The organism is Cytobacillus gottheilii, from assembly GCF_001636345.1.
Lineage (GTDB): Bacteria > Bacillota > Bacilli > Bacillales > Cytobacillaceae > Cytobacillus > Cytobacillus gottheilii.
In genome coordinates this window covers 2854039-2911709 of record NZ_KV440945.1, presented here as the reverse complement: position 1 = coordinate 2911709, position 57671 = coordinate 2854039, and the positions used below count along the sequence as shown (strand labels likewise).

Genomic DNA, 57671 nt, shown 5'->3' with positions numbered 1-57671 from the left:
TTAAACCCTTTATTGCTTCATTAAAGCCATTTTCCAATATTCGTGTTGCTGGTCTTATGACAATGGCACCGTTCACGGAAGATGAAGACCTGCTGCGCAGCTGCTTTAGAAAATTGAAAGAGCTTCAGCAGGATATTCAGGCACTTGAAGAGAGTTATGCGCCTTGCACAGAACTATCAATGGGAATGTCTAATGATTATCACATTGCTATTGAAGAAGGCGCAACAATGATCAGAATAGGAACCGCTTTAGTGGGTCAATAAGGTAAGGAGGTATATGAAGAGATGAGCATTAAATCTAAATTTAAGACATTTTTCTTTTTAGATGATGAATATGATGATAGAGAAGAGGATATGCTCGAAGAGGAAGCAGCCCCTGCTAAACAGCCTTCTCAGCAAAAGCAGCAGTCTGTTCAAAAGCAAAACGTAGTCAGTCTGCAAAGTGTGCAAAAATCATCAAAAGTTGTCCTCGTTGAACCGCGTGTTTATGCGGAAGCACAGGATATAGCAGATCAGCTGAAAAATAGAAGAGCCGTTGTTGTTAATCTGCAGCGAATTGAGAGAGATCAAGCCAAACGAATTATTGATTTCCTGAGTGGAACCGTTTATGCAATTGGCGGAGATATTCAAAAAGTAGGAAATGATATTTTCCTATGTACTCCTGATAATGTAGAGGTTTCAGGCACGATTTCTCAATTAATGCAAGAGCAAGAATTCGATAATACGAGGTGGTAATGGGAATGGGCTTTCTGTTTGAAATATTAGCAAATTTAATTGGTATTTATTCATGGGCATTAATTATTTATATTTTAATGTCATGGTTTCCAAATGCAAGAGAATCATCGATTGGACAGTTTTTAGCGAGAATATGTGAACCGTATTTAGAGCCGTTCAGAAGGTTTATTCCTCCGATTGGCATGCTTGATATTTCACCTCTTGTTGCCATTTTTGTTCTTCGATTCGCTGTAACAGGCATTGATCAATTATATAGATGGATTGTATTGTAAAATGGGGCTATTATAGTCCTTTTTTACTTTGTAAGTCCTTATTTATTTTTTCTTAACATAGTAAGGAGTTTTAAAATGAGCATTTATCAACACTTCAGGCCAGAGGAAAAAGAATTTATTGATCAGGTGCTGAATTGGAGAAATCAAGTTGAAAGTACATATGCAGGAAAGCTGACCGATTTTCTGGATCCCCGCGAACAGCAAATCGTTAAATCGCTTATTGGAGAGAACGCTGAAATCAAATATGCATTCTTTGGCGGATACAGCGGTGCTGAAAGAAAGCGCGCATTTTTATATCCTGATTATCATCAAATTGAAGAAGAGGATTTTCAAATCAGCTTATTTGAGGTAGAATATGCAAAGAAGTTTGTTACAATTGAGCATCCGCAAGTTCTTGGCAGTCTCATGTCACTTGGACTAAAGAGAGCCAAATTTGGCGATATTCTTATTCAGAATGATGTGGTCCAGCTGATTGTGTCGAAAGAAATTGAGTCATATATCAGCCTTCAGCTCGAATCAATCGGACGAGCGAGCATAAACTTAAAGCAAATCCCTTTATCAGATGCTAAAACACCTGAAGAACAGTGGCAAGAATCTGCTCTGACATGCAGTTCATTAAGACTGGATGCAGTGCTTGCCGCCATTTTTAATATATCACGGCAAAAAGCACAAACCTTTATAAGTTCAAAACTGGTAAAAGTGAACTGGACCGTGATTGAAAATCCTTCTTTTGAGTGCAGAGAAGGGGATATGATTTCAGCCAGGGGTTTTGGGCGCGCTAAAATGATGGGCATCGAAGGAAAAACAAAAAAGGATAAATGGCGAATTGTAGCAGGCAAGCAAAAATAATTCAGCATCTTGCAGGAATTTGCGAAAGTGTGTCGAATATTTGCTTATCAAGTACATAAAAAGAACAATTGATTTGGGAGGTGGCAACAGTGCCATTAACACCGTTAGATATTCATAATAAAGAGTTCAGTAAAGGATTCCGCGGATATGATGAAGATGAAGTAAATGAATTTCTTGATAACGTTATTAAAGATTATGAATTAATTATTCGTGAGAAAAAAGAACTCGAAGAAAAGCTAAATGATTTAAATGAGCGAATTGGCCATTTCAACACCATTGAGACGACATTAAACAAATCAATCGTTGTTGCACAGGAAGCTGCAGAGGAAGTAAAGCGTAATGCGCAGAAGGAAGCGAAGCTGATTATTAAAGAAGCCGAGAAAAACGCTGATCGCATCGTGAATGAGTCTCTCTCTAAAGCAAGAAAAATTGCCATTGACATAGAGGAATTAAAAAAACAGTCGAAGGTATTCCGCACTCGTTTTAAAATGTTAATCGAAGCACAGCTTGATATGCTTAATAATGATGATTGGGATCATCTCTTAGAATATAAGCTTGATGCAACTGAATTAAAAAGTTCTGAAGAAGAAGATTCATACGCTTGACGAAATAAGAGGATATCGCATATAATTTTATCACAAAATCATCTATATTAAATCGTTGAGAGGGACAGTACAAATCTCATTTGTTTATATAAGCGGTTATTATGGACGCTTGCAGAGAGCCGGGGAGAGGTGGAAGCCGGCATAAGCTGAGATTAAGAAAATCACCCTTGAGTTCCTTGCTGAACGCTTTTAAGCTGGTAGGCGGGACGGTTCATTCACGTTATGAATGCTAATTGAGCGGATAGAGACTGTTTTCTCTGTCTACAAGGGTGGTACCGCGGGAATTAAAACCTTCTCGTCCCTTTATGGGATGAAAAGGTTTTTTTTGCGTTTCAGCGGATTTTTACCCCGAAAAAAGGTAATGATGGTCGATAGAGATGACAGGAGGAAACAGAGATGGAATTCAAAGATACATTATTAATGCCACAAACAGAATTTCCGATGCGCGGCAACTTGCCAAAGCGCGAACCGGAAGTGCAGGATAAATGGTCAGAAATGAACATTTATGAGAAGGTGCAGGAGCGCACAAAGGATCGTCCAATGTTTGTTCTTCACGATGGACCTCCATATGCAAACGGAGATATTCACATTGGTCATGCTTTAAATAAAATTTTAAAAGACTTTATTGTCCGTTTTAAATCAATGAACGGGTTTCATGCCCCATATGTGCCAGGCTGGGATACTCATGGTCTTCCAATTGAACAGGCGCTTACAAATAAAGGTGTAAAACGCAAGGAAATGACGGTTGCTGAATTCCGTAAGCTTTGTGAAGAATATGCATACGAACAAATTGACAGCCAGCGTGAGCAATTCAAGCGATTAGGTGTCAGAGGGGATTGGGAAAATCCTTATATCACACTAAAACCAGCATATGAAGCACAGCAAATTAAAGTATTTGGAGACATGGCCAAAAAAGGTTATATCTATAAAGGCAAAAAGCCAGTTTATTGGTCTCCTTCTTCAGAATCTGCACTTGCTGAAGCAGAAATTGAATATCAAGATAAGCGTTCTCCATCCATTTATGTGGCTTTCCCTGTAAAAGATGGTAAAGACGTTCTAGATGCTGACACGAAAATCATCATCTGGACAACGACTCCATGGACGATTCCTGCAAACTTGGGAATCTCTGTTCACCCAACATTAAATTATGTTGTTGTGGAAGCCAATGGAGATAAGTTTGTTATTGCAGAAGACTTATTATCATCTGTTGCAAGTGAGCTTGAATGGGAGCAGCATAATGTTGTTAAAACATTTAAAGGCGCCGAAATGGAAAACGTATTAGCGAAGCATCCTTTATATGGCCGTGATTCGCTCGTCATGCTTGGTGAACACGTTACGACTGATGCCGGAACAGGCTGTGTTCATACAGCTCCAGGACATGGGGAAGATGACTTTTATGTCGGCAGCAAATACGGCTTAGAAGTATTATGTCCTGTCGATGATAAAGGGAATATGACAGATGAAGCACCTGGTTTTGAAGGATTATTTTATGATCAGGCAAATAAACCAATTACTGAGAAACTGCAGGAAGCTGGCGCATTACTGAAGATCTCATTTATCACACACTCCTATCCGCATGATTGGAGAACAAAAAAGCCAGTTATTTTCCGTGCAACAGCCCAATGGTTTGCTTCAATTAAAGACTTTAGAAGTGAACTGCTTCAAGCGATTAATGATACTCAGTTTGTTCCAGCGTGGGGAGAAACTCGTTTATATAACATGGTCCGTGATCGCGGCGATTGGTGTATCTCCCGTCAGCGTGCATGGGGTGTGCCAATTCCAGTTTTTTATGCGGAAAATGGCGAAGAGATCATTACTGATGAAACAATCGACCATGTATCTGCATTATTTAGAGAGCATGGCTCAAATATCTGGTTTGAGAAAGAAGCAAAAGAATTGCTTCCTGAAGGATTTACTCATCCAGGAAGTCCGAATGGCCAATTTACAAAAGAAACAGATATTATGGATGTTTGGTTTGACTCAGGATCATCCCATCAGGCGGTTCTGCTTGAAAGAGAAGACCTGCAAAGACCAGCAGACCTTTATTTAGAAGGATCTGACCAATATCGCGGCTGGTTTAACTCTTCATTATCAACAGCTGTTGCTGTAACAGGCAAAGCACCATACAAAGGTGTATTGAGCCATGGATTTGTTCTGGATGGAGAAGGCAGAAAGATGAGTAAGTCTGTAGGAAATGTCGTTGTGCCAGCTAAAGTAATGAATCAGTTAGGTGCTGACATCCTCCGTTTATGGGTAGCATCTGTTGACTATCAGGCAGATGTCCGTGTTTCTGATCCTATTCTTAAGCAAGTCGCAGAAGTATATCGTAAAATCCGTAATACGTTCCGTTTCTTACTTGGAAATCTTGCTGATTTTGATCCGGCAAAAGATAAAGTAGCATATGAAAATCTTCGTGAAGTAGATCAATTTATGCTCGTGAAGCTGAACAAGCTAATTAAAAATTCAGTAACAGCTTATGACCGCTATGAATTTGCTTCCATCTACCATAGCATCAATAATTTCTGTACGTTAGATCTAAGTGCATTCTATCTTGATTTTGCTAAAGATGTTTTATATATCGAAGCAAAAGATCATGAAGATCGCCGTGCGATTCAAACTGTATTATATGAGAGCTTAATTGCGTTGACGAAGCTTACTGCGCCAATTCTTTCTCATACAGCAGATGAAGTGTGGAGCTTTATTCCAAATGTTCAGGAAGAAAGTGTTCAGTTAACTGATATGCCGGAATATGTTGATCTGCCAAATGCAGAATTGCTGGAGAAAAAATGGACGTCATTTATGAAACTGCGCGACGACGTATTAAAAGCGCTAGAAGAAGCTCGTAATGCGAAAGTAATCGGAAAATCATTAACAGCTAAAATTGCGTTATATGTGAACGATGAAGTAAAAGGATTGCTTGATTCCATCAGCGAAAACCTGCAGCAGCTCTTTATTGTTTCAGGCTTTGAAATTGCCGGCACATATGAAGAAGCGCCAGAAAATGCAGTTAAATTTGAGAACACAGCTATTGTTGTCTCAAAAGCAGAAGGCGAAACATGTGAACGCTGCTGGACGGTCACTCCAGAAGTGGGCCAAAACGAAGAATACCCTACACTTTGCACACGCTGTGCAGATGTTGTAAAAAACAACTATAGCCATTTGGCATAAATTAAACTAAACAGAGGCTGGTGCTCAGCCTTGAATTGGATCCGGATGATTAGGAAAACACCTTCTAATCATTCGGATTTTTTTATGTTTAAAATATTGGATGCAAACTTTGTTGTTATAACTGCTGAGTAAGAGCGCGCATCTCAGCTTCTTTTGTGCTGTAAATCAACAGACATAGTGCCTTCCAAGCAACGTGTGAAATACTTAACCTGTGAAATAAGCGGAAATCTTCCACTTAAATCACAAAATCATGGAAAAGGTGCAGAAATAGACGGAGAAATTCCGACTAACTACCTGAAAAACATGCAAATGGACGATTTTTTTCAAGATAGTCGGAAACCCGCCCCTTATTTTGAGCGAAAATAGCCCAATTCTCGAAATAAGGGTAAAATCTCCGCTTATTTCACAGGTTCCTCCCATTCAGGGCAGAAAGGAACATCAAAATAAGCGGAAAAATTCCGCTTAAATCGCAAAATCACGGAAAATGTGCAGAAATAGACGGAGAAATTCCGACTAACTACCTGAAAAACATGCAAATGGACGATTTTTTTCAAGATAGTCGGAAACCCTCCCCTTATTTTGCCCGAAAATAGCTCAATTCAGGAAATAAGGTTAAAATCTCCGCTTATTTCACAGGTTCCTCCCGCGAAAAGCATAGGTCTGCAGCAGCGTAAAGAAACGGACTACTTCTAAAACCCGCCTCTACAATAATGGTTTTTCAAATCGCAACTTTCTTAATTTAGTCAATATACATGTATCTTCTCTGTTGATTATTACCACCTCCGTCAAATGTTGTTCCTTATGTTAAATGTTTTCCCGTGTCATGCTCGAGCATGCGGAAAATAATATAAGAAACAAAATGAACGGAGGAAAAGATATGGATGCAAACATTAACGATCTTTATTCAGAACTCCGTAACACGAGACAAGAACTTTTAGAAAGGCTAATGAATGGTACCAGTAATCCGCTAATTAAACCTATCCTTCTTGAAGAATTGCACGATGTTGAAAGAACAATTGCAAAACTTGAACAAGGCAATTATGGCATGTGCGAGCTTTCGGGAGAACTTCTGCCAACAGAACTGCTAAAAGAAATTCCAACCCTCAAGTCAAAAGACGATTACACAAGCCTGGGGAAATTTTATCGAAAAGCACTCTTTTAAAGAATGCTTACTGTTGCTTTCAGGCTGTTTATGCTAAAATGCTAAGGTAACGATATGAATTGTGGAGGTTGCCTTTGTGTTTTATTACATAATTACAGTATTTGTCATTGCGCTTGATCAGCTGACAAAATGGCTGATTGTCAAAAATTTTGAGCTTGGTGAAAGTGTTGAAATTATTGAAGATTTTCTGTATATAACATCCCATCGCAATCCTGGTGCTGCTTGGGGCATACTGGAAGGGCAAATGTGGTTTTTCTATATCATAACCGTTATTGTCATCATAGGAATCGTTTATTACATGCAAAAAGCGGCAAAAGGAAACCATCTGTTAGGTGTTTCCTTAGCATTAATGCTTGGCGGAGCAATAGGAAATTTTATTGATCGGGTTTTACATCAGGAAGTTGTAGACTTTGTTAATACGTATATCTTTTCTTATGATTTCCCTATTTTTAATGTAGCTGATGCCGCATTATGTATTGGTGTTGGAATGTTAATGCTGCAAATGATCTTAGAGGAAATAGCAGCTAAGAAGGAGAAAAAAGATGGAAAAAGTGGAACACATCGTTCTTGAAGAACAAGTAGGAGAAAGAATTGATAAAGTTCTTTCAAATGTAAATGAAGAATGGTCCAGAACACAAGTACAGCAGTGGATTAAAGATAATTTGGTGCTTGTTAACGGGAAAACCATTAAAACAAATTATAAATGCAGCCTGAATGATCAGATTGAAATTTCATTGCCTGATCCTGAAGAGCTTGATATTGTAGCAGAGCAAATGGATCTGGAAATTTATTTTGAAGATTCGGATGTTCTTGTCGTTAATAAACCAAAAGGGATGGTTGTACATCCTGCGGCTGGCCATCAAACGGGAACACTTGTGAATGGATTAATGGCGCACTGTACAGATCTTTCTGGCATTAATGGCGTAATGCGTCCTGGAATTGTTCACAGAATTGATAAAGATACTTCTGGCCTTTTGATGGTTGCTAAAAATGATATGGCTCATGAAAGTCTTGTCAATCAGCTTGTTGAAAAAACGGTTACCCGTAAATACAAAGCGGTTGTGCATGGTTTAATTCCCCATGACCATGGAACGATTGATGCCCCAATTGCACGTGACCCTAAAGATCGTCAAAACATGGCGGTGGTCGATGAAGGCAAGCATGCTGTCACTCATTTCAGGGTACTCGAACGTTTTGAGAACTTCACTCTCGTTGAATGTCAGCTGGAAACAGGGAGAACACATCAAATTCGTGTTCACATGAAATATATTGGCTACCCGCTTGCAGGCGATCCGAAATATGGTCCAAGGAAAACGATTGATTTTAATGGACAAGTCCTGCATGCAGGTGTATTAGGGTTTGATCACCCCCGCACGGGTGAGTATATCGAGTTTGAAGCACCGCTTCCTGCAGATTATACTGAACTGCTTGATTCATTAAGAAATAACCGTTGACAAAATTCGATAGCTGCTATATGATAAACACAGTTGAATAGTCCTTTAAGACAGTCCCGTGAGGCTGAGAAGGAGTCGGATTAGGAAAATTGCACCCTAAATACGTGTGCAAGGATTCTGCAAATCTACCCTCTCGCCGTACAGTGAGAGGGTTTTTGTTTGGACAAAGATAAGACAAGATGGGGTGAATATAATGCCGCAAAAGGCAATTGTCTTAGATGAACAAGCGATCCGCAGAGCATTAACCAGAATTGCTCATGAAATAATTGAAAAAAATAAAGGGATCGAAGGCTGCATATTAATCGGGATCAAAACTCGAGGAATATACTTAGCTAACCGGCTTGCTAAAAGAATCGAAGAGATTGAAGGAGCACAAATTTCAGTTGGTGAATTGGATATCACATTATATCGTGATGATTTAACGAAGAAGACTGATAATGAAGAGCCGCTTATTAAAGGATCTTCTATTCCAATCGATATAAAAGATCAAAAGGTTATTCTTATAGACGATGTTTTATACACAGGCAGAACAGTGAGAGCTGCATTAGATGCACTTATTGACCTAGGCAGACCATCTTCCATTCAGCTGGCAGTGCTTGTTGACCGCGGTCATCGCGAGCTGCCGATCAGAGCTGACTTTGTCGGCAAGAATATCCCGACATCGAGCTTGGAGAAAATTGTCGTGGAACTAAAAGAAGTCGATGAAAGCGATCAAGTCAGCATATACGAAAACAACAATTAAAAATTTCATACCCTTTTTAAAAGCAGTCCCGTGAGGCTGACAAAGGGGAACCGGCAAGAGAATTGTCTTTCTTTTGCTGTGCTCTTATACCCTCTTTGCAGCCTAACGCAAAGAGGGTTTTTTACTTAAATGAATGTAAAGGGAGAGAGCCTTATGAGAAATCCAGTTCTAGATATTAAAGATAAACCATCACCATTTCAATGGCTTACACTTAGCTTACAGCACTTATTCGCTATGTTTGGTGCAACCGTACTTGTACCCATTTTAGTTGACTTAAGCCCAGCGATGGCCCTTATTTCAAGCGGTATAGGGACGCTGGCTTTCCTCTTAATCACTAAGTTTCAAGTACCAGCATATCTTGGCTCGTCTTTCGCCTTCATCATTCCTTTAACCACGGCTCATGAGATTGGCGGACCTGGCGCAGCGATGATCGGATCCTTCATAGCTGGTCTCGTATACGGCATAGTGGCTTTAATCATTAAAAAAGCAGGCTTCCGCTGGATTATGAATATTTTACCGCCAGTTGTTGTTGGTCCGGTGATTATCGTAATTGGTTTGGCTCTAGCAGGTACAGCAGTTGGCATGGCCATGAATAACCCTGCATCAGGAGAATACAGTCTGCTTCACTTCTCAGCAGCCATTGTAACTCTTGCAGCAACAATTTTGTTTTCAATCTTCGGCAAAGGCATGTTTGGAATGGTATCCATCCTTTTAGGAATCATCGTCGGATATCTATACTCAGTGATAATCGGCATTGTTGACTTCACAGGAGTAAGAGAAGCAGCTTGGATCGAGATGCCAGATTTTATTTTCCCGATCGTGCATTATGATATCAGCATTACTTCAACATTAATATTCCTGATGGCACCAGTAGCAATTGTGACAATTTCAGAGCATATCGGACATCAGCTTGTCCTTGGTAAGGTTGTAGGCAAGAACTATATAAAAGATCCAGGCTTACACCGCTCCATTTTAGGAGACGGAACAGCTACAATGATTTCCGCTTTAATTGGCGGACCGCCGAAAACGACGTATGGAGAAAACATTGGTGTGCTGGCGATTACAAAGGTTTACAGCGTATATGTTTTGGCTGGAGCAGCGGTATTCGCAATCCTATTCGGCTTCATCGGAAAAATAACTGCATTAATTTCATCCATTCCTTCTCCAGTAATGGGAGGCGTATCGATCCTGCTGTTCGGAATTATCGCTTCATCTGGTTTAAGACTGCTAGTTGACAGCAAAGTTGACTTTGGCAATAACCGCAACCTTGTCATCTCATCTGTCATCTTAGTTATAGGAATTGGCGGAGCACATATCGCCATTGGAAACTTTGAACTTGAAGGAATGGCACTTGCAGCAATCAGCGGTGTGTTATTAAACCTGATCCTTCCAGGCAGAGAGAAAATGGCGGATTTAGATGAAAACGAATCTCACAATGATGATGTGGCATAACGCCTTTTAAGAAGAGTCCAGAGAGGCTTACAAGGGTGTTGAAGCACATTAGGTATATCAGGGGAAGTATACCCGTATGCCTAAAACCTTCAACTCTTCAGCACCCTGACCAAAAATGTCAGGGTGCTTATTTTTATATCAAGAGGAACAGGAAGGGGTTATACCCATGGAAAATCATTTGCTGACCATGACGGAACTTTCAAATCATGAGATCGAAATCATTTTAGCTGACGCCCAGCACTTTATTGAGGGGGGAACATGGACACCTGCCAATAAAACCTTTGTGGCAAATTTGTTTTTTGAAAATAGCACAAGAACAAAATGCAGTTTTGAAGTAGCAGAACGCAGGCTAGGCCTTGATATCATACCCTTTGAAGTAAGCACTTCGAGTGTGTCAAAAGGTGAGTCACTATATGATACCGTGAAAACCTTAGAAGCGATCGGCGTCAATGCCGTCGTCATCCGCCATCAAGAAGATCGCTATTTTGATCAATTAACAGGTAAAACGGATGTAGCGATTTTAAATGGCGGCGACGGCTGCGGGCATCACCCTACACAATCATTGCTGGATCTCTTGACTATTAAGCAAGAATTCGGTGGATTTGCTGGTCTAAAGGTAGCAATTATCGGTGACATCCGTCATAGCCGAGTGGCAAGATCAAATGCAGAAAGCTTAACCAGATTAGGAGCAGAAGTGGTTTTTTCCGGACCGGAGTTTTGGTTTGATGAAGAGATGATGAAAGAGTGCAGCTACGAAAATATTGATGAGGCAATCGCAACGGCAGATGTAGTCATGCTGCTGAGAATTCAGCACGAAAGACATGCTGATCAAACAGGTATGACAGCAGAAGACTATCATTATGCATATGGATTAACGGTCGAGCGCGAGAAGCGCATGAAAAAAGGAAGCATCATTATGCATCCAGCACCCGTCAATCGCGACGTTGAGATTGCAGATTCTTTAGTAGAATGTGAACGCTCAAGAATCTTTAAGCAAATGAAAAACGGTGTATACATCCGAATGGCTGTTTTAAAAAGATCAATTGAAAATGGGAAAGGAAGTGCAAACTATGTCAATTCTAATCAAACATGCACAGTTGCTAACTAAAGAAGGAGAGCGCGAGCAGTCAGATGTGCTGATCAGAGATGGAAAGATTGCCGAAATCGCAAAAGAGATCAAGAGCGAAGCCGAGCAAACGATTGAAGCAAGCGGCCTAGTCCTATCCCCAGGTTTTATTGATTTGCATATCCACTTGCGCGAGCCTGGCGGTGAGCATAAAGAAACGATTGAAACAGGAACGAACGCTGCTGCTAGAGGCGGTTTTACAACTGTAGCAGCTATGCCAAATACGCGTCCGGTGCCAGACAGCAAGGAACAAATGGAATGGATGCAAAAAAGAATTGCTGAAAGTGCTGCCGTGAAGGTGCTGCCGTATGCATCGATAACAATAAGAGAAGCCGGAAAGGAATTAACCGATTTCCAAGCACTGAAGGAAGCTGGAGCATTTGCTTTTACAGATGATGGTGTTGGTGTTCAAACTGCCGGAATGATGTTAGAAGCAATGAAAAAGGCAGCTGCAGTCAACATGGCGATTGTGGCTCATTGCGAAGAAAATACCTTAATTAATAAAGGATCTGTCCACGAAGGGATTTTTTCTGAAAAAAATGGATTAAATGGCATTCCTTCTGTGTGTGAATCCGTACATATTGCAAGAGACGTTCTGCTCGCTGAAGCAGCGGATTGTCATTATCATGTTTGTCATATCAGTACAAAAGAGTCTGTCCGAGTAGTCAGAGATGCAAAGCGGGCAGGCATTAAAGTAACAGCGGAGGTAACTCCTCATCATCTTCTTCTGTGTGATGAAGATATTCCATCACTGGATACAAATTATAAAATGAATCCGCCGCTAAGGGGAGCAGAAGACCGTCAGGCACTTATTGAAGGGCTTTTGGACGGCACGATTGATTTTATCGCAACAGACCATGCCCCGCATACAAGCGAGGAAAAAGCTGAAAGCATGCAATTAGCACCATTTGGTATCGTAGGCTTGGAAACAGCGTTCCCGCTTCTATATACACACTTAGTTCAAAAAGGAATTCTATCCTTACAGCAGCTGATTGATTTTCTAACGAAAAAACCAGCTGAAACCTTTGGGTTAGCATCTGGCACGCTAGAAGCTGGAGCAGCAGCAGATCTTGTATTGCTGGATTTAGAACAAACTGAAGAGATCAATCCTGAAACCTTTTTATCAAAAGGAAGAAACACACCATTTTCTGGCTGGGAATGCACGGGCTATCCAGCGATGACGATTTCAGAAGGAAAAATTGTATGGGAAAGAGAGCGTGTGACATCATGAAAAGACAACTAATCTTAGAGGATGGAACGATTTTTATCGGAGAAGGCTTTGGCGGAGAACGAATGCTTAGCGGAGAGGTCGTTTTTAATACTGGAATGACAGGCTATCAGGAAATACTCTCGGACCCATCTTACTGTGGCCAGATTGTAACCTTAACATATCCTTTAATCGGAAACTATGGCATTAACCGCGATGATTTTGAAAGCATTAACCCTGCAATCAACGGGTTAATCGTCAAGGAAGCAGCTGACTTCCCATCCAACTGGCGGAATGAACGCTCACTGGACGATTTTCTAAAGCTGCGCAATATTCCTGGCATTTCAGGAATTGATACGAGAAAACTGACAAGAATCATCCGCAAATACGGCACATTAAAAGGAATTATCTGCAGAATAGAAGAAAATCCAGAAGATGTGATCGAAAAGCTCCGCTCCACTTCACTAAGAACAGACCAAGTGAAGCAGGTTTCTACCAAAACAGCTTATCCAAGTCCTGGCCGCGGCAGAAGAGTTGTGCTGGTGGATTACGGAATGAAGCACGGCATTTTGCGTGAATTGAACAACAGAGGCTGTGATGTGATTGTTGTTCCGTACCATACTACAGCTGAGGAAATCTTAAATCTTAGCCCTGATGGTGTCATGCTTTCTAACGGACCTGGAGATCCAAAGGATGTTCCGGAAGCAATCAGTATGATCCAAGGTTTGCTTGGCAAGGTTCCATTGTTTGGCATCTGTCTTGGACATCAATTATTTGCCCTTTCCTGTGGAGCGAATACAGAGAAAATGAAGTTCGGACACCGCGGCTCCAATCATCCGGTAAAAGATTTAGCGACAGGCAAGGTGGCACTGACTTCTCAAAACCACGGTTATACAGTGAACGAGACCTCTTTAGAGAATACAAGATTAGAAGTGACACATATTGCCTTAAATGATCGTACGATCGAAGGGTTAAAACATAAAGATTATCCGGCATTTACGGTCCAGTACCATCCAGAAGCTTCACCAGGACCAGAAGATGCAAATGGACTTTTTGAACAATTTCTAGCAATGATTGAATCTGACAAATTGGAAGGTGTAAACAAATGACAAAGCGTACAGATATAAAAAGCATTCTCGTCATCGGATCAGGCCCGATCGTAATCGGCCAGGCTGCAGAATTTGATTATGCAGGAACACAAGCATGTATTGCCTTAAAAGAAGAAGGCTACAAAGTTATTCTAGTAAACTCCAATCCTGCTACAATCATGACAGACACAGAAATAGCAGATGCCGTTTATATCGAACCGCTTACGCTTGAATTTGTAAGCCGAATTATCCGCAAAGAAAGACCAGATGCACTTGTGCCGACTTTAGGCGGACAGACAGGACTCAATTTAGCAGTCGAATTATCAAAATCCGGCGTGCTGGAAGAGTGTGGCGTTGAAATTCTCGGTACAAAGCTTACAGCAATTGAAAAAGCAGAGGACCGTGACCTTTTCAGAAACTTAATGCATGAACTGGGAGAGCCTGTCCCAGAGAGCGATATTATTCACAATCTCGAAGAAGCTTATACATTTGTCGAGCGTGTCGGATACCCTGTTATTGTCCGCCCAGCCTATACATTAGGCGGCACTGGCGGCGGAATTTGTCAGGATGAAGAAGAACTGATTGAAATTGTTACAAGCGGTTTAAAAAATAGTCCTGTAACACAGTGTTTGCTTGAAAAAAGTATTGCTGGCTACAAGGAAATTGAATATGAAGTAATGCGCGACTCAAATGATAATGCAATTGTCGTATGTAATATGGAAAACATTGATCCAGTCGGTGTTCATACAGGCGACTCAATCGTTGTTGCACCAAGCCAAACTTTAAGTGATAGAGAATATCAGCTCCTGCGCAATACGTCTTTAAAAATCATTCGTGCGCTTGAGATTGAAGGTGGCTGTAATGTGCAGCTTGCCCTAGATCCTTACAGCTTCAATTATTACATCATTGAAGTAAATCCAAGGGTAAGCCGTTCATCTGCACTTGCTTCAAAAGCTACAGGCTATCCAATTGCAAAGCTTGCTGCAAAAATTGCTGTTGGACTGACACTGGATGAAATGATGAATCCTGTTACAGGAAAAACATATGCAAGCTTTGAGCCAGCATTAGATTATGTGGTTTCAAAGATTCCACGCTGGCCATTTGATAAATTTGAATCGGCCAACCGCACACTGGGAACGCAAATGAAAGCAACAGGAGAGGTTATGGCAATCGGCCGCACGTTTGAGGAATCCCTGCTAAAAGCGATTCGCTCACTAGAGGCCAATGTATTTCATCTCGCTCTAAATGATGCAGACAGCATTGATGATGCCCTTTTAGAAAAACGGATTAGAAAAGCTGGTGACGAGCGCTTATTTTATATCGGTGAAGCATTAAAACGCGGAATCACAATTGAAACCATTCATGAGTGGTGTGAAATTGATCTGTTCTTCCTGCATAAATTTTCAAAAATCATTGCTTTTGAACAACAAGTAAAGGATCATCCATTCCAGTATGATACTGCGAAAAAAGCGAAGGAAATGGGCTTTGCCGATTCAGTGATCGCGAAGCTGTGGAATAGCACGGAACTTGATGTTTACGAGTGGAGAAAAGAACAGGATTTAATGCCGGTATACAAAATGGTTGATACATGTGCTGCTGAATTCGAATCAGAAACACCATATTACTACGGCACATATGAAGAAGAGAACGAATCGATTGTAACAGAGAAAAAGAGTGTCATTGTCTTAGGATCTGGTCCAATCCGCATCGGGCAGGGAATCGAGTTTGATTATTCAACCGTTCATGCTGTATGGGCGATTAAACAAGCAGGTTATGAAGCGATTATCATCAACAACAACCCAGAAACGGTTTCAACTGATTTCAGTATTTCAGATAAGCTATATTTTGAGCCGTTGACGATTGAAGATGTCATGCACATTATTGATCTTGAACAGCCAGAAGGTGTAGTCGTTCAATTCGGCGGTCAGACAGCCATTAACCTTGCCGATCAATTAGTGGCAAGAGGCGTGAAAATCTTAGGTACAACTCTTGAAAATATGGATCGTGCAGAGAACCGCGACAAGTTCGAACAAGCCTTAACAGAGCTGCAAATTCCGCAGCCAAAAGGAAAAACAGCAAAGTCGGTTGAGCAAGCGGTTCTGATCGCTTCTGAAATTGGCTATCCAGTGCTTGTAAGACCATCGTACGTTCTCGGCGGAAGAGCAATGGAGATCGTTTATAAAGAAGAAGAATTATTGCACTACATGAAAAACGCGGTAAAAGTAAATCCCGAGCATCCTGTGTTAATCGACCGCTACTTAACAGGCAAAGAAATCGAAGTGGATGCGATTTGTGATGGTGAAACAGTAGTAATCCCTGGAATTATGGAGCATATCGAAAGAGCCGGTGTGCACTCAGGCGACTCCATTGCTGTGTACCCGCCGCAAAATATCTCTGCAGCTGTGAAAGAAAAACTAATCACTTATACAGAAAAGCTTGCAAAGGGATTAGGCATTGTTGGACTGTTAAACATTCAATATGTTGTCGCAAAAGAAGAGGTCTATGTGCTTGAAGTCAATCCGCGTTCAAGCCGGACGGTTCCATTCTTAAGCAAAATAACAAATGTGCCAATGGCCAATCTAGCAACAAAAGTCATTCTGGGAGAATCATTAAAAGAACTAGGCTATTCAACTGGACTTGTACCAGAACGTTCAGGCGTATATGTAAAGGTTCCGGTCTTCTCTTTTGCAAAATTAAGACGTGTAGACATTACACTCGGACCTGAAATGAAATCAACCGGAGAGGTAATGGGTAAAGATACAACACTTGAAAAAGCATTGTATAAAGGCCTTGTTGCTTCCGGTATGAACATTCATAAGTTTGGTACAGTGTTAATGACAGTTGCAGACAAAGATAAGGAAGAGGCACTTCAGCTTGCGAAAAGATTTGTTTCAATCGGCTATAGAATCATGGCGACAAGCGGAACAGCTGAAGTGTTAGAAGCAAACGGCATCCCAGTTGATGTAACAGACAAAATTGGTTCTGAAGGTCCGAACCTGCTCGATGCCATCCGGAATGGCGGAGCGCAAATTGTCATTAACACGCTGACAAAAGGAAAGCAGCCGCAGCGTGATGGCTTCCGAATCCGCCGCGAGTCAGTTGAAAATGGGGTACCATGCTTAACTTCACTTGATACAGCTTCAGCGATTTTACAAGTAATTGAATCAATGAACTTTTCTGCAGAAGCAATGAGTCATCCAGAGGCAGGACAGGAGGCAGTGCTCGTATGATCAAACAGGAGCTATGCACGGTTGTCAGCCAATCTCAAATAGCAAAAGATATTTATGAGCTCACCCTTAGTGGTGAGCTTGTCCGCGAAATGAACGAACCAGGTCAATTTGTTCATTTGAAAACAGGCGGAGAATTCGGCCCACTGTTAAGAAGACCGATCAGTATTTCAAGCATCAGCAAGGACACTAGTGAATTTACAATGATTTACCGTGCAGAAGGCAAAGGAACGAAGCTTTTATCTGAAAGTAGTTCAGGAGATTTTGTAGATGTACTGGGCCCACTAGGGAACGGTTTTCCAGTCGAGGCGAGTGAGCAAGGAGATACTGTTCTGCTGGTTGGCGGCGGTATTGGTGTTCCTCCGCTTTATGAACTTTCAAAGCGTCTTACAGCTGCCGGCTTCACTGTCACACATATTTTAGGCTTTCAAAATAAAGAAGCAGTTTTCTATGAAGAGTATTTTAATAGTTTGGGTGAAACCTATATTGCAACGGCTGATGGAAGCTATGGAACAGCCGGATTTGTTACAGATGTTATAGCAAACGAGGGTGTAAAATTTGATATCCTATACGCTTGCGGACCAACTCCGATGCTAAGAGCTCTGGAAACTTCTTATGGAAAAAATAAAAAGGTTTACTTATCACTTGAGGAGCGGATGGGCTGCGGCATTGGCGCTTGCTTTGCTTGCGTTTGCCATACAGCAGATGATCCAACTGGCTACACATATAAAAAAGTCTGCAGTGACGGTCCCGTCTTTAAAGCAGGGGAGGTTGTTCTATGAAGTCATTAGAAATCAGCTTGCCAGGTCTTTTCTTGAAAAATCCGATCATGCCTGCATCCGGCTGCTTTGGTTTTGGCAGAGAATACAGCGGGTTATATGATTTAAATCAGCTTGGTGCGATCATGATCAAAGCAACAACCCTTGAACCGCGTTTTGGCAATCCAACTCCTCGTGTAGCAGAAACAACAGCAGGCATGCTCAACGCGATCGGACTGCAAAATCCGGGATTGGATAGAGTGCTGAATGAAGAACTGACTTGGCTTGAACAGTTTGATGTTCCGATTATTGCTAATGTTGCTGGTTCGCTGGAGGAGGATTATGTAGAAGTTGCAAAAGAAATATCGAAGGCGAAAAATGTGCATGCCCTCGAATTAAATATATCTTGTCCAAATGTGAAAACAGGCGGCATTGCCTTTGGTACGATCCCAGAGGTGGCGAAAAACTTAACAAAAAAGGTGAAGGAAGTTTCGGAAGTCCCTGTTTACGTCAAACTTTCCCCTAATGTGACGAACATTGTGGAGATGGCGAAAGCAGTTGAAGACGGCGGTGCTGACGGATTAACGATGATCAACACTTTATTGGGCATGCGTCTTGATCTGAAAACAGCTCAGCCGATTCTTGCCAATAAATCAGGAGGATTATCAGGTCCAGCTATTAAACCAGTTGCGATTCGAATGATTCATGATGTGAGCCAGCATGTATCACTGCCAATCATCGGCATGGGCGGAGTACAGAGTGCTGAAGATGTGATGGAATACTTTTATGCAGGTGCAAGTGCAGTAGCCGTTGGAACAGCCAACTTTGTCGATCCATTTGTATGTCCAAAGATCATTGAAGAACTTCCAGTATTGTTGCAGGAATTAGGATTTGATCATATTTCAGAATGTACAGGAAGGAGCTGGGGCAAACATGAAAAACTCGCTTATCATCGCGCTTGATTTTACAGGAAAAGAAGAAGTGAATAGTTTTCTTTCAAAGTTCAACGATGAACAGCTGTTTTTAAAAGTAGGGATGGAGCTTTTTTATCAGGAAGGGCCGAGGATTGTTCAGGAATTAAAAGAAAAAGGTCACCAGATTTTCCTGGATTTAAAGCTTCATGATATTCCGAACACAGTAGGAAAAGCGATGGAACGCCTTGCTCGTCTGCAGATCGATCTAGTGAATGTTCATGCTGCCGGCGGGAAGGAAATGATGGAGAGAGCACTTGCTGGTTTAGAGGCAGGTACGTTATCTGGCCAAAAACGTCCACACTTAATTGGAGTTACCCAGCTGACAAGTACATCTGAAGAACAAATGCAAAAAGAGCAGCTTATTTCAGCCACCTTGAAAGAATCTGTCTTACAATATGCAAGCCTTACGAAAGAAGCAGGCTTAGATGGAGTCGTATGCTCGGCATTTGAATCAGAGGAAATTAAAAAGCTGCTCGGAAGTGAATTCTTAACCGTAACTCCTGGTATCCGCACCGCAGCTGATGAACAGGGTGATCAAAAAAGAATCGCTACCCCTGCATTTGCAAAAGAAGCTGGTGCTTCAGCGATCGTTGTTGGCAGATCGATCACGAACGATCCTAATCCGCTTGAAAAATATAAACAAATGAAATCACAATGGGAGGGCGTACTACAATGAAAAAAGAAATTGCGCAAAGCTTACTGGATATTGGGGCCGTTGCTCTAAGTCCAAACGACCCATTTACTTGGTCTTCTGGACTGCGCTCGCCGATTTACTGTGATAACCGTTTAACATTATCTTATCCAGCAGTGCGCAAACAAATTGCAGCCGGCTTGAAACAAATCATTGAAGAACAATTCCCAGAAGCGGAATTAATCGCAGGCACAGCAACAGCAGGCATCCCGCACGCTGCCTGGGTAAGTGACCTGATGGATTTGCCAATGTGTTATGTGCGCTCAAAGGCAAAAGGACATGGTAAAGGCAAACAAATTGAAGGCAAAGCGACAGCCGGCCAAAAGGTCGTTGTGGTTGAAGACTTAATTTCAACTGGAGGCAGTGCAATTACGGCTGTCGAAGCATTGCGCGAAGAAGGACTTGAAGTGCTTGGTGTTGCTGCAATCTTTACATATGGACTGACAGCTGGCACAGAAAAGCTGGGTGCTGCTGGCGTAACTGCCCATGCATTAAGTGATTTTGAAACACTAGCAGAATTGGCCGAGGCAAAAGGTCATATTGAAGAAAAAGATGTGAACAGCCTGGCACAATGGAGAAAAGACCCGGAAGCTTGGGGGAAGGCTGTTCAGTCATAAGAAAGTTAATGCTTGTTAAGCAGTTCTGATAACGTGGGAATCTAAAAAGGCACCATAAATAACTTGCGATTTTGAAGGGCACATAACAAGGTAAATAACAATACAATTGTATACTAAAAGCTTGAGGGAACTTAGAAGCCTCAAGCTTTTCTTCTTCTTTGAGATAAGGGGGTTGTTTAACTGTAGCAAGTGTTAGTTTTAATAAGCGATCTTTATTTAATTTACATTTCCTTTATAGCTTTTTCGATAATAGTTTTAATAAACGGTTCTTTTTTCTTTGTATATGTTGGTCTATCGAACTTATATTTAGAAGCAAGTTCTTTTTTTAATGAAGCATATTCTTTAGCTGCATGGGGGTGTAACCTAAGATAATCTCGAAACAATATTTTTTCAATCCACTCACTACTGTTAATTTCACATATATGCAAATGACAAGTGCCTTGTCCCCATACTTCCTTCCTAAAAAACCTTCTTTCTTTAAACTCAGGTTTATCAACATATTCATATTCAATTTTACTTAGAGGAATAACAAAGTTGGATACTTCATCTAAATAATGTACTCCTACAATAATATCAATTATTGCTTTCGCTTCTAATCCCTTTATAGAAGTGCTTCCTATATGTTCAATCCCAACAACATTATCTCCTAAAACATCAACAATTCTTTTCTTCTCATATTCAAATTGTGTTTCCCAATTAAGATTATAATAACTAAGATTAACAATTGGTTTCGTCATATTGTTCCCACCTATAAAAAATACTTTTTTATCTCATTCTATAAAGCTTGCCCGTTTGTTACATAAGAAAAGCTGCATTATATGACAACCCTAAGTACATTTCTTCAAAATTCTCATTTGGATGTAATCCTTAAAAAATACCCATCCGGATCGGCAATTTTAAACCCTCTCATTTCCCAAGGATATTTTTCTATCTCAACTTCAATTGGGTAATTGTAATCCATACACCGTTGATAAACTGATTCTAATTCTTCAACAACAATAATGAATTCAAACCCTTTTCCTCTCATATCTCCCTTTACACCTTTATTAAAATAATGATCATCAGCTAAAATGGTTTCAGAGGTAAGTAATAATGAAAAACAATCATAATTGAAGCGGGCAGAACGTTCGCTTCTTCCATAGAGTTCTAATCCAATGATATTTTGATAAAAGCTTATAGATTTTTCAATATCCCTTATATACAATTCAACTCTAAAGAGCACACTCATATTACCGTTCCTCTCTTAAGTAAAGTCGCCTGGATTGGTAGGCGTTCTTAACCTTAAGCACCTGTTTGGTTAAGTGCAATACTTCATAACCTTTATTTTCACATATAATAAAAACTATTTTATCAGAAGAATTACTTTTCCCAATCCTCTAAAAGTCCCCAAGTAATAGTAGGATTTCCTTTTAGTGACCTCATTGAACCTACATACACATTTTCAGTAGATTTGCCTATTTCCTTGTAGTGTTTAACTATTTCAATAGTAGTGGCTGAGACATTTTTCCTTAAAATATCGTTATAGCCTACCCATGCTAATGAACCTTCATCACTCTCAATTAAGGTATTAATTTTTGATACATTTCCAAAGAAAATATATTGTAATCGAATTTCTTGATCTTCCTTTATTCTATGTACGATATATCTAAGTTTTAGATTTTCTATTAATTCCCTTTTCAATCCAGTTTCTTCCTCAATCTCTCGTAAACAAGCCTCTTGAGGTTCATTTATTTCATGACCTTCAATATGTCCGCCTATTGGGACTAAGAAACCTGCAAAGAAAGAGTCTTTTGACTTTTTTTGAAGAAACAAAACATCTTGATCTTCACTTAAAAGAAAAACGACAGCCATTTGTCTAAGTCTCAAATATGCAACCTCCTTTACTTTTTTAATACATATTCATATTCTATTTTTAAACTTCACATATCCTTCTTCATGTAACCTTTCCCCCTGTAGTTGAAGAAGATTGAGATCTCTATTGATACTAATTTAAGGTGTTTACTGAAATAAACCAAATATCCAAACTATCAAATACATTAGAACAGCAACAATTATCATCCCTGTAAGAAAATAGCTAATCGAACCTATAAAAAATTTAAAAATATCATATATAGCACCAGCTAAATCATCAACAAATTTCAATTATAAAGCCCCTCCCTAAGAGGATTTTTGTTAATTCAACAATAACATAATTTTCCTTTTTAGAAATATATTTTATACAGCCTATTTAATGGTCCTCGTCTTCAATTATCCTGTTACTTCACTTAAAGAACTGAATCATCTATATATAACTAGAAAATTATAACTTTACAATAAATGGATATGTTGCTATTATATCTAAAACTAAGAGAAGTGTGGTACATCAGTTGTTTTTGTTTTGTGAGAATATCTAGATTTAATACTTCGATTTTCAAACGGAAGTTAACGAAACTAAGGAGTGAAAAAATTAATTTAGAAAATAGCGGGAGGATCATATGTTCATTGCCTATTGGAAAAATTTCTTGTATACCCTTGATCACCAATTAAATGTGCTAGTGGAGTGCTGGAAGGAAGGTTTATACATTCAAGGCATAACTCATGATTTATCTAAATTTTCACCTAAAGAATTTTTTCCTTATGCTAAAAAATTCGGAAGATGAAATGAAGTGGAAATACGCTTGGCTGCACCATCAGCATAAAAATAAGCATCATGCTGAATATTGGGTTGTAGACCCGCAAAATAAAACAGCCTTGCCAATGCCTAAGAAATATCTCATTGAAATGGTCTGTGACTGGCGTTCGTTTTCCAGGAGATGGGGAAGAAAAGTGAAACCATCAACTGTAGATCCAAGCACCAGGCTCGTGCTGCATCCTGAATCCAGAAAAGAGTTAGAGATAATCTTGGAGAGAAAGAGAAAAGAAGATGCAGAATATCATGTTAGGAAGTGAAAATACAGTGAAAAATAAAAGGTTTCCTTTTAGATTAATAGAACAAAAAGGACAAACAACTAATTTGGTCATTGTTTTGCCTGGAGCAGGCTACACAACGCAAGCCCCGTTATTGCATTTTACTACTGGAATATTTTATTCAAAAGGGTTTGACGTACTGCATATAAACTATGGATTTAGCAGAGAAGAAATGGCCGAGCTAAACGCTGAAGATTTTACAAGAAATGTGTACCATTCAATTGAAGATGCCATTAAAGATAAAAATTATAGTCATTTTTATATAGTGGCGAAATCGATCGGAACTATTGCACTAAGCGGTCTGCTTCATAACCCGGTATTTCATCATGCAAAAGCAGTCTGGCTGACTCCGTTGCTGCAAAGAGATGATGTCTTTAATAGCATGGTAAATAGTGAACAAGAAGGACTTTGTATTATTGGGGATCGCGATCCTTGTTTTATAGAAGAACGATTTGAACTATTGAGGAAGAATAATAATCTAACATTAAGTTTGATTGGTGATGGGAATCACGCTTTAGAGATAGAAGGTCAACCCTTGAAATCTATTGATATATTAAAAAACGTGATGGCTGAGATTGATAGGTTTAGTGAGTTGTGATTAAGCAAACTGGTATGTAACGTTCTCTTCAAACACAGTTGCTTTGGTTGGATATTATTTATCTCATAAATAAGCGGAAGAATTCCGCTTAAATCGTAAAATCACTCAAATTTGGCTAAAATAGACGGAGGAATTCCGACTAACTAACATAAAAACGTGAAAATAGGCGATTTTATTCTAAATAACCGGAATATCTCCGCTTATTTTGTACGAAAATAGCTCGATTTTTTGGAAATAACGGTAAAATCTCCGCTTATTTTTCACTGGTTTCATCATCTAGAGGGCAAGAAGAGAAAAATTAATGAATCTACATATAGACAAAACCAATAGCCAAAAAAAAGAGCGTCTCTGCTTATAATCAGAGACGCTCTTACTTGTTTAATACGGTTCATTGCGTAAAATATCTTCAATTACCTCAGCAAGGATATCAACCGTCCTATATTCCTCTTCTAATGTGTTTCCAACTCCGCCAATTTCAATCAATACGGATTGTTCAATGAGGTCTTGGTTATACGTATTCTGTTTGCTTGTATCGGCTTTTATAAGAACTCCTCTTGACAAAGTGGGATATTTTTCTTCTATTTTACTGTGAAGGAGTTCTGCAAATTCTAAATTCTCTTCAAAAAAGTCACTTGATTGAGAAACAACAAAGGCAGTCCGAGGATAGTCTTTACCGTTTAATGTGACGGTGGTATCAATTCTTTTTGCTGAATCTCTGTGTATGTCAAATACCATCTTAATGCTCTGGTTTTTTTCAAGAGCAGCATTTAAAGGATCTCTTGAAATGGTATAACTTTGGCTAAACGGCAAGCCTTTTTCTTCTAAAATCCCCATTATATCCGTTTTATCAAGGATTGAGTTAACTCCCTTGTTTAACAATGATTGGCGAAGTCTCTCTCCAACTAATGAAATATTTCTATCTTCATGGAATGCCTGATTGGAGTCATCCGTTTTTGCTTCTGAAAAAAATGACTCTGTATTGTGTGAGTGATAAATAAATACTAGCGGGTCTTGATGGTTAACGATTGACTGAGGTTTTTCTTCTCTTCCTAAAGAGGTAAGGTAACTGGTAAATAGATTTGTTTCTCCATAAAAGAAAAACCACGATAAAGCAAGTGTACAAATAGCAATGCTGGCTGAGACTATAGGAAATCGTTTGATTTTTTTCTTTCTGTTTAATTTTCGTGCCCGTTGTTTTAATTTATTTGAAGTGGACTCAACAAATTCTTCCCTAGGTTCTTGTGGGTAGGTTTCTTTTATTAGATTAAAAATATCCTTATCCGTTTGCATTTTCGATCACCTCCACAGATTTCATGTCTAACTTCTTTCTTAGTTCTTTTATGGCTCTATGATAGTCTACCTTCACCTTTGACTCACTGCATTGAAGGATGAAAGAGGTTTCCTTAATTGAAAATTCATTGATTCCTCTTAAAATGACTACCGCTCTATAATGGGGCTTTAACCTTGAAATGGCAGTGTGTACCAGTTTTTTTAATTCGTTTTGTTCAACTATTTCATTTGGTTCTTTTTCAAGAGATCTAAATTGTTTGAAAAACCCATCAGTGAAAAGGGATGAAAATCTTTTTTTTCGATAGTGGTCAACAGCAACGTGTTTGGCAATTGAGAAGATCCATGTTTTCACGTTAATTAAGCTTGGTATAGTAGAAGAATTGTTTAAGACACGCATAAATACTTCTTGAGTTAAGTCCTCTGCATCATTTTGATTGCCAGAAAAACAGATTAGGAATCGATATACTTCCAGATAATGACGATTATAAAGTTGATGAATCATCTGTTCTAAATTTTCCTGATCAGGCAAATGATTTTCCCCCTTTCTTTTTTTCTCTACACTAATAACTCGTTTGAGCCTATCGAAAAGTTACAAGAATTTTTACTAAGCTTATAGTGAATGAATTATATATATTTTCTTGGCAATTTATCATTTTCCTTTAAAAGGGAAGGGATAGGTAAAATAAATGGTCATCACAACTCGTAAAAAACAGAAAAACCGTCATGTTAATCCACATGACGGTTTGTTTATCGTTTCATTAACTTTTATAAATATGCTTGGATGAAACACTAAGGGGAGGGTTTCGAGAAAGAGTCTTGTATTTTAATTCCCGAACTTCCATGGTAGAGGCCGTTTCAGGAATGACTCTTGGATTCTAATTCCCGAACTTCCATGGTAGAGGCCGTTTCAGGAATGACTCTTAGATTCTAATTCCTGAATTTCCATGGTTGAGGCCGTTTCAAGAATGACTCTTGGATTCTAATTCCCGAACTTCCATTGTTGAGGCCGTTTCAGGAATGAGTCTTGGATTCTAATTCCCGAACTTCCATGGTTGAGACCGTTTTAGGAATGACTCTTGGATTCTAATTCCCGAACTTCTATGGTTGAGACCATATCAGGAATGACTCTTAGATTCTAATTCCTGAATTTCCATGGTTGTGTCCGTTTTAGGAATGAGTCTTGGATTCTAATTCCCGAACTTCTATGGTAGAAACCGTTTCAGGAATGACTCTTGGATTCTAATTCCTGAATTTTCATGGTTGAGACCATATCAGGAATGACTCTTGGATTCTAATTCTCGAACCAAATTAATAAACGTTTTTCAAGAATTGCCTACCCAAACTCTATTTCACACGACACCCCTAATCATTTTTTCAACCGCAAAACCTCATCCTCACTAGGTGTCACATAAACAGTCTGCTGCTGTTCATAGATCACGTAACCTGGTTTAGCTCCATTTGGTTTTTTTACATGGCGAACCCGTGTGTAATCAACTGGAACAGAGCTGGAGCTGCGGGCTTTGCTGAAGTATGCAGCAAGGACAGCCGCTTCAAGGATCGTTTCGTCACTAGGCTCTTTGGTGCGGATGACGACGTGTGAACCAGGGATATCCTTTGTATGAAGCCAGATTTCATCGCGGCCAGCAAGTTTGTTCGTTAAGTAGTCATTTTGTTTGTTGTTTTTGCCAACCAGTATTTCTGTTCCATCCCCAGCTGTGTATGTATCTAGGGTTGGTTTGACATTTTGCTGTTTCTTGCCGTTTCGTTTTTGTTTTTGCTTGATATAGCCTTCTTCCATCAGCTCTTCCCGTATTTCTTCGATATCCCTTGGGGAGGCTGTTTGGATTTGCTGCAGCAGGCTATCAAAATATGCTGTTTCTTCCTTTGCTTTGTCAATCTGTTCATGCACGATAGCAATGGAGTTTTTCGCTTTCGTGTACCTCTTAAAATAGCTTTGCGCATTTTCAGAAGGCGTTTTTTTAGGATCGAGCGGAATCTCAGCGGTTGCGCCGTTTTCGTCATAATAATTGATCACTTCAACGCTTTTCATGCCTTTTGCGATACTGTACATGTTTGCGGTTATGAGCTCTCCAAAAAGCTGATGCTGATCTGCGTTTGCAGCTTCTGTTAATGTGCGTTCTAACTTCTTAATTTTCTTCTCGTTTTTCTCTTTTTCCGTCTGCATAAAACGTTCCAGATCGCTTGATTGCTGTTTTACCCGGTCGCGCTCCGCTTTGCCGAAATAAAAACGGTCAAGCATTGCACTTAAAGATGGGTATGAATAAGATTTGCCGTTGGCATGTTCGAGCGGAAACAAATAGAAGCTTTCTTTGTTTTCATTTACGGTAATAGCAGGTGAATAGGCGTGTTCTTCCACCTTTTTCATAAGTGTTATGAAAGCTTTTGGTATGGTCGTCCGGTTTGCAAGTCCTGCATGAAATAATGCTTCTTTAGCAAGCAAAGGTGACAGGCCGCTGAAGGCTGAAACAAGCTGTTTATCGATTTTTCCGCTGTTAAAATCAATTTTTCTTAAAATATCATCTTCATCTGCAGCAAAGGGATTTGCTTTATGCTGTGCAGGCGGAAGTTTGTATTCCTGTCCAGGCAAAAGGGCACGGTGGCTATTGATGGCAAAGGATACATGCTTGATGCTGTCTAAGATCATGTTCCGTTCCTTATCAACAAGCGTAATATTGCTGTGGCGTCCCATAATTTCTACAATCAGCTGTTTGCTTGAGACATCGCCGATTTCGTTTCTTCCTTTAACCTCAAAAATAATAATCCGGTCCAGTTCAACTTGGTGAATATTTTCTAAAATGTATCCTTCCAGATGCTTGCGCAGCAGCATGCAAAACATTGGGGGAGTGGAAGGGTTATCGTATGCTTCATTCGTGAGCTGAACGCGTGCATAGCTTGGGTGTGCTGAAAGCAGGAGTTTATGATTTTTTCCGCCCGCTCTGATCAATAATATAATTTCATTTTTATATGGCTGATGAACCTTGTTGATTCTTCCGCCTGTTAATGACTCTGACAATTCCTTTGTCATCGCCCTTGTAAATAAACCATCAAAAGACATGCAAAACATCCTCTACAGTAATTTTCTATTCATATGTATAAATTATTAGTTATTCCTAGAAAAGCGCCTTCCGCTTTTCTACATGTCCAGCTCCAGCGGTTAGCCCTTCTTGGGTCTAAGTCAATCTGTCCAGAAGGTTAAAGAACAACCTTCTAGCCATCTTGCCTTATGCTTGTCGGGGCTGGGCAACCCGCTTCCGCTTTTCTAATAATCATAGCATTTTTTTGGACAAGAATGAATATGCTTTGATGAGAGCTTTGGTTTGTACAATTTATGCTGGTGATTAGATAAGGGGGAAGTGTGATGTCCGGATGAAGTTCCATGAAATGAATGAGCGCGAGGTTGAGCAGGCTTTAAACAGCAGTATGAAGGAAGGCTTAACTGAAGATGATGCAAGGAAACGACTCAAACAATACGGATATAATGAATTAGCAGAAGGAGAAAAGCAGTCCGCTTTGCTCTTATTTTTTAGTCAGTTTAAAGATTTTATGGTTATTGTCTTGCTGGCAGCAACCCTTATTTCCGGATTGCTCGGTGAATATATTGATGCGATTGCCATCATTGCCATAGTCATCGTGAATGGGTTTTTAGGATTTTACCAGGAGCGCAGAGCAGAAAAATCGCTGGATGCATTGAAAGAGTTATCAGCACCGCAGGTCATGGCATTAAGAGACGGTGAATGGATTAAGATTCCTTCAAAAGAAGTAGTGCCAGGTGATTTACTGAAGTTTACCTCAGGTGACCGTGTTGGTGCTGACGTGAGAATCATTGAATCTAACAGCTTGGAAATTGAAGAATCTGCGTTAACTGGAGAGTCACTTCCTGTTTCTAAATCAGTTGGCAGTATAAAAGCAGCCAACATTGGCATCGGTGATATGGAAAATATGGCCTTCATGGGCACGATGATCACCCGAGGCAGCGGATTAGGACTAGTTGTCGGGACAGGAATGAAAACGGCTATGGGGCAAATTGCAGACCTTCTGCAGAGTGCTGAAACCATGATTACTCCATTGCAGAGAAAACTCGAGCAGCTTGGAAAAATTCTGATTGTGGCAGCTCTTCTGTTAACCGTTTTAGTGGTGGCAGTAGGGGTGATTCAGGGTCAGGAATTATATACGATGTTCTTAGCGGGAGTCAGCTTGGCGGTAGCAGCCATTCCTGAAGGGCTTCCAGCCATAGTAACGGTCGCTCTGTCCTTAGGCGTGCAGCGGATGATAAAGAAAAAGGCGATTGTGCGAAAGCTTCCTGCGGTCGAGACACTCGGCTGTGCTTCTGTCATTTGTTCTGATAAAACAGGAACGATGACGCAGAACAAAATGACCGTAACAGATATCTGGTCCGGCGGTAAGCAGTGGAAAGTAGACGGAGTTGGCTATGAGCCGCAAGGCCAGTTTTACCGCAATGAATCAAGGATAGATCCAAAGGATGATAAAACTCTGCAGCAAATGCTGATGTTTGGCATGCTGTGCAATCATGCAGAAGTAAAGCAGAAGGAAAAGGAATATATTGTTGATGGTGATCCAACTGAAGGTGCATTATTAGTTGCTGCCATGAAAGCAGGATATAACCGCGGCAGTCTTTTAAACCAATTCAGTATTATTAACGAATTTCCATTTGATTCAACAAGAAAGATGATGAGTATTGTTGTGAAAGATCAAAATGGCCGCCAATTTATCGTAACAAAAGGGGCGCCGGATGTATTAGCAGGTGTCAGTGATTCGATTTTATGGAATGGCAGACGTCAGCTGTTGTCTAAGGAAATGGCAGGAAACATTCATCATGCCATTGAACAGCTCGCTTCGAATGCACTAAGAACGATTGCGATTGCATTTAAAGAGGTACCTGCAAACACAGTTATTTTAGAAGAAAGTGAAGCAGAGAAGAATTTAACCTTTATCGGGTTGCAGGGGATGATTGATCCGCCGCGTCCTGAAGTGAAACAAGCTGTTAAGGAATGTAAGGAAGCAGGCATTAAGACCGTGATGATCACTGGAGATCATGTAATTACGGCGACTGCAATCGCGAAGCAGCTTGGTATTTTAACAGGATCTTCGAAAGTTATGGAAGGAAAATCACTGGCAGATATGTCAGTAGAAGAGCTTGAAGATGTGGTTGAAGATGTCACAGTGTTTGCACGTGTTTCGCCTGAACACAAATTAAAAATTGTTAAAGCGCTGCAAAACCGCGGACATATTGTTGCGATGACAGGGGATGGCATCAATGATGCACCAGCGATTAAGGCTGCAGATATTGGTATTGCGATGGGGATTACAGGTACAGATGTAGCAAAAGAAGCATCCTCACTTGTGCTGCTTGACGATAACTTTGCAACAATTAAGTCAGCAATCAAGGAAGGAAGGAATATTTACGAAAACATCCGCAAGTTTATTCGCTATTTGCTGGCATCAAATGTTGGAGAAATCTTAGTAATGCTTTTTGCGATGCTGCTTGCCCTCCCGCTGCCGCTCGTTCCAATTCAGATACTATGGGTTAACCTTGTCACAGATGGATTGCCGGCAATGGCTCTGGGACTTGATAAGCCTGAGGATGATGTAATGAAGCGGAAACCGCGGAATCCAAAAGAAGGTGTCTTTTCAAGAGGTCTTGGCTGGAAGGTTGTCTCAAGAGGATTTCTAATAGGGATTGTGACGCTGCTTGCCTTTATGTTTGCTTATGAAGCACATCCTGACCATCTTGCCTATGCACAAACTGTTGCATTTGCAACATTGGTTATGGCACAGCTGATCCATGTGTTTGATTGCCGCAGTGAAAAGTCCGTGCTGTCGCGTAATCCGTTTGGCAATAAATACTTAGTCTGGGCCGTTATTTCTTCAGTTCTGCTCATGCTTGCTGTTATTTATTATCCGCCGCTGCAGCCAATTTTCCATACCGTTTCAATTGAGGCGAAGGATTGGCTGATGATCTTAGGTTTATCAGCGGTTCCAACATTTTTACTTGCCTTTTCATTTTTGCTAAGTAAAAAGAAATAAAGTATGATATAATCCTTAAGGTAGTAGAGATGCGCTCTATTACCTTCTTTTTTATTTTAACAAGATTACCGCCAGCAATTTGGCAGATATACATACATATTTAGAATGTTGTTTTATAAAGGAAGTGTATATAAATGGTCAGAAGTATGACTGGTTTCGGACGCAGTAAAAAGGAACATGACCTTTTTACGATTACGATCGAGATCAAAACGGTCAATCATCGATTTGCAGAATATATGATGCGTTTGCCAAAGCAATATGTACACTTTGAGGAAAAAGTTAAAAAACGGCTTTCAAAATCGATTAAACGTGGTAGAATAGAAATATTTTCAGCAGTGACAAAAGAAGGCGATTCCGCTAAGGAAATGGTGATTGATTGGCCGCTGCTGCATCAGTACTATGAAAACATGAAGAAAATCAGTGAAAAATACGATCTTCCAGGCCTTGCAGTACAAGATTTAATGCGAGAAGAGTTTTTGTACATAGAAGAAAGTGAAGTATCCACAGATGAATTCGAGCCCCTGTTTATTGAAGCTGTTGAGGAAGCATGCCAGCAGCTTGTTGCTATGAGGATGGCAGAAGGCGAAGAATTGAAAAAGGATTTTCTTAACTTGCTTTCACATCTGCAAAGTTGTATATCGCAATTAAAAGAATATGCACCTTCTGTTGTATTAAAGTATGAGGAACGCTTAAAAAAGAAAATGCAAGAATACTTGTCAGGCGAATTGGATGAGTCGAGAATTGCAGCTGAGGCCGCTATATTTGCAGATAAATCCGATATCAATGAGGAATTAACAAGATTGCAAAGTCATATTCATCAATTCAGACAAACCTTGGAAACAGAAGGTTCTATAGGCAGAAAGCTGGATTTCCTGCTTCAGGAAATGAATCGTGAAGCCAATACGATCGGCGCTAAAGCAAATGATGCCCACATCGCTTCCGAAGTGGTAGAAATGAAGAGTCTGCTGGAAAAAATGAAGGAACAAGTTCAAAATATTGAATAGAAGTTGTTTATGAACGGCCGTAAACGGCAAAAATAAATAACTGATGATTGGAGGACACTATGTCAATCAAATTAATTAACATTGGATTTGGAAACATTGTTTCTGCCAATAGGATTATATCCATCGTCAGCCCTGAATCGGCCCCTATTAAAAGAATCATTCAAGATGCTCGTGATCGGGGATCTTTAATAGATGCGACATACGGGAGAAGAACAAGAGCTGTCATTGTGATGGACAGTGACCATGTTATTCTATCGGCCGTACAGCCAGAAACGGTTGCGGCTAGATTATATGATCGCGATGAAATTGTAGAGGAAGGATAGAACAGGATGAAAAATGAAAAAGGATTGCTAATTGTCCTATCCGGTCCATCAGGTGTCGGCAAAGGAACAGTCAGGAAAGAAATTTTTTCCCAGCCTGACACAGCTTTTGAATACTCCATTTCCATGACAACCAGAAACCCGCGCGAAGGCGAAGTGGATGGCGTGGATTACTTTTTTAAATCAAAAGAAGATTTTGAACAGCTGATTAAAGATGACAAGCTTCTGGAATATGCTGAGTTTGTCGGCAATTATTATGGGACCCCTGTAGATTATGTGAGAGAAACGATCAATCAGGGCAAGGATGTTTTCCTTGAAATTGAAGTACAAGGTGCACGCCAAGTGCGTGAAAAATTCCCAGACGGATTATTCATCTTTCTCGTTCCTCCAAGCCTGTCAGAATTAAAAAATAGAATTGTGACAAGAGGAACAGAAACCATTGATGTGATCAACAATCGCATGAATGCGGCAAAAGAAGAAATCGAAATGATGAATTTGTACGATTATGTGGTTGAAAATGATCAAATTGACCTCGCTTGTGAAAGAATTAAAGCAATTGTTGTGGCAGAACATTGCCGCAGAGAACGAGTAGAGCCAAGATATATTAAAATGCTGGAGGTAGAATAAACATGCTTGATCCATCTATTGATTCTTTAATGACTAAAATTGATTCTAAATATTCCTTAGTATCTGTAGCAGCGAAACGCGCTCGCCAGCTTCAGATAAATCCAGAGTACCAGCTCAGCAACTACATTTCTCATAAGAATGTAGGAAAAGCGCTGGAAGAAATTAATGCAGACGAACTGCTTTACCGCCTTAAAGAAGACAGTACGGATTGATTGTAAAACCTGTCTTGCTGTTATAAAATAATGTTGAACATGCAGGCTGCCTCTCGTAGCAGTCTAACCGTACAGCAAAGAAAACCGCGAAATAACAACCTCTAAACAAGGTTGTTATTTTTATTGGCTTTTTTGAAAAATGCAGATAGAAGCGAGCTGGTGAGAGTGTGAAGAAATATTCACGCTCGAAATCAAATGACTCAGCAGCATATTTCTTCTCTTTTTCTGCGAAAGGCATGAAATTGATGAAATAAATCCACTGTTCGATGATAATAGAAGAAAGAATGGCGAACTGTTTAAATGGGGGGAACGAATATGCTTAATGGAAAAAAGATTCTGCTCTGTGTGACTGGCGGGATTGCTGTTTATAAAGCTGCAGCACTCACTAGCAAGCTTACACAAGCGGGAGCAGACGTAAAAGTGATCATAAGCGACTCAGCCCAAAAATTTGTTGCACCGCTCACGTTCCAAGCATTGTCGCGAAATGACGTCTATTACGATACATTTGATGAAAAAGATTCAAAAGTGATTGCACATATTGATCTTGCGGATTGGGCTGACCTTATTTTAATCGCCCCTGCTACAGCCAACATAATTGGAAAACTGGCAAACGGCATTGCTGATAATATGATTTCGACTACATTGCTGGCAGCAACAGCACCGATCTGGATAGCACCAGCCATGAATGTTCATATGTACGCTCACCCGGCAGTGCAAAAAAACATCCAAACATTAGCTGACTTTGGCTATTCCTTTATTGAACCAAGTGAAGGCTATCTTGCTTGCGGATATATTGGGAAAGGCAGACTGGAAGAGCCGGAGAAAATTGTAGAACATATGAATTCATATTTTTCTAGTCAAAAAAAACCCTTGTCCGGTAAAAATATTGTTGTGACGGCAGGGCCAACCCGTGAGAAAATTGATCCGGTCCGCTATCTGACCAATCATTCATCAGGGAAAATGGGCTATGCTATTGCAGAAGCTGCTAAAAAGCTTGGCGGGAATGTGACTCTTATTTCAGGACCCGTTTCCATTCAGCCTCCAGCTGGTGTTAAGGTTGTTAAAGTAGAGAGTGCTGAAGAAATGTATCAAGCAGTACTAAAGGAATATGATCATGCGCAAATCGTCGTCAAAACCGCTGCAGTGGCTGATTACAGACCTAAATATGCTGCTGATCAAAAGATTAAAAAACAGCCCGGAGAAGAAGTGCTGCAGCTTGAACGAACTAAAGATATTTTGTATGAACTTGGACAAAAAAAGCAAAGTCAGCTCTTAATAGGATTTGCTGCCGAAACAGATCACCTTGAGGAATATGCCTCCAAAAAACTGAAAAAGAAAAATGCTGATATGATCGTTGCCAATAATGTGAAAACAGAAGGTGCAGGATTTGGAACAGATACGAATATTGTCACTCTCTATAAAAAGGACGGAAGTGTAATTGAACTGCCGCTCCTCGATAAAAAGACGGTCGCAATGAAAATTCTAGAGGAAGCTTGCCTTCTGCTGGGAGCAAATGGAGAATGAATGTTGCAAGTGTCATTGTAGATGTTCCAGCCAAACAAACGGACAAGCCTTTTGATTATCTGATTCCAGAACACCTTATAGAAATCATTAAGCCTGGAATGCGGGTGATCGTCCCATTCGGGCCAAGAAAAATACAAGGCTTCGTTGTAGGTATTAAGGCAGAATCAGACTTTAAGTCATTAAAAGAGCTGATCGAGCCGATGGATCTTAATCCAATCTTAAATAAGGAATTGCTTTCCCTCGGAGATTGGCTATCAAATCACACTCTCAGCTATAAGATTTCAGCATATCAAGCGATGCTTCCAGCTGCTTTAAAAGCAAAATATGAAAAAAAGCTGAAGCGGATCGATGTAATTGAAAATCTTGATCCTTCTATAAAGCCGCTTTTTTCAGATCGTGATAGTATCACTTGGGAAGAAGCAACGAGCCATGCATCTATGCGCACGCTGCAAAAAGCGGTAGCAGAGGGCAGCATTGAACTTATATATGAAGTAAAAGAACGTGTGAAAAAGAAGAAATTAAAGGCCATCTATTGTCCAGATCGTGCCCAGTTGGAAAATTGGATAAAATCGCTGCCAGCAAATGCAGCAAAACAAAAAGAAGTACTATCCTATTTTCAGGTACAGGAAGGACCTATATTCCAAAAAGAAATTGAAGACGTATTAGAAGTGTCGTCGGCTGTCATCAAAGGTCTTGTGAAAAAAGGAATGCTGTCTGAAACATATTTAGAAGTGTACAGGGATCCTTTTGCCGAGCGCCAGTTTTCCAGTACGGTTCCACTTTCTTTAACAGAGGAGCAGCATAATGCAATTATTCCAATCTGGCGTTCTGTTGAACAGCATGAACATGAAGTGTTTCTTCTATATGGTGTGACAGGAAGCGGGAAAACGGAAGTTTATCTGCAATCGATTCAGCGAGTGCTCGAACAGGGCAGAGAAGCGATCGTACTCGTTCCTGAAATCTCATTAACACCGCAAATGGTTACTAGATTTAAAGGCAGATTCGGCGATCAGGTAGCTGTTTTACACAGCGGCCTTTCTGCTGGAGAAAAATATGATGAATGGCGGAAGATTCAGCGCAAAGAAGTCAGTGTTGCGGTTGGAGCACGTTCAGCTATTTTTGCACCTTTTGAAAATCTAGGCATAATCATTATTGATGAAGAACATGAAACTAGCTATAAGCAGGAGGAAAACCCGAGGTACCATGCACGGGATGTGGCGATTGAAAGGGCGAAAACATACCGCTGTCCAGTCGTGCTTGGCAGCGCAACACCTGCTCTTGAAACATTTGCACGAGCGCAAAAAGATGTCTATAAGCTGCTCAAGCTTCCAAAAAGGATGAACAACCAAGCCCTGCCAGCTGTTACGATTATTGATATGAGAGAGGAGCTGCGTGAAGGGAACCGTTCGATGTTTTCCAGGGTGCTGCTTGATAAATTAAAAGAACGGATTGAAAAGAAAGAACAGACTGTTCTATTTTTAAACAAAAGAGGTCATTCTTCCTTTGTTATGTGCAGAGACTGCGGTTATGTCATCAATTGCCCAAATTGTGATATCTCATTAACATATCATCAATATAGCAGGCAAATGAAATGTCATTATTGCGGACATGAGGACCATGTTCCATCTGTTTGTCCGGAATGTCAAAGTGAACATATCCGCTATTTTGGCACAGGTACCCAAAAGGTGGAAGAAGAGCTAGTGAAGGTTCTGCCTGAAGCAAAAGTCATCCGAATGGATGTGGATACAACAAGCAGAAAAGGAGCACATGAAAAACTGCTGAACCAATTTCAAGAGGGACAAGCAGATATTTTACTTGGCACACAAATGATTGCCAAAGGGCTTGATTTTCCTAATATCACGCTTGTAGGCGTTCTTTCAGCGGATACGATGCTCCATTTGCCTGATTTCCGCTCCTCCGAAAAAACCTTTCAGCTCTTAACGCAAGTAAGCGGGCGAGCAGGCAGGCATCAATTGGAAGGGGAGGTTATCATCCAAACGTACACACCTGAGCATTACAGTGTAGTACTTGCTGGTACACAGGATTATGACCGTTTTTATGATAAGGAAATGATGATCCGCAAAATTCATAAATATCCGCCTTTCTATTATATATCCTTAATAACTGTAAGCCATGAACAGCTGATGAAAGCAGTGGCAGTGACAGAAAAAATTACAGGATGGGTGAGAGCAAAGCTATCAGATGAAGCAGTTGTCCTTGGACCGGTAGCATCGCCTATCCCCCGCATCAACAATAGATATCGATATCAATGTCTGGTAAAATACAAACGGGAACCACAGCTTAATGGCGCGCTGAAAACGGTCCTTGACCAATACCAGCAAGAAATAGCCACCGGCGGCCTGCAAATATCCATTGACGTAAACCCGTATATTTTAATGTAGTGATTATAAAACGATTACTGTTTCTAAAGAGAAAGACGATCAGCAGACTACTCTTTGATTGGAACGGAATGGTGCGAGACTCCTGCGGGACGAGTGGGGAGCTGAGACCCCGCAGGAGCGTAGCGACGAGGAGGCTCAGCACCCGCCCCGCCGGAAAGCGAGTACCATGGAGTGGAAATCCCTGCTATTTCATTATGTTATATCCTTGATTTCAAAGAAACACTTATGAACTTATAGAAATTTGTGAAAACTAGAGAAAAACAGTATGTAATGCACGTTAATTGAACAAAACGCTGTAAGAAACGCGTTACGATAGAGTTGGAGGAAATACATTTTGGCAATTAGAAAAATCGTTATGCACCCTGATCCGATTTTAGAGGAACAGTGTGAACCTGTTAAAGTATTTGATAAAAAATTAACTAAACTTCTAAACGATATGTATGATACAATGATTGAATTTGATGGAGTAGGACTCGCTGCCCCGCAAATTGGACTGAATATCCAAGTGGCCGTTGTTGATATTGATGATGAAACAGGTACCATTGAAATGATCAATCCTGTTGTCGTGGAAACAGCAGGCGAAATGACAGATGTGGAAGGCTGTTTAAGTTTTCCTGGGTTATATGGAGAAGTGACAAGACCGGAAACGGTAAAGATTAAAGCGCAGGATCGAACAGGTAAATTTTATAAGCTTGAAGCAGAAGGATTTTTAGCAAGAGCGATCCTGCATGAAATTGATCATTTGAATGGCATTCTGTTTACATCCAAGGTTTCAAGATATATAGAAGAACACGAACTTGAAGGGATGGAAGAGGAATGACAAAAATTATTTTCATGGGAACTCCAGACTTTTCAGTCCCTATTCTGCAGCAGCTTTTAAGTGATGGCTATGATGTGATTGCAGTGGTGACACAGCCGGACCGTCCTGTGGGCAGGAAAAAAGTGCTGACTCCTCCACCTGTTAAAGCAGAAGCTGTAAAAAGAGGGATCCCGGTATATCAGCCTGAAAAAATCCGCAATCCTGAAGAATTGCAGCCTATTTTGGATTTACAGCCTGATTTAGTCGTAACGGCTGCATTTGGCCAAATCTTACCTAAAGCATTGCTGGAAGCCCCTAAATTTGGCTGTATTAATGTTCATGCATCACTTCTGCCGGAACTTCGCGGCGGGGCGCCGATTCATTATGCAATCATGCAGGGGAAAGAAAAAACAGGCATTACCATCATGTATATGGCTGAAAAATTAGATGCGGGCGATATATTAACACAAGCAGAAGTCGTTATAACAGAAGACGATAATGTTGGAACTCTTCACGATAAATTAAGTGAGACTGGCTGCAAACTTCTTTCCGAAACATTGCCAAAGCTCATAAACGGTGAATTAGAACCGATCGTACAAGACGATGCTTTGGCAACTTTTGCTTCCAATATTAAGCGTGAGCAAGAAAAGATTGATTGGACGAAAAATGGTGAAGAAATCTACAATCATATTCGCGGTCTAAATCCATGGCCAGTTGCTTACACAACCGTAGAAGGAGCAGTTTTAAAAGTTTGGAAAGCTGAGAAAGTGGAAATCGCTGAAACTTTTGCTCCAGGCACCATTTTAGCAACAGATGATCAGGGATTAACGATTGCTTCCGGTAATCAAACTGCGATTAAAATAGTTGAACTGCAGCCTTCTGGCAAGAAAAAAATGGATGCAGGAGAATATTTAAGAGGTGCCGGCACGAAGCTGACAAAAGGGTTTGTATTAGGGGATCATTCATGAAAAAGACGTCAAAGAAAAATGTGCGTGAAACAGCACTTGAGCTATTAACAGCAATTGAGAAAAACCAGTCCTACAGCAATCTTCTGCTTAATAATGCGATTAACAAAAATGAATTAAATGCAAAGGATGCAGCGTTGCTGACGGAAATCACCTATGGAACATTACAGCGCCAGATGACGCTAGACTTTCTTTTACAGCCTTTTATTAAAAACAGTAAAAAGCTTGAAAGCTGGGTGATTCAGCTTCTTCGTTTAACGGTCTACCAGCTTGTTTATTTAGACAAAATTCCGGATCATGCTGCTTTAAATGAAGCTGTTGAATTGGCCAAAAAGCGTGGCCATAAGGGAATTGCCGGTCTTGTTAATGGAGTACTAAGGAATTTTCAGCGCAGCGGTGTTCCTTCACTTGATTCTATTACAGATCCAATTGAACGAATCTCCATTGAAACAAGCCATCCAGTTTGGCTGGTGAAACGCTGGGCTGAACAGCTGGGCATCGAAAAAACAAGAGAAATGTGTTTGCTGAATCTTACCGCACCGCTGCAAACAGCCAGAGTGAATACAGTTAAAGCAACACGGGAAGAAGTGCTTCACATGCTGCTTGAGGAAGGGTTTGAAGTAGAAGAAAGTCCGTTTCTGCCCGTTGCCATTAAGTGCAAACGCGGGAATTTAGCCCGTTCAAATGCATTTAAAGAAGGCTATCTGACCATTCAGGATGAGAGTTCGATGCTTGCAGCCTACGCACTTGGCGCCAGTCAGGATGAGGAGATTCTTGATGCATGTGCAGCTCCAGGAGGGAAATCCACTCATATTGCTGAAAGGATGCAAAATAGCGGAACACTCGTTTCGTTAGACCTTCATGAGCATAAAGTAAAACTTATAAAAGATAATGCAAGCAGGCTTGGACTTGAGAACATTACGGCTAAAGCAATGGATAGCAGAACAGTCCAAGAGCATTTTGAAGCAGAAAGCTTTGATCGGATTCTCCTCGATGCACCTTGCTCAGGGCTTGGTGTCATGAGAAGAAAGCCTGATATGAAGTACACAAAAAAAGAAGAAGATCTTTCTAATCTTCATAACATCCAAATGAATTTATTAACCGCTGCTGCCCCTTTATTAAAAAAAGGTGGTATCCTAGTTTATAGTACTTGTACAATTGACAAGGAAGAAAATATAAAGACAGTTGAAGCATTTTTACAAAAACATAAAGATTTTGAAGCGGATGCAGCCTTAAAATCAAGAATGCCAGAGGCAATCAAGCCTTTAGTAACTGATTTTGAGCTGCAAATACTGCCGCAGGATATAGGATCAGACGGCTTTTATATAGCAAGTCTAAGAAAGAAGGTGCAATAAATGGTACAAGCAACAAAAGACAAAACAGCAACAGAACAAAAACCTTCCATTTATTCTTTACAGCTGCACGAGCTGAGAGATTGGTTAAAGGATCATAACGAAAAAGCATTCAGAGCTGAACAAATTTTTGATTGGCTTTATACAAAAAGAGTAACAACGTTCGAGGATATGACGAATTTATCAAAGTCACTCCGCGAAAATCTGGCTGAACAGTTTACCATTACAACATTAAATACGCTAATTCAGCAGCAATCATCTGACGGAACAATTAAGTTTCTATTTGAACTTCACGATGGCTATTCCATTGAAACCGTTCTGATGAGACATGAGTACGGAAACTCTATCTGTGTAACGACTCAAGTTGGCTGCAGAATCGGCTGTACATTCTGTGCTTCAACCCTTGGCGGTTTAAAACGTAATTTAGAAGCAGGAGAAATCGTTGCTCAGGTCGTAAAAGTACAACAGGCATTAGATGAGACGGATGAGAGAGTAAGTTCTGTTGTTATTATGGGAATTGGTGAACCATTTGATAATTATGATTCCATGATGTCTTTCTTAAAGATCATCAATCATGATCAGGGCTTAAACATCGGTGCTCGTCATATTACCGTTTCAACAAGCGGAATCATACCAAAAATCTATAAATTTGCTGATGAAAACATGCAAATCAACTTTGCTATTTCTCTTCATGCTCCGAATACTGAAATTAGAAGCCGTTTAATGCCGATTAATAGAGCCTACAAACTGCCTGATCTTATGGAAGCAATTCGCTATTATATCCAAAAGACTGGTCGCCGTGTCAGCTTTGAGTATGGATTATTTGGCGGTGTGAATGATGGCGTGGAACATGCCGAAGAACTGGCTCAGTTAATTAAAGGCGTAAAGTGTCATGTGAATTTAATTCCGGTTAACTATGTGCCTGAAAGAGACTATGTAAGAACACCTAGAGAGAAAATCTTTGAATTTGAAAAGACGTTAAAGCAACATGGAGTGAATGTGACCATTCGCCGTGAGCAAGGACATGATATTGATGCAGCATGTGGACAACTTCGTGCGAAGGAGAGAACTGAAGAGACGAGGTGATATCGTATGAAGGCTGTATTTAAGACAGATCGAGGTAAGGTAAGGCAGCATAACGAAGATAATGGAGGCATTTATGAAAATGCCAGCGGACAGCGCCTGGCCATCGTAGCAGATGGCATGGGCGGTCACCGCGCAGGCGATGTCGCAAGCCTTATGGCCACTGAGAATATTGGTGACCGTTTTAAGGAATCTCCTGCTATCCAGACCGCTGATCAAGCAGAACAGTGGCTGAAATCAACCATTGAAGAAGTAAATACCATCTTGTTTGAACATGCACAGGCAGAAGCAGAGTGTGAAGGCATGGGCACAACCGTTGTAGCTGCCATTTGTACAGACCGTTTTGCAACCGTTCTAAATGTTGGCGACAGCCGGGGATATATTTTAAATGAAACCGGATTTCAGCAGCTGACTGATGATCATTCGCTGGTCAATGAACTCGTTCGTCAGGGTGAGATTTCGAAAGAAGATGCCGAGCATCATCCAATGAAAAATGTGGTTCTAAGAGCACTTGGAACAGAACCAAGCATTAAAATAGATCTTATGACGATTATGTTTGAAGAGGGAGATAAGCTCTTCCTTTGTTCGGATGGTTTATCAAATAAAGTATCTGAAGCAGAAATGAAAGAAATACTACTGCAGGATGTCTCATTTGAGGAACAGGCAGAAAAGCTAATTGATCTTGCAAATCAATATGGCGGCGAAGATAATATCACTCTTGTCATCATTGAATTTGATGATGTATCTGGAAGAGGGTGATGAATTGTGATGATTGGAAAAAGAATCAGCGGCCGCTATAAAGTCTTGGATATGATTGGCGGAGGCGGCATGGCAAATGTTTATCTTGCTCATGACATGATCCTTGACCGTGATGTAGCCGTGAAAATGCTTCGTCTTGATTTTGTTGATGACGAAGAGTTTATCAGGCGCTTTCATCGTGAGGCGCAGTCTGCTACAAGCCTGGCACATCCTAATATTGTAAGCATTTATGATGTTGGGGAAGAAGATAATATCTATTATATTGTGATGGAGTATGTAAAAGGACAAACATTAAAGCAATACATACAAAAAGCAAGTCCTGTTCGCATTGATGATGCCTTAGAAATTATGAAACAGCTGACAAGTGCCATTTCACATGCACATCAAAACCATATTATCCACCGTGATATTAAGCCGCACAATATTCTCATAGACAACAATGGCAATATAAAAATCACTGATTTTGGAATTGCCATGGCGTTAAGCGCTACTAGCATTACTCAAACCAATTCAGTTCTTGGCTCTGTTCATTATCTATCTCCAGAACAAGCCCGCGGCGGGATGGCGAATCATAAATCAGATATTTACTCGCTCGGAATAGTGATGTTTGAATTGCTTACTGGCAGGCTTCCTTTTTCTGGTGAATCTGCTGTTTCCATCGCTTTAAAGCATTTGCAATCAGAAACACCATCTTTGCGCAGATGGAATCCTGATATTCCGCAAAGTGTGGAAAATATTGTCTTAAAGGCAACAGCAAAAGATCCTTTTCATCGTTATCATTCTGTTGAAGCAATGGAAGAGGATCTTGCTACAGCGCTGAATCCGGAACGTGCAAATGAGCCTAAGTTTCTTATTGCTCAAGATGATGATGCAACAAAAGCGATACCTGTTATCTCATCTGATAAAATGTATCCGCCGACAGAGGAAACGCTTGTCCATGGGAGGGAAACAGCTGTAAAGCAAACGCATGCTGATACAGCAGGAAGCCTGCCCAAAAAAGAAAAAAAGAAAAAGAAGAGCAAGTGGCCAATCATTTTAATATCGATATTCTTTAGTTTAATTGTTCTTGGTCTGTTAGCCGTATTTGTCTTGCCGGATCTGCTTTCTCCTAAAGATATTGAAGTGCCTGACGTAACGGAGGAAAGTATTGATGATGCAATTGATCAGCTCGTTGCTGCAGGTTTTACCATTGGTGAAACAATTACAGTAAACGATGAAGAAGTTGAAGCAGGACTAGTCATTAAAACGGATCCAAAAGCAGGCAGCATGGCAAAAGAAGGAAAAGAGATTGATATTTATGAAAGTATTGGAAAAGAACAATATGAATTAGAAGATTATATCGGCCAGCCATACTCAGAGGTTGAGCGGAGGCTGAGGAATGAAGAATTCCAGGATATTAAAAAAAATGAAGTGAACAGCGATGAAGAAGCTGGCACCATTATAGACCAAAATTTCTCAGAAGGTGACCTCGTTGTTCCGGGAGATACTGAACTGGAGTTTACCGTCAGTATTGGTCCAAAGCCGTTACAATTAAAAGATTTAAGCGGTTATAATAACAAAGGTCTTGATGAATATGCTGAATCGACAGGCTTAAAGGTTAGTGTAGCAAGAGAAGAGTACCATGAAAGTGTTCCGGCAGGGCTTGTGATCTCACAAGAGCCAGCAGCTGGTACTGCATTGGCTAAAGGAAGTACTGTGAATGTGGTCTTATCTAAAGGTGTCGAAGAACTTCCGCTTCAAGAGGTGATTGAGGAAGTGGATATTCCGTATGAGCCATTAGAAGAAGGAGCTGAGCAGGAAATCCAGCTTTACATTGAGGATGCGGATCGAAACATGACAGAAGCAGCCGATGTGTTTACCATCACTGAGAATAAAAGAATAAGTATACAGCTCAATATTGCCCATGGAACAAATGCAGGTTATAAAATCATCCGTGACAATAGTGTATTGCTGGAAAAAACGGTGCCATATCCTGAATAATGAGAGTAAGGAGTGCTGCTATGCCTGAAGGAAAAATTATTAAGGCGCTAAGCGGATTTTATTATGTACTGAACGAGGGAAATGTTATTCAATGCAGAGGCAGAGGTGTTTTTCGGAAAAATAAAATTACACCTCTTGTTGGCGATGAAGTTGTCTATCAGGCAGAAAATGATCAAGAAGGTTACATTTTAGAAGTGAAAGAGCGGAAAAATGAATTAGTGAGACCTCCGATAGCTAATGTTGACCAAGCTATTCTTGTGTTTTCAGCGGTTGAGCCCGATTTCAGCACAGCCCTGCTTGATCGCTTCCTTGTTCTAGTTGAATACAATCGTATTAGACCCGTTATATGCATTACGAAAATGGACTTAACATCAGGTGAACAAAAAGAATTAATCCATTCCTATGCAGACGATTACCGTAAAGCAGGCTACGAAGTGATGCTGACATCATCTGAAACAGAAGAAGGCATAAAGGAACTGCTTCCTTTGCTGGAAGGTGAGATCTCCGTATTTGCGGGGCAATCAGGTGTAGGAAAATCATCATTGCTTAATGCATTAAGACCAGATCTTGAGCTGAAAACGGATGATATTTCAACCCATCTCGGACGCGGAAAGCATACAACCAGACATGTTGAGCTTATTTCTGTTGGAGCGGGCCATGTGGCAGACACTCCTGGTTTTAGTTCCCTGGAATTTATGGAGATTGAAGCAGAAGATTTAAACTACTGTTTTCCTGATATTGAAGTTCTAAGTGAAGAATGTAAGTTTCGCGGCTGTCTTCATATTAAGGAGCCGAAATGTGCTGTTAAAGCAGCAGCAGAATCGGGCAAATTGCCTCAATACCGATATGAGCATTATACAAGTTTTTTAGAAGAAATAAAGGATAGAAAGCCGAGGTATTAGTTATGGTGAAAATAGCGCCATCCATTTTATCTGCAGATTTTGCGCGACTGGGTGAAGAGATCAAGGATGTTGAAGCAGGAGGAGCCGACTATATACATGTAGATGTAATGGATGGGCACTATGTTCCGAATATTACAATCGGCCCGCTTGTAGTGGAAGCGATCCGTCCGATTACCGACCTCCCGCTGGATGTTCATCTTATGATTGAACATCCAGATCAATATATTGAAGCCTTTGCTAGAGCTGGAGCAAACTATATTACCGTCCATGTGGAAGCATGTACCCATTTACACCGCACCATCCAGCTCATTAAATCTTATGGAGTGAAAGCAGGAGTAGTATTAAATCCTGCTACACCTGCAGAGATGATTAAGCCGATTCTTGAAGATGTGGATATGGTCTTATTGATGACCGTTAATCCAGGATTTGGCGGACAGAAGTTTATTCCTTCTGTACTGCCAAAAATAAAGGCAATCAGGAATTGGGCTGATGAACTCGGACTTGATCTTGAGATTGAAGTAGATGGCGGGGTAAATGAAGAAACAGCTAAACTCTGTGTTGAAGCAGGAGCAAATGTACTTGTAGCTGGCTCAGCCGTGTTCAATGAGAAGGATCGTGCAAAAGCGATTGCAGCCTTGCGTGTATAGGAGATTACCTCTAAAGTCAGCCATAATAGGCTGGCTTTTTTCACATAGTGAAAGAATGAGCACAGCCTGTACGATTTCGCATGGCTAATCTGAAACGGTTATTTAGTTCAAAGGTTTTCCTAATGAAGATTTTTGCGTTAAATGTGTTGACGAGCATGTCCTACAGGGAATACCTATTTAGAAGTTTAATAAATTCCTTTAACAAAGAAGTCACTAAGGAGGATAAAATGAATATTAATATTCTTGCAGGAGGTCCGCTTGAACGGCTGCCATCGTTTGATAAATACAAATCAGAAGAGGATCTATGGATTGGTGTTGATAAAGGTGTTTTTACATTGCTTTCGCAGAATATCCAGCCTTATCGCGCTTTCGGTGATTTTGACTCTGTTACAGAAGAGGAATGGGCATTAATAGAAGAAAATGTTAAGAGCATTCATCGCTTTCAGCCAGAAAAGGATGAAACAGATATGGAGCATGCACTTAACTGGGCTCTTTCAGAAAATCCTAGAAAAATTCGTTTATTTGGTGCAACTGGCGGAAGAATGGACCACTTTTTTGCGAATGTTCAGCTGCTAATTAAGCCTCTAAATAATAATGATGAGATACCAGTTGAGATCATAGATATTCAGAATAAAATATTTATGACGAAACCAGGAACCTATTCCATTCAAACTGACAGTGATTATCAATATATTTCTTTTATACCGATCTCTGGGGAAGTTGATGGACTAACTCTCAGAGGATTTAAATATCCATTAACTGACTGTCATATTCCGATCAGCTCGACACTATGTATTAGTAATGAACTTGTTGATGATTCTGGTACTTTTTCTTATAAACAAGGCATATTAATGGTGATAAGGAGCAATGATTTATAAATATCATGATTTGTTTTTAACGCGAGGCAGCAAGCAGCAACAGCAAAAAAGCAACGATGGGCAAGGCATGACTTGTGAGGAGGGACATAAAGAATGAGATTTTATACAATTAAACTGCCAAAATTTTTGGGCGGGATTGTCCGCGCCATGCTGGGAACATTTAAAAAAGGATAATCATAGCAAGAGCACTCTTACTTCTTATAGCACCTTTGCAGGGTGCTTTATTTTTTCTATCCTTAAAATCTTTGTAAGCATGGTTAAGACTGGCAGAAACGAAAAAAAGGGTGAAGGGAGCCGATTAACATCCGACTTCTGTTCACAGCAGGGAATACGAGTATATGGAACTATAAGTACATTAGAAAATTCCTCTAAAATGCAGAGCTCCTTTAAAAATGAAAAAAGGACATCTATTAAGATGTCCTTTCGCATATTAATCAAGCCAGATGACCAGCAGTGAAGCTGTCCAACTTAAGCTTTCCTATTATACGCGTTCTACTTTACCTGATTTAAGTGCTCTTGCAGAAACCCAAACACGTTTAGGCTTACCGTCTACAAGAATGCGAACCTTTTGAAGGTTTGCGCCCCAAGTACGCTTGTTAGCGTTCATAGCATGTGAGCGAGCATTGCCCGAAGTTGTCTTTTTACCAGTTACAACACATTTGCGTGGCATGTAATTTCCCTCCTTACTAACCAAAGCTGAAAGATCCTTCATGCTTTATTTGCAATTTGTTAGATCCATCTGTATTAATGAGAAAACAGCAATCTGTTTCCGGCCATTAAAAGATACTTTAATAATTTATCATACATTTACAATCCTTGCAATAGCTGAACTCATTGCTTTCAAGAAAAATTCCTTGACATACAATTTTATTAGACAAGCTATAATAAGAAGTGGAAAGTATAACTTTTAAATATGGTGTTCATATAGTACAATGTTCTGTATGAATAGTGTGAAGAGCTTAAAAGCGGAAAATCTGTCTCTTGTAACTTTCACTTTTCGAAAAGCAATTTCCAAAAGGGGGAACGAATTATGTCCATCGAATTAAAAACGAATTTTGGGCAAATTGATATCTCAAATGATGTAATCGCTACAATCGCAGGAGGAGCTGCTGTGGATTGTTATGGAATCGTAGGGATGGCATCCAAAAATCAAATAAAAGATGGTTTAACCGATATTTTGCGCAAAGAAAATTTTACACGCGGAGTCGTCGTTCGCCAGGAAAATGATGAAGTACATATTGATATGTATATTATAGTAAGTTATGGAACGAAAATTTCCGAGGTTGCTCACAATGTTCAATCAAAGGTTAAGTATACATTGGACAAGACGGTCGGCCTTAGTACAGACTCAGTAAATATTTTCGTTCAGGGAGTTCGTGTAACTAACCCGTAGTGAGGAGGAAAGATTTGTGTCAACTAAAGTTTTAGATGGAAAACAATTTGCGCGAATGATTCTGCAAGGTGCTAACCACCTTTCTGCAAATGCAAAATTGGTGGATGCATTAAATGTTTTCCCTGTTCCGGATGGAGATACTGGAACAAATATGAATTTGTCGATGACTTCTGGTGCAAAGGAAGTTAAAAATAATGTGAATTCCCATATTGGCAAGGTAGGAACTGCTCTATCAAAAGGATTATTGATGGGTGCCCGTGGAAATTCAGGTGTTATTCTATCTCAATTATTCCGTGGTTTTTCAAAAGCAATCGAACAAAAAGAAACAATTAACGGAAAAGAATTTGCTGCAGCATTTGATACTGGTGTAGCCACTGCGTATAAAGCGGTTATGAAGCCAGTTGAAGGTACCATCTTAACCGTGGCAAAGGATGCCGGGAAAAAAGCAGTTGCTGTTGCTGAAACAGAGGACGATCTCATTGTCATTATGGAAGCGATTGTAAAAGAAGCAAAGGCTTCATTAAATCGCACTCCAGACTTACTGCCTGTGCTAAAAGAAGTAGGCGTTGTTGACAGCGGCGGTCAAGGTCTTGTATTTGTATACGAAGGCTTTTTAGCTGAGCTAAAGGGTGAAGAACTGCCTGAAGCCCCACAAAGCCTGCCGAAAATGGATGAGCTTGTTAGCGCTGAGCATCATAAGAGTGTACAAAGCCACATGAACACAGAGGATATCGTATATGGATATTGCACTGAGTTTATGGTGAAATTCGAAGATGAAAAGCTTTCTAAGCAGCCTTTTAAAGAAGAGAAGTTCCGCCAGGATTTAAGTAAATATGGCGATTCGCTGCTGGTCATTGCAGATGATGAATTAGTAAAAGTTCATATTCACTCTGAACAGCCAGGCGACTGTCTCACTTACGGCCAGCGCTATGGAAGCTTAATCAATATGAAAATTGAAAATATGCGCCAGCAGCATAGCAATCTCTTATTCGATGAACCGGCATCTGCTCCTGCAGCGAAAAAACCGGAAGAACAAAAAGAATATGGCATTGTGACTGTTTCAATGGGAAGCGGAATCGCTGATCTATTCAAAAGCCTTGGTGCTCATGCAGTAATTGAAGGCGGGCAAACGATGAATCCGAGCACAGAGGACATCGTAAAGGCGATTAAAGATGTCAATGCTAAAAAAGTCATCATTCTGCCAAATAATAAAAATATTGTCATGGCAGCTGAACAAGCAGCTCAAGTTTCAGAAGTAGAAGCAATCGTTGTGCCTTCTAAAACAGTACCTCAAGGTATGTCTGCTTTACTTGCTTTTAATCCGGGTGCAGAGATTTCGGAAAATGAGCAAAGCATGAAAGATGCTTTACAGCATGTTAAGACAGGTCAAATTACATTTGCTGTCCGTGATACAAGCATTGATGGCCTTGAAATTGCCAAAGATGACTTTATGGGCATTGAAGAAGGGAAAATTGTTGTTAAAAGCAAAGACAAAGTCCAAGCTGCAACAGACCTTCTTGCTAAAATGATTGATGAGGATTCTGAAATTCTTACAGTTCTTAAGGGTGAAGATGCATCTCAAGAAGATGTTGACCGTCTTGTAAGTTTTGTAGAAGAACAATATGGTGAAGTTGAAATTGAAGTCCATGATGGGAAACAGCCGTTATATGCCTTCATTTTTGCAATTGAATAAAAACAAAAATGGCAGCTGACTAGGCTGCCGTTTTTTTATGCCTTCATATACCTAAATGAGCATCTGAATATGAAACACGGATACTCATCTTAGTATGTTTTATTGTAATGTTCATATGAAAACTTGCATTTTATAATTCTGTAAAGCGCAGACAAAGAAAGGATAAACGAACTGCACCCAAAAGGGGTATGTGTCTCATAAGTGAACTTCATCTTAAAATGGAACGGCTGTTTGTATTTATGGTATGCTTTATAAAAGAATGAACGAAAGATAAATAATGTATGATAAAAGGTCGGGGAGGTTCAGCGGCTGCACGGCAGGGAACATCTGCATAAAAGTGCCCGCTTGCGAAATGGTAAATGACATTTTAAAACAGCCAGTAACAGTCGTTAAAGGGATTGGCGGTGAGACTGCAGAAGCACTCGCTGACATGAACATTCAGACTGTATCTGATTTGCTGGAATATTTTCCATACAGGTATGAAGACTACAGGTTGAAAGATTTAGAGAGCATAAAGCATGAAGAGCGAATCACTGTTGAAGGAATTGTTCACAGTGAACCGAGTTTAATGTACTATGGCAAAAAACGTTCAAGATTGACGCTTAGAGTGCTCATTGGCAGAGTACTTGTTCAGGCCGTCATCTTTAACCAGCCATATTTAAAAAATAAAATTACTTTAAACAGCACTGTTACACTGACTGGAAAATGGGATCAGCATCGCCAAATGATTACGGTTAATGAACTGCATGCAGGTCCATATGCGAGTGAAAAAGAATTTGAACCTGTGTATGGTGTAAAAGGGAAGGTTACTGTTAAAGGGCTGAGGAGATTTATAAACCTTGCATTCTCCCAATACGGTGAATATATATCTGAGCTGCTGCCAGAGCGTTATTTATTTTCTTATAAGCTTCTGGATCGTAAAACAGCCATGCAGATCATGCATTTTCCTTCTGGAGGAAACGACTTAAAACAAGCGCGCAGACGCTTTGTCTATGAGGAGTTTTTCTATTTTCAGTTAAAAATGCAGGCGTTGCGAAAAATGGAGAGAGAGAATTCAAACGGTGTTGCTCAATCATATGATTTAGACCAGCTCAATCATTATATAGATTCCATGCCTTTTTCACTGACAAATGCCCAGAAAAGGGTAGTGAATGAAATATTAACAGATATGAAGTCACCATTCCGGATGAATCGTCTCCTGCAGGGTGATGTTGGTTCAGGTAAAACAGCTGTGGCTTCGATTGCATTGTTTGCAAGTAAAACAGCTGGTTTTCAGGGAGCGCTAATGGTTCCAACTGAGATACTTGCCGATCAGCATGCGTCATCATTAAAAGAAATGCTAGCGCCATTAGGTGTAAAATGTGAATTGCTTACAAGCTCAATTAAAGGAAAAAGGCGGAGAGAAATCCTTGAAGAGTTAAAAAATGGCGAAATTGATATTTTAATTGGCACTCACGCCCTCATCCAAGAGGAAGTGGTGTTTAAGAACCTTGGACTTGTTATTACCGATGAACAGCACCGCTTTGGAGTGAATCAGCGCCGAGTGCTAAGAGAAAAAGGGGAAAGCCCTGATGTCCTATTTATGACAGCAACCCCGATTCCGCGTACACTTGCCATTACTGCTTTTGGCGAAATGGATGTCTCGATTATTGATGAAATGCCTGCTGGAAGAAAGGCAATTGAAACCTACTGGGCTAAACCAGACATGCTTGATCGTGTCCTGCGTTTTATGGAGAAAGAGCTGTCAAAGAATAGGCAGGTCTATGTAATCTGCCCGCTCATAGAAGAATCAGATAAGCTTGATGTTCAAAATGCCATCGATGTGCATGCAACAATGATGCAGTATTTTCAAGGCAGATACCATACAGGTTTAATGCACGGCAGGCTTCACTCTGATGAGAAGGATGCCGTAATGCAGGCGTTTAGCCGGAATGAAGTGCAAATCCTAGTTTCTACCACCGTTGTAGAGGTTGGTGTTAATGTTCCCAATGCGACCATGATGGTGATTTATGATGCCGAAAGATTTGGCCTCTCGCAGCTCCATCAGCTCCGCGGACGAGTTGGAAGGGGGGACCAGCAATCTTATTGTATTTTACTTGCCGATCCTAAATCTGAGGTTGGCAAAGAGCGGATGAAAATTATGACCGAAACGAACGATGGCTTTGTTCTAAGCGAAAAAGATTTGGAACTGCGCGGACCTGGTGACTTCTTTGGGAGAAAACAAAGCGGCTTGCCCGAGTTCAAGGTTGCTGACATGGTTCATGATTATCGCGCGCTGGAGACAGCCAGAAATGATGCTGCAGAATTGATTCAGTCAGAGTTTTTCTGGCAGGATGGTGAATATGCAGACCTTAGACAGTATCTGAAAAATAGCGGTGTACTGGAAGGCGAAAAATTAGACTGACCTCACGAGCAAAAAGGGTAAAAAGCTTATTTTTTCTTGCAATAAGCAGCGATCAATTATATACTACTATTAGTACCTAGTCTTAATATCTCGAACGGTGTGATGATATGAGGAGAAATAAAAAAGAAAGACAGCTATTATTGGCTGATACAATAAAAGAAAATCCCTTTATCACGGATGAGGAGCTGGCAGAGAAATTTTCGGTTAGTGTCCAGACCATCCGCTTGGACAGGCTTGAATTGTCGATCCCTGAATTAAGGGAGCGAATTAAGAATGTGGCAGAAAATCGTTTTGATGACGAAGTCCGCTCTTTGCCAATCGAAGAAGTGATTGGTGAGATTATCGATATCGAATTGGATAATACAGCTATTTCTTTATTTGATGTAAAACGGGAGCATGTTTTTCAAAGGAATAACATAGCGCGGGGCCACCATCTGTTTGCTCAAGCCAATTCCCTTGCAGTTGCTGTAATTGATGACGAACTTGCCTTAACTGCTAAAGCAAACATTCAATTTACCAGAGCCGTTAAAGAAGGCGAGCGGGTTGTTGCGAAAGCAAAGGTTGTTCACATAGACCATGATACAGGACGTACAGCAGTTGAAGTAAACTGCTATGTGAATACTGAACACGTATTTAAAGGTGAATTTGATATGTTCAGATCAAAAAATAATGCAAAAGGATGAATGAGCATGAAAATAGCTATTGATGCAATGGGAGGCGATCATGCGCCTAAGGAAATCGTCCTTGGTGCATTGAAAGCTGTTGAAACCTATAATGATATCGAGATCGTCCTTGTTGGGGATGAAGAGCGGATCAAACCATTATTATCCTCAAATGAACGAATCTCAATTATACATACAGATGATGTTATATTAGCTACAGATGAGCCAGTTCGAGCAGTGAGACGAAAGAAAACAGCCTCAATGGTAGTTGCCGCACAGCAGGTTGCAGATGGCGCTGCAGATGCTTGTATTTCAGCAGGTAACACCGGTGCCTTAATGGCAGCAGGATTGTTCATCGTAGGAAGAATTGAAGGGATTGAACGGCCTGCTTTATCACCAACACTGCCGACAATTGGCGGAGAAGGATTTGTTCTTCTTGATGTTGGTGCGAATGTAGATGCAAAACCTGAGCACTTAGTGCAATATGCGGTAATGGGGTCGATATACGCAGAAAAAGTGCGGGGAGTACATAAACCGAGAGTAGGACTCTTAAACATTGGCACAGAAGAAAAAAAGGGAAATGAACTGGCCAAAGCAGCTTTCGACCTTTTACAACAGCAAAGCGAAATCCATTTTATCGGAAATGTTGAAGCGCGTGACTTGCTTGATGGCGCTGCAGACGTAGTAGTAACTGATGGATTTACCGGCAATATGGTCTTAAAAACAATTGAGGGTACTGCGCTGTCGGTCTTTAAAATGTTAAAAACCACTTTAACGAGCAGCTTCAAGAGTAAAATGGCTGCAGCTCTAATCATGCCTGATTTGCGTGAATTAAAATCTAAGATGGACTATGCAGAATATGGCGGCGCGGCATTGTTTGGTCTAAAAGCCCCTGTAATTAAGGCGCACGGTTCATCAAATGCAGACGCTCTGTTTAGCGCAGTCAGACAAACAAGAGATATGGTGCAGAACAATGTGGCTGCTACAATTAAAGATGTATTAGAACAGAATCAATCATGATCGATTGATGATTTAGGAGGTTTACTATGGGAAAAATCGCCTTTGTATTTCCAGGACAAGGGTCCCAGACAGTTGGAATGGGACAAGCTTTAGCCCAAACAGATGAAGGAGTGAAAGCTATTTTTGATGCTGCTGATACTGCATTGAATTTCTCACTTTCATCTATTATTTTTGAAGGTCCAAAGGAAACACTGACACAAACAGCAAATACACAGCCGGCTTTATTAACAACTAGCATGGCAATCCTGCATCATTTTCAGAAACAAGGCATCACAGCAGACTATGTTGCGGGTCATAGTTTGGGAGAGTATTCAGCTTTAGTTGCAGCAGGAGCGATCTCTTTTGAAGATGCAGTGGCTGCGGTTCGAAAACGCGGTGAACTGATGGAAGAAGCTGTGCCAAATGGCGAAGGTGCCATGGCAGCTGTCTTAGGGCTTGATCGTGAAAAGCTTGCTGAAGTAACGGCTGAAATTTCAGTTATGGGCAACGCTGTTCAGCTGGCAAACTTAAATTGTCCTGGTCAAATTGTTATTTCCGGCTCAAAAAAAGGAATAGAATTGGCCACTGTAAAAGCAAAAGAAGCTGGCGCAAAGCGTGTATTGCCACTTGAAGTAAGCGGGCCGTTTCATTCATCATTAATGAAGCCAGCAGCAGAGAAATTTAAATCTGTCATTGATGGAATTGCTGTAAAAGAGGCATTGATTCCGGTACTTGCTAATGTAAATGCAAAAGCAATGACTTCACCTGAAGATATTAAAATTAATTTAGTGGAGCAGCTTTATTCTCCTGTTCTTTGGGAAGATTCAGTTCGGGAGATGATTGCATTAGGTGTTGATACTTTTATTGAAATTGGTCCTGGAAAAGTTCTTTCCGGCTTAGTGAAAAAAATTGATCGATCAGTTAAAACCTATGCTGTATCTGATGAAGAATCATGTTTGGCAGCATTGGAAGCATTAAAGGAGGAAGCACAATGAAATTGAAGGGAAAAGCGGCAATCGTAACAGGAGCATCTCGCGGCATTGGGAAAGAGATTGCATTGGAATTAGCACGTCAGGGTGCCAATGTAGTTGTTAACTATGCTGGAAGTGAACAGCGTGCCAATGAAGTAGTTGATGAGATTAAAGCATTGGGCACTGAAGCCTTCGCAATCCATTGTGATGTAGCAAGCAGTGAGTCAGTAACAGATATGGTAAAAGCGGCGATCGAAAAATTTGGCACCATTGACATTCTGGTTAACAATGCTGGGATTACAAGAGACAACTTATTGATGCGAATGAAGGAAGATGAATGGGATGATGTCATCAATACGAATCTAAAGGGTGTCTTCTTATGCACGAAAGCTGTAACAAGACAAATGATGAAACAGCGCAGCGGAAGAATTATTAATATCTCTTCGATTGTAGGAGTGAGCGGAAATCCCGGACAAGCGAACTATGTGGCTGCTAAAGCTGGCGTAATTGGTTTAACTAAAACTGCTGCCAAGGAGCTTGCGACTAGAGGAATTACTGTTAACGCTGTTGCTCCTGGTTTTATTACAACAGATATGACCGATCAGCTTGCTGAAGATGTTAAAGAGATGATGCTGAAGCAGATCCCTCTTGCACGTTTTGGTGAGCCGTCTGATATTGCGAATGTTGTTACATTCCTAGCATCAGAAGACAGCCGCTATATGACAGGTCAAACCCTTCATATTGACGGCGGAATGGTTATGTAACTATTATGGTGCGATGCTGTTCTTAGAAAATCACTATTAAGAGTCCTTCTTCATGACCTTCATAAGAAGGAACTATTTTTATGTTGAACTAGCGAAAAATAAGAGGAGATTTTTCCCCTATTTCAAGAAATGAGCTATTTTCGAGTGAAATAAGCGGAGATTTTCCGGTTATGGTGATAAAAATCGTCCATTTACACGTTTTTCGCCTAGTTAGACGGAATTCCTCCGTCTATTTAAGCTCATTTTAAGTGATTTTACGATTTAAGCGGAATTTCTCCGCCTAATTTTGAGATTTGTACCTCTTTAGGTGCTTTAGGAACAGACATAAAGACATGCCTGGCTGATTGAAAAAAGGTACGAACATCATGCTCAGCACCTGCCAGCAGGAAAGTGAGTATTCTGAACGAATCTTTGTACATTTAAGCGATCACAACAAAGTTTGCAATAATAGCACTGAAAAAATAAAGATAGACGTTTATTAATTGATTAAAATACTCTATAATGTCTTGAGGGGAGGTGAACAAGCATGGCAGAAGTATTAGAACGTGTAACAAAGATTATCGTTGACCGTCTTGGTGTAGAAGAATCCGAAGTGAAATTGGAAGCTTCTTTCAAGGATGATCTTGGCGCTGATTCCCTTGACGTAGTTGAACTAGTAATGGAATTGGAAGATGAGTTCGATATGGAGATCTCTGATGACGACGCTGAAAAGATTGCTACAGTGGGTGACGCTGTTAACTACATACAAGCACAGCAGTAATCGTCTTTCTTGAAATGGCATGAGGGAGAGCATCTCCCTCATCCATTACAATTGTGTTTATTGTCCGCTATTACTTGTACTTTCAGAAAGTTAAGTGCAGCAACGCCATAGTCGTTTGCCTTGCAGGCTTGACGATCGGCAAGTGTTTACGGTAGCGGTTAACAGGTAATATCGGACAGTAAATACGTTTCTGCAGTGATATTACCATAACTTGGGAGCTGATAAGCTTTCCAAGTTTCTTTGTGTTTTTTTTCATTTTCGCTTAAAATCAAACTATCACTGACAGGCTGTTTCCTGGAAAATTTAAATTATGGAACAAGGTGGATGCAAAAATGCGCTATTACAATAAAGAGAAAGATAAAAGAACATCACGCGCAAATGATAAAAGGTTCAAAGAATTTCAAGAAAATAAAGGAATTATTTTTCGCAATGAAAAATTGTTAAAACAGGCATTTACACATTCTTCATATGTGAATGAGCATCGCAGAAAGCCTTATGAAGATAATGAACGGCTTGAATTTTTGGGAGATGCTGTTTTGGAGCTGACTGTTTCGAAATTCCTCTATATTAAATATCCAATGATGAGCGAAGGAGAACTGACGAAGCTGAGAGCTGCTGTTGTCTGTGAGCCTTCATTAGTTGCTTTTGCAAATGAACTTTCATTTGGAGAGCTTATTCTTCTCGGAAAAGGAGAGGAAATGACTGGAGGCAGATCGAGACCTGCACTGCTGGCGGATGTTTTTGAAGCGTTCATTGGGGCTTTATATTTAGATCAGGGAATTGATACGGTTGTCGATTTTCTTGAAAAGGCGGTATTCCCGAAAATTGATGCTGGAGCTTTTTCACATGTGATGGATTTCAAAAGTCAGCTTCAGGAGCTGATTCAGCGTGATGGTTCAGGAGCAATAGAGTATAAGATATTAATGGAAAAAGGTCCTGCTCATAACCGGGAATTTGTTTCAACCGTTTCTTTAAATGGAGCAGAGCTTGGCACAGGTACAGGACGATCAAAAAAAGAAGCAGAACAGCATGCTGCCCAAATGGCTCTGCAGGTTTTAAAAAACCATATCAACTAAACAGATTTTTTCAGCATGAAAGATGGAGAGGCTAGGGGGAGCAAACTTGTTATTAAAACGGCTAGATATAGTAGGGTTTAAATCATTTGCCGAGCGGATTGCGGTTGATTTTGTCCCTGGAGTAACAGCAGTCGTCGGCCCAAACGGAAGCGGAAAAAGCAACGTAACCGATGCTATTCGCTGGGTTTTAGGAGAACAGTCGGCCAAGTCACTGCGCGGGGCTAAGATGGAGGATATTATCTTTTCTGGCAGTGATTCAAGAAGACCGCTCAATTTCGCCGAGGTTAGCTTAACATTAGAAAATGAGGATCATTTTCTGCCAATCGAATACAATGAAGTCAGTGTTACACGCCGTGTTTACCGTTCTGGCGACAGTGAGTTTTTTATCAACAAACAGCCATGCCGTTTAAAAGACATCGTTGATCTGTTTATGGATTCCGGGTTAGGAAAAGAAGCGTTTTCGATTATT

At 40.4% G+C, this 57671-nt stretch carries 58 protein-coding genes and 1 other annotated feature (2 of these 59 only partly in view); of the genes, 49 read left to right on the top strand and 9 right to left on the bottom strand.

The genetic code is table 11. The annotated features are described in order from the left end of the window. The 19 genes from A6754_RS14070 to pyrE form a co-directional block, all read left to right on the top strand. Window positions 1–263: the final stretch of a YggS family pyridoxal phosphate-dependent enzyme gene (locus A6754_RS14070; protein ID WP_066446821.1), read on the top strand. The gene continues 409 nt to the left of window position 1, outside the view; only the last 263 of its 672 coding nucleotides appear in the window; the start codon falls outside the window, past its left edge; the stop codon is at window positions 261–263. Window positions 264–284: 21 nt separating this feature from the next. Further along, window positions 285–734 carry a cell division protein SepF gene (locus tag A6754_RS14065; RefSeq protein WP_066446819.1) on the top strand — a complete coding sequence of 150 codons (450 nt, stop codon included), beginning with the start codon at window positions 285–287 and terminating at the stop codon, window positions 732–734. A 5-nt stretch (window positions 735–739) separates the two neighbouring features. After that, window positions 740–1006: a YggT family protein gene (locus tag A6754_RS14060; protein WP_066446817.1), complete on the top strand. Its 267-nt coding sequence runs from the start codon at window positions 740–742 to the stop codon at window positions 1004–1006. 75 nt (window positions 1007–1081) lie between these two features. Next, on the top strand, window positions 1082–1855 hold the full coding sequence (locus A6754_RS14055) for a YlmH family RNA-binding protein (protein WP_066446815.1): 774 nt from the start codon (window positions 1082–1084) through the stop codon (window positions 1853–1855). An 89-nt stretch (window positions 1856–1944) separates the two neighbouring features. Next, on the top strand, window positions 1945–2460 hold the full coding sequence (locus tag A6754_RS14050; RefSeq protein WP_066446813.1) for a DivIVA domain-containing protein: 516 nt from the start codon (window positions 1945–1947) through the stop codon (window positions 2458–2460). 46 nt (window positions 2461–2506) lie between these two features. After that, window positions 2507–2766: a binding site (T-box leader), on the top strand. 90 nt (window positions 2767–2856) lie between these two features. After that, on the top strand, window positions 2857–5628 hold the full coding sequence (ileS, locus tag A6754_RS14045; RefSeq protein WP_066446811.1) for an isoleucine--tRNA ligase: 2772 nt from the start codon (window positions 2857–2859) through the stop codon (window positions 5626–5628). Window positions 5629–6505: 877 nt separating this feature from the next. Further along, window positions 6506–6790, top strand: a complete 285-nt coding sequence (locus A6754_RS14040; RefSeq protein ID WP_066446809.1) for a hypothetical protein — start codon at window positions 6506–6508, stop codon at window positions 6788–6790. 76 nt (window positions 6791–6866) lie between these two features. Further along, window positions 6867–7361: a signal peptidase II gene (gene lspA / locus A6754_RS14035; RefSeq protein WP_066446807.1), complete on the top strand. Its 495-nt coding sequence runs from the start codon at window positions 6867–6869 to the stop codon at window positions 7359–7361. Next, window positions 7333–8244, top strand: a complete 912-nt coding sequence (locus tag A6754_RS14030) for an RluA family pseudouridine synthase (RefSeq protein WP_066446805.1) — start codon at window positions 7333–7335, stop codon at window positions 8242–8244. Before lspA ends, A6754_RS14030 begins: the two co-directional genes overlap by 29 nt. A gap of 193 nt (window positions 8245–8437) precedes the next feature. Then, window positions 8438–8986, top strand: coding sequence for a bifunctional pyr operon transcriptional regulator/uracil phosphoribosyltransferase PyrR (pyrR, locus tag A6754_RS14025; RefSeq protein WP_066446802.1), 549 nt, complete (start codon window positions 8438–8440; stop codon window positions 8984–8986). 153 nt (window positions 8987–9139) lie between these two features. Continuing rightward, entirely contained in the window at window positions 9140–10438 is a 1299-nt protein-coding gene (locus A6754_RS14020) for a solute carrier family 23 protein (RefSeq protein ID WP_066446800.1), read from the top strand. Window positions 10439–10604: 166 nt separating this feature from the next. Further along, window positions 10605–11546 (top strand): aspartate carbamoyltransferase catalytic subunit, encoded by a 942-nt coding sequence (locus A6754_RS14015; protein WP_066446798.1) that lies wholly within the window; start codon window positions 10605–10607, stop codon window positions 11544–11546. Continuing rightward, a complete protein-coding gene (pyrC, locus tag A6754_RS14010; RefSeq protein WP_066446796.1) occupies window positions 11509–12795 on the top strand; it encodes a dihydroorotase in 1287 nt (428 codons plus the stop codon). The genes A6754_RS14015 and pyrC overlap by 38 nt, the downstream gene beginning before the upstream one ends. Next, window positions 12792–13880, top strand: a complete 1089-nt coding sequence (locus A6754_RS14005; RefSeq protein ID WP_066451647.1) for a carbamoyl phosphate synthase small subunit — start codon at window positions 12792–12794, stop codon at window positions 13878–13880. Before pyrC ends, A6754_RS14005 begins: the two co-directional genes overlap by 4 nt. Then, window positions 13877–17089, top strand: a complete 3213-nt coding sequence (carB, locus tag A6754_RS14000) for a carbamoyl-phosphate synthase large subunit (RefSeq protein WP_066446794.1) — start codon at window positions 13877–13879, stop codon at window positions 17087–17089. The genes A6754_RS14005 and carB overlap by 4 nt, the downstream gene beginning before the upstream one ends. Next, window positions 17086–17868 carry a dihydroorotate dehydrogenase electron transfer subunit gene (locus A6754_RS13995; RefSeq protein WP_066446791.1) on the top strand — a complete coding sequence of 261 codons (783 nt, stop codon included), beginning with the start codon at window positions 17086–17088 and terminating at the stop codon, window positions 17866–17868. Before carB ends, A6754_RS13995 begins: the two co-directional genes overlap by 4 nt. Beyond that, window positions 17865–18806: a dihydroorotate dehydrogenase gene (locus tag A6754_RS13990; RefSeq protein ID WP_066446788.1), complete on the top strand. Its 942-nt coding sequence runs from the start codon at window positions 17865–17867 to the stop codon at window positions 18804–18806. The genes A6754_RS13995 and A6754_RS13990 overlap by 4 nt, the downstream gene beginning before the upstream one ends. Next, window positions 18778–19494 carry an orotidine-5'-phosphate decarboxylase gene (pyrF, locus tag A6754_RS13985; RefSeq protein ID WP_066446786.1) on the top strand — a complete coding sequence of 239 codons (717 nt, stop codon included), beginning with the start codon at window positions 18778–18780 and terminating at the stop codon, window positions 19492–19494. The genes A6754_RS13990 and pyrF overlap by 29 nt, the downstream gene beginning before the upstream one ends. Further along, window positions 19491–20126: an orotate phosphoribosyltransferase gene (pyrE, locus tag A6754_RS13980; RefSeq protein WP_066446783.1), complete on the top strand. Its 636-nt coding sequence runs from the start codon at window positions 19491–19493 to the stop codon at window positions 20124–20126. The genes pyrF and pyrE overlap by 4 nt, the downstream gene beginning before the upstream one ends. A gap of 221 nt (window positions 20127–20347) precedes the next feature. Here pyrE and A6754_RS13975 read toward each other — a convergent pair whose 3' ends face one another. The 4 genes from A6754_RS13975 to A6754_RS23010 form a co-directional block, all read right to left on the bottom strand. Continuing rightward, a complete protein-coding gene (locus A6754_RS13975) occupies window positions 20348–20863 on the bottom strand; it encodes a GrpB family protein (protein ID WP_066446781.1) in 516 nt (171 codons plus the stop codon). A gap of 113 nt (window positions 20864–20976) precedes the next feature. Beyond that, window positions 20977–21354, bottom strand: a complete 378-nt coding sequence (locus A6754_RS13970) for a VOC family protein (RefSeq protein WP_066446779.1) — start codon at window positions 21352–21354, stop codon at window positions 20977–20979. Between the two features lie 131 nt (window positions 21355–21485). Beyond that, window positions 21486–21992: an NUDIX domain-containing protein gene (locus A6754_RS13965; RefSeq protein ID WP_066446777.1), complete on the bottom strand. Its 507-nt coding sequence runs from the start codon at window positions 21990–21992 to the stop codon at window positions 21486–21488. Window positions 21993–22124: 132 nt separating this feature from the next. Beyond that, window positions 22125–22268, bottom strand: a complete 144-nt coding sequence (locus A6754_RS23010) for a hypothetical protein (RefSeq protein ID WP_180320227.1) — start codon at window positions 22266–22268, stop codon at window positions 22125–22127. A gap of 332 nt (window positions 22269–22600) precedes the next feature. Here A6754_RS23010 and A6754_RS23220 point away from each other — a divergent pair, with 332 nt between their 5' ends. From A6754_RS23220 to A6754_RS13955, 3 genes are read left to right on the top strand one after another with little or no spacing between them, the layout of a single operon-like run. Next, window positions 22601–22765, top strand: a complete 165-nt coding sequence (locus A6754_RS23220; protein ID WP_257297856.1) for a DUF5662 family protein — start codon at window positions 22601–22603, stop codon at window positions 22763–22765. Beyond that, the gene (locus A6754_RS13960; RefSeq protein WP_257297854.1) at window positions 22743–23054 is read left to right on the top strand and encodes a DUF5662 family protein; all 312 of its coding nucleotides are present in this window, start codon (window positions 22743–22745) and stop codon (window positions 23052–23054) included. The genes A6754_RS23220 and A6754_RS13960 overlap by 23 nt, the downstream gene beginning before the upstream one ends. Next, window positions 23029–23670, top strand: coding sequence for an alpha/beta hydrolase (locus A6754_RS13955; RefSeq protein ID WP_257297853.1), 642 nt, complete (start codon window positions 23029–23031; stop codon window positions 23668–23670). Before A6754_RS13960 ends, A6754_RS13955 begins: the two co-directional genes overlap by 26 nt. Window positions 23671–24048: 378 nt before the next feature. On the opposite strand, the gene spoIIP is transcribed toward A6754_RS13955, so the two are convergent. The 3 genes from spoIIP to A6754_RS13940 form a co-directional block, all read right to left on the bottom strand. Next, window positions 24049–24960: a stage II sporulation protein P gene (spoIIP, locus tag A6754_RS13950; protein WP_066446774.1), complete on the bottom strand. Its 912-nt coding sequence runs from the start codon at window positions 24958–24960 to the stop codon at window positions 24049–24051. Next, window positions 24947–25489: an RNA polymerase sigma factor gene (locus tag A6754_RS13945; RefSeq protein ID WP_156495802.1), complete on the bottom strand. Its 543-nt coding sequence runs from the start codon at window positions 25487–25489 to the stop codon at window positions 24947–24949. The genes spoIIP and A6754_RS13945 overlap by 14 nt, the downstream gene beginning before the upstream one ends. An 837-nt stretch (window positions 25490–26326) precedes the next feature. Beyond that, a complete protein-coding gene (locus tag A6754_RS13940) occupies window positions 26327–28036 on the bottom strand; it encodes an Rqc2 family fibronectin-binding protein (protein WP_066446773.1) in 1710 nt (569 codons plus the stop codon). Between the two features lie 311 nt (window positions 28037–28347). Between A6754_RS13940 and A6754_RS13935 the strand changes: the two genes are divergently transcribed. From A6754_RS13935 to spoVM, 17 genes are all read left to right on the top strand, one after another. Beyond that, window positions 28348–31026: a calcium-translocating P-type ATPase, SERCA-type gene (locus A6754_RS13935; RefSeq protein WP_066446770.1), complete on the top strand. Its 2679-nt coding sequence runs from the start codon at window positions 28348–28350 to the stop codon at window positions 31024–31026. A gap of 134 nt (window positions 31027–31160) precedes the next feature. Further along, a complete protein-coding gene (locus A6754_RS13930; protein WP_066446768.1) occupies window positions 31161–32030 on the top strand; it encodes a YicC/YloC family endoribonuclease in 870 nt (289 codons plus the stop codon). 59 nt (window positions 32031–32089) lie between these two features. Next, on the top strand, window positions 32090–32353 hold the full coding sequence (gene remA, locus A6754_RS13925; RefSeq protein WP_066446766.1) for an extracellular matrix/biofilm regulator RemA: 264 nt from the start codon (window positions 32090–32092) through the stop codon (window positions 32351–32353). Between the two features lie 6 nt (window positions 32354–32359). Continuing rightward, complete coding sequence (gene gmk, locus A6754_RS13920) at window positions 32360–32977, top strand: guanylate kinase (RefSeq protein WP_066446765.1); 618 nt, start codon at window positions 32360–32362, stop codon at window positions 32975–32977. Between the two features lie 2 nt (window positions 32978–32979). Continuing rightward, window positions 32980–33189 (top strand): DNA-directed RNA polymerase subunit omega, encoded by a 210-nt coding sequence (rpoZ, locus tag A6754_RS13915; protein ID WP_066446762.1) that lies wholly within the window; start codon window positions 32980–32982, stop codon window positions 33187–33189. Between the two features lie 315 nt (window positions 33190–33504). Then, the gene (coaBC, locus tag A6754_RS13910; protein WP_066446759.1) at window positions 33505–34713 is read left to right on the top strand and encodes a bifunctional phosphopantothenoylcysteine decarboxylase/phosphopantothenate--cysteine ligase CoaBC; all 1209 of its coding nucleotides are present in this window, start codon (window positions 33505–33507) and stop codon (window positions 34711–34713) included. Then, entirely contained in the window at window positions 34710–37115 is a 2406-nt protein-coding gene (gene priA, locus A6754_RS13905; RefSeq protein ID WP_066446756.1) for a primosomal protein N', read from the top strand. Before coaBC ends, priA begins: the two co-directional genes overlap by 4 nt. Window positions 37116–37449: 334 nt before the next feature. Further along, window positions 37450–37935, top strand: coding sequence for a peptide deformylase (def, locus tag A6754_RS13900; protein WP_066446753.1), 486 nt, complete (start codon window positions 37450–37452; stop codon window positions 37933–37935). Next, the gene (fmt, locus tag A6754_RS13895; protein WP_066446750.1) at window positions 37932–38882 is read left to right on the top strand and encodes a methionyl-tRNA formyltransferase; all 951 of its coding nucleotides are present in this window, start codon (window positions 37932–37934) and stop codon (window positions 38880–38882) included. The genes def and fmt overlap by 4 nt, the downstream gene beginning before the upstream one ends. Next, entirely contained in the window at window positions 38879–40234 is a 1356-nt protein-coding gene (rsmB, locus tag A6754_RS13890; protein WP_066446748.1) for a 16S rRNA (cytosine(967)-C(5))-methyltransferase RsmB, read from the top strand. Before fmt ends, rsmB begins: the two co-directional genes overlap by 4 nt. Continuing rightward, a complete protein-coding gene (gene rlmN / locus A6754_RS13885; protein WP_066446746.1) occupies window positions 40235–41317 on the top strand; it encodes a dual-specificity RNA methyltransferase RlmN in 1083 nt (360 codons plus the stop codon). Window positions 41318–41323: 6 nt separating this feature from the next. Next, window positions 41324–42073 carry a Stp1/IreP family PP2C-type Ser/Thr phosphatase gene (locus A6754_RS13880; protein ID WP_066446743.1) on the top strand — a complete coding sequence of 250 codons (750 nt, stop codon included), beginning with the start codon at window positions 41324–41326 and terminating at the stop codon, window positions 42071–42073. A 9-nt stretch (window positions 42074–42082) separates the two neighbouring features. Then, window positions 42083–44053, top strand: a complete 1971-nt coding sequence (pknB, locus tag A6754_RS13875) for a Stk1 family PASTA domain-containing Ser/Thr kinase (protein ID WP_066446740.1) — start codon at window positions 42083–42085, stop codon at window positions 44051–44053. A gap of 20 nt (window positions 44054–44073) precedes the next feature. Further along, entirely contained in the window at window positions 44074–44955 is an 882-nt protein-coding gene (gene rsgA / locus A6754_RS13870) for a ribosome small subunit-dependent GTPase A (RefSeq protein ID WP_066446738.1), read from the top strand. A 2-nt stretch (window positions 44956–44957) separates the two neighbouring features. Further along, window positions 44958–45602 carry a ribulose-phosphate 3-epimerase gene (gene rpe / locus A6754_RS13865; RefSeq protein ID WP_066446735.1) on the top strand — a complete coding sequence of 215 codons (645 nt, stop codon included), beginning with the start codon at window positions 44958–44960 and terminating at the stop codon, window positions 45600–45602. Between the two features lie 227 nt (window positions 45603–45829). Next, complete coding sequence (locus A6754_RS13860; protein WP_066446732.1) at window positions 45830–46480, top strand: thiamine diphosphokinase; 651 nt, start codon at window positions 45830–45832, stop codon at window positions 46478–46480. A gap of 93 nt (window positions 46481–46573) precedes the next feature. After that, the gene (spoVM, locus tag A6754_RS13855; RefSeq protein WP_019381739.1) at window positions 46574–46654 is read left to right on the top strand and encodes a stage V sporulation protein SpoVM; all 81 of its coding nucleotides are present in this window, start codon (window positions 46574–46576) and stop codon (window positions 46652–46654) included. Window positions 46655–46961: 307 nt separating this feature from the next. On the opposite strand, the gene rpmB is transcribed toward spoVM, so the two are convergent. Then, window positions 46962–47150 (bottom strand): 50S ribosomal protein L28, encoded by a 189-nt coding sequence (gene rpmB, locus A6754_RS13850; protein ID WP_019381740.1) that lies wholly within the window; start codon window positions 47148–47150, stop codon window positions 46962–46964. Between the two features lie 360 nt (window positions 47151–47510). On the opposite strand from rpmB, the gene A6754_RS13845 reads away from it, so the two are divergent. The 7 genes from A6754_RS13845 (at window position 47511) to fabG (ending at window position 55366) form a co-directional block, all read left to right on the top strand. Further along, the gene (locus A6754_RS13845) at window positions 47511–47873 is read left to right on the top strand and encodes an Asp23/Gls24 family envelope stress response protein (protein WP_066446730.1); all 363 of its coding nucleotides are present in this window, start codon (window positions 47511–47513) and stop codon (window positions 47871–47873) included. A gap of 16 nt (window positions 47874–47889) precedes the next feature. Further along, entirely contained in the window at window positions 47890–49566 is a 1677-nt protein-coding gene (locus A6754_RS13840; RefSeq protein WP_066446726.1) for a DAK2 domain-containing protein, read from the top strand. A gap of 352 nt (window positions 49567–49918) precedes the next feature. Continuing rightward, window positions 49919–51970 carry an ATP-dependent DNA helicase RecG gene (gene recG, locus A6754_RS13835; RefSeq protein ID WP_066446724.1) on the top strand — a complete coding sequence of 684 codons (2052 nt, stop codon included), beginning with the start codon at window positions 49919–49921 and terminating at the stop codon, window positions 51968–51970. Between the two features lie 107 nt (window positions 51971–52077). Then, on the top strand, window positions 52078–52653 hold the full coding sequence (gene fapR / locus A6754_RS13830) for a transcription factor FapR (RefSeq protein ID WP_066446722.1): 576 nt from the start codon (window positions 52078–52080) through the stop codon (window positions 52651–52653). 6 nt (window positions 52654–52659) lie between these two features. After that, complete coding sequence (gene plsX, locus A6754_RS13825) at window positions 52660–53652, top strand: phosphate acyltransferase PlsX (protein WP_066446720.1); 993 nt, start codon at window positions 52660–52662, stop codon at window positions 53650–53652. A gap of 26 nt (window positions 53653–53678) precedes the next feature. Next, window positions 53679–54626, top strand: coding sequence for an ACP S-malonyltransferase (gene fabD / locus A6754_RS13820; protein WP_066446714.1), 948 nt, complete (start codon window positions 53679–53681; stop codon window positions 54624–54626). Then, the gene (gene fabG / locus A6754_RS13815; protein ID WP_066446710.1) at window positions 54623–55366 is read left to right on the top strand and encodes a 3-oxoacyl-[acyl-carrier-protein] reductase; all 744 of its coding nucleotides are present in this window, start codon (window positions 54623–54625) and stop codon (window positions 55364–55366) included. The genes fabD and fabG overlap by 4 nt, the downstream gene beginning before the upstream one ends. Window positions 55367–55620: 254 nt before the next feature. Here fabG and A6754_RS22815 read toward each other — a convergent pair whose 3' ends face one another. Then, entirely contained in the window at window positions 55621–55785 is a 165-nt protein-coding gene (locus A6754_RS22815; RefSeq protein WP_156495800.1) for a hypothetical protein, read from the bottom strand. 107 nt (window positions 55786–55892) lie between these two features. Between A6754_RS22815 and A6754_RS13810 the strand changes: the two genes are divergently transcribed. From A6754_RS13810 to smc, 3 genes are all read left to right on the top strand, one after another. Then, on the top strand, window positions 55893–56126 hold the full coding sequence (locus A6754_RS13810; protein ID WP_066446707.1) for an acyl carrier protein: 234 nt from the start codon (window positions 55893–55895) through the stop codon (window positions 56124–56126). A 332-nt stretch (window positions 56127–56458) separates the two neighbouring features. After that, a complete protein-coding gene (gene rnc / locus A6754_RS13805) occupies window positions 56459–57202 on the top strand; it encodes a ribonuclease III (RefSeq protein ID WP_066446701.1) in 744 nt (247 codons plus the stop codon). A 46-nt stretch (window positions 57203–57248) separates the two neighbouring features. Beyond that, window positions 57249–57671: the 5' end (the start) of a chromosome segregation protein SMC gene (gene smc, locus A6754_RS13800; protein WP_066446697.1), read on the top strand. Its footprint extends 3144 nt past the window's final position; only the first 423 of its 3567 coding nucleotides appear in the window; its start codon is at window positions 57249–57251; the stop codon falls past the right edge of the window.

Bases quoted from the DNA above. Each gene is read 5' to 3' on its own strand.
- A6754_RS14020 (WP_066446800.1), top strand. From the start codon at position 9,140: ATGAGAAATCCAGTTCTAGATATTAAAGATAAACCATCACCATTTCAA.
- pyrC (WP_066446796.1), top strand. From the start codon at position 11,509: ATGTCAATTCTAATCAAACATGCACAGTTGCTAACTAAAGAAGGAGAG.
- A6754_RS14040 (WP_066446809.1), top strand. From the start codon at position 6,506: ATGGATGCAAACATTAACGATCTTTATTCAGAACTCCGTAACACGAGA.
- carB (WP_066446794.1), top strand. From the start codon at position 13,877: ATGACAAAGCGTACAGATATAAAAAGCATTCTCGTCATCGGATCAGGC.
- fmt (WP_066446750.1), top strand. From the start codon at position 37,932: ATGACAAAAATTATTTTCATGGGAACTCCAGACTTTTCAGTCCCTATT.
- coaBC (WP_066446759.1), top strand. From the start codon at position 33,505: ATGCTTAATGGAAAAAAGATTCTGCTCTGTGTGACTGGCGGGATTGCT.
- A6754_RS13860 (WP_066446732.1), top strand. From the start codon at position 45,830: ATGAATATTAATATTCTTGCAGGAGGTCCGCTTGAACGGCTGCCATCG.
- A6754_RS14005 (WP_066451647.1), top strand. From the start codon at position 12,792: ATGAAAAGACAACTAATCTTAGAGGATGGAACGATTTTTATCGGAGAA.
- A6754_RS13960 (WP_257297854.1), top strand. From the start codon at position 22,743: ATGCTAAAAAATTCGGAAGATGAAATGAAGTGGAAATACGCTTGGCTG.
- A6754_RS22815 (WP_156495800.1), bottom strand. From the start codon at position 55,785: ATGTACAAAGATTCGTTCAGAATACTCACTTTCCTGCTGGCAGGTGCT.
- pyrE (WP_066446783.1), top strand. From the start codon at position 19,491: ATGAAAAAAGAAATTGCGCAAAGCTTACTGGATATTGGGGCCGTTGCT.
- A6754_RS14065 (WP_066446819.1), top strand. From the start codon at position 285: ATGAGCATTAAATCTAAATTTAAGACATTTTTCTTTTTAGATGATGAA.
- rsgA (WP_066446738.1), top strand. From the start codon at position 44,074: ATGCCTGAAGGAAAAATTATTAAGGCGCTAAGCGGATTTTATTATGTA.
- ileS (WP_066446811.1), top strand. From the start codon at position 2,857: ATGGAATTCAAAGATACATTATTAATGCCACAAACAGAATTTCCGATG.
- A6754_RS14030 (WP_066446805.1), top strand. From the start codon at position 7,333: ATGGAAAAAGTGGAACACATCGTTCTTGAAGAACAAGTAGGAGAAAGA.
- A6754_RS13930 (WP_066446768.1), top strand. From the start codon at position 31,161: ATGGTCAGAAGTATGACTGGTTTCGGACGCAGTAAAAAGGAACATGAC.
- A6754_RS14060 (WP_066446817.1), top strand. From the start codon at position 740: ATGGGCTTTCTGTTTGAAATATTAGCAAATTTAATTGGTATTTATTCA.
- A6754_RS13990 (WP_066446788.1), top strand. From the start codon at position 17,865: ATGAAGTCATTAGAAATCAGCTTGCCAGGTCTTTTCTTGAAAAATCCG.
- A6754_RS13845 (WP_066446730.1), top strand. From the start codon at position 47,511: ATGTCCATCGAATTAAAAACGAATTTTGGGCAAATTGATATCTCAAAT.
- rpoZ (WP_066446762.1), top strand. From the start codon at position 32,980: ATGCTTGATCCATCTATTGATTCTTTAATGACTAAAATTGATTCTAAA.
- fapR (WP_066446722.1), top strand. From the start codon at position 52,078: ATGAGGAGAAATAAAAAAGAAAGACAGCTATTATTGGCTGATACAATA.
- A6754_RS13880 (WP_066446743.1), top strand. From the start codon at position 41,324: ATGAAGGCTGTATTTAAGACAGATCGAGGTAAGGTAAGGCAGCATAAC.
- rlmN (WP_066446746.1), top strand. From the start codon at position 40,235: ATGGTACAAGCAACAAAAGACAAAACAGCAACAGAACAAAAACCTTCC.
- spoVM (WP_019381739.1), top strand. From the start codon at position 46,574: ATGAGATTTTATACAATTAAACTGCCAAAATTTTTGGGCGGGATTGTC.
- A6754_RS13970 (WP_066446779.1), bottom strand. From the start codon at position 21,354: ATGAGTGTGCTCTTTAGAGTTGAATTGTATATAAGGGATATTGAAAAA.
- remA (WP_066446766.1), top strand. From the start codon at position 32,090: ATGTCAATCAAATTAATTAACATTGGATTTGGAAACATTGTTTCTGCC.
- A6754_RS14015 (WP_066446798.1), top strand. From the start codon at position 10,605: ATGGAAAATCATTTGCTGACCATGACGGAACTTTCAAATCATGAGATC.
- pknB (WP_066446740.1), top strand. From the start codon at position 42,083: ATGATTGGAAAAAGAATCAGCGGCCGCTATAAAGTCTTGGATATGATT.
- spoIIP (WP_066446774.1), bottom strand. From the start codon at position 24,960: ATGCAAACGGATAAGGATATTTTTAATCTAATAAAAGAAACCTACCCA.
- A6754_RS13810 (WP_066446707.1), top strand. From the start codon at position 55,893: ATGGCAGAAGTATTAGAACGTGTAACAAAGATTATCGTTGACCGTCTT.
- rpe (WP_066446735.1), top strand. From the start codon at position 44,958: ATGGTGAAAATAGCGCCATCCATTTTATCTGCAGATTTTGCGCGACTG.
- A6754_RS13940 (WP_066446773.1), bottom strand. From the start codon at position 28,036: ATGTCTTTTGATGGTTTATTTACAAGGGCGATGACAAAGGAATTGTCA.
- pyrF (WP_066446786.1), top strand. From the start codon at position 18,778: ATGAAAAACTCGCTTATCATCGCGCTTGATTTTACAGGAAAAGAAGAA.
- recG (WP_066446724.1), top strand. From the start codon at position 49,919: ATGGTAAATGACATTTTAAAACAGCCAGTAACAGTCGTTAAAGGGATT.
- pyrR (WP_066446802.1), top strand. From the start codon at position 8,438: ATGCCGCAAAAGGCAATTGTCTTAGATGAACAAGCGATCCGCAGAGCA.
- A6754_RS13975 (WP_066446781.1), bottom strand. From the start codon at position 20,863: ATGACGAAACCAATTGTTAATCTTAGTTATTATAATCTTAATTGGGAA.
- A6754_RS13995 (WP_066446791.1), top strand. From the start codon at position 17,086: ATGATCAAACAGGAGCTATGCACGGTTGTCAGCCAATCTCAAATAGCA.
- A6754_RS13955 (WP_257297853.1), top strand. From the start codon at position 23,029: ATGCAGAATATCATGTTAGGAAGTGAAAATACAGTGAAAAATAAAAGG.
- A6754_RS13935 (WP_066446770.1), top strand. From the start codon at position 28,348: ATGAAGTTCCATGAAATGAATGAGCGCGAGGTTGAGCAGGCTTTAAAC.
- fabG (WP_066446710.1), top strand. From the start codon at position 54,623: ATGAAATTGAAGGGAAAAGCGGCAATCGTAACAGGAGCATCTCGCGGC.
- rpmB (WP_019381740.1), bottom strand. From the start codon at position 47,150: ATGCCACGCAAATGTGTTGTAACTGGTAAAAAGACAACTTCGGGCAAT.
- A6754_RS23220 (WP_257297856.1), top strand. From the start codon at position 22,601: ATGTTCATTGCCTATTGGAAAAATTTCTTGTATACCCTTGATCACCAA.
- priA (WP_066446756.1), top strand. From the start codon at position 34,710: ATGAATGTTGCAAGTGTCATTGTAGATGTTCCAGCCAAACAAACGGAC.
- rnc (WP_066446701.1), top strand. From the start codon at position 56,459: ATGCGCTATTACAATAAAGAGAAAGATAAAAGAACATCACGCGCAAAT.
- rsmB (WP_066446748.1), top strand. From the start codon at position 38,879: ATGAAAAAGACGTCAAAGAAAAATGTGCGTGAAACAGCACTTGAGCTA.
- fabD (WP_066446714.1), top strand. From the start codon at position 53,679: ATGGGAAAAATCGCCTTTGTATTTCCAGGACAAGGGTCCCAGACAGTT.
- plsX (WP_066446720.1), top strand. From the start codon at position 52,660: ATGAAAATAGCTATTGATGCAATGGGAGGCGATCATGCGCCTAAGGAA.
- gmk (WP_066446765.1), top strand. From the start codon at position 32,360: ATGAAAAATGAAAAAGGATTGCTAATTGTCCTATCCGGTCCATCAGGT.
- A6754_RS14055 (WP_066446815.1), top strand. From the start codon at position 1,082: ATGAGCATTTATCAACACTTCAGGCCAGAGGAAAAAGAATTTATTGAT.